The organism is Methylosinus sp. PW1 (assembly GCF_000745215.1).
Lineage (GTDB): Bacteria > Pseudomonadota > Alphaproteobacteria > Rhizobiales > Beijerinckiaceae > Methylosinus.
In genome coordinates, this window is record NZ_JQNK01000010.1 from 59629 (window position 1) to 116607 (window position 56979).

Sequence of the window (56979 nt, forward strand, 5' to 3'; positions counted from 1 at the left end):
GCAGGCGCGGGCGCCGATCAGGCCGCCTCCGCCTCGGCTTTTTCGGCCGGCCGCAGCGTCACTCTCGCGATGAGGCCATGCGGCTCGCGGTCCAGCAGGCGCAGCGAGCCGCCGGCCTCCTCGACCAAGGCGCGCACGATGGAGAGGCCGAGGCCGAAGCCGGCGTGCTCGTTGAGATTGCGTCCCGGCCGGCCGCGCACGAAAGGCTCGACGACCTCGGCCTTTTCCGCGTCGGGAATGCCGGGGCCGTCGTCGGCGACGTCGATCTGGACGCTCTCCTCGCCTCCGCGCGCCACCGATATGACCACACGGCGCCCATGGGCGACGGCGTTCTCGACCAGATTGGCGAAGACGCGCTGCAGATCGACGAGCGAGCCGATCACCATGCGCCGCCCATCGCCCTCATAGGCGACGTCATGGCCGAGATCGGCGAATTGATCGGTCACCGTCTGCAGCACGCTGTCGAGATCGACGATCTCCTGCGTGTGGCGGTAGCGCTCCTCGCGCAGGAAAAGCAGATTCTTGTAGAGCATCGAATCCATGAGCTCGACGTCGTGCAGCATTTTGGCGCGCAAGGCCTCGTCGTCGATGAATTCGGCCCGCAGCCGCATGCGCGTGATGATGGTGCGCAGATCATGGCTGATCGCCGCCAGCACGCGCGAGCGCGCCGCGATCATCGAATAGATGCGCGCCTGCATGCGGTTGAGCGAGCGGGTGAGGTCGCGCACCTCCTGCGGGCCTTTTTCCACCAGCAGCTCGCTCTCGCAGGACTCGCTCGGGAATTTCTCCGCCCTGTGGGCGAGCTCGACGAGCGGCGCGACGACCGCGCTCGACGTCCACAGCGTCAAAATGGCGGCGCAGATGAGGAAGAAGAACGCCGAGGCGAGCCAGATGCCCAACAGATGCGGCAGATCGGGCGTAGGCGCCGGGCAGCTCGGTGGCTGCGGAGGCGCGGGGCCTCCCGGCGCGCCGAAAAAATCATCCGGCGGCGGGCCGCGCGGGCCGTCCTCGCCGAACGCGTCCCGTCGCAATTGGCGCGAGATCGGGGTGAGCGTCAGATAGCCGCCCTTGCGCAGCGCAATGGCGAGACGACGGCCATCGGGCGCTATGCCGAAGACCTCCGCATCGGGCCATAGCCGCCCGCGCAGCGAGATCGGCGAAGGCTCGCTGCGGCCGGCTTGCGCCGCGGGCGGACGCTCGGCGGAGACGCTCGGCCGCATTCCATGGGCGAGATCGTCGAAAGCGACGACGAGCCTGCCGCGATCGTCGAGGGAGGCGAGATCGAAGGCCCAGGCGAGAGCGGCCGAGGTCTCGACCGAGGCGACATGCGGCCGCGGCGCCCGTCCCTCATGCCCGCCACCCGGCCCATAGTGGAAAAATTGCACCGCGATCGTCACGCAGAGGTGGAACAGCACGATGGACGCGAGCACCAGAAGGGCGATCTGCCCGGCGAGATGATCGGGCCGCAGCGCGCGCCAGAACCGTGTCACGCGCGCACCACCTGCGGCGTGAACAAATAGCCTTCCGAGCGGATGGTCTGAATATAGCGCGGGTTCTTCGGGTCGCTCTCCATCTTCTGCCGCAGCCGGCTGATGAGCACGTCTATGCTGCGCTGGAAGGGGCCGGCGGTCGGGCCATGGGTGAGATCGATGAGCTGGTCGCGCGTCAGCACGCGATTGGGCCGTTCGCACAGCGCATAGAGGAGATCGAATTCGGCGCTGGTGAGCGCCACTTTCGTGCCCCCGGGCGTCGTCACCTGATGCGCCATTATGTCGACGCGCCAGCCCTCGAAGAGATAATAGCGCGAGCTCGTCTCGTCGCGGCTGGCGAAGGCGGCGCGCGCGCGGCGCAGCACGGAGCGGATGCGGGCGAGCAATTCGCGCGGATTGAAGGGCTTCACCAGATAATCGTCGGCGCCCATCTCGAGGCCGAGAATGCGATCGACGTCCTCGCCCTGCGCGGTGACGATGACGATCGGCAGATTGCGGTCGGCGCGCAGCCTGCGGCAGATGGAGAGGCCGTTCTCGCCCGGCAGATTGAGATCGAGGATCACGAGATCGAACTCGCGCTTGGCGAGCGCCGTGTCCATCGTCGCGCCATCGGCGACGACGGCGACGTCGATCTGATGGGTCTGCAGATAGCGAGAGATCAATTCGCCGATTTCGGCGTCGTCCTCGACAAGGAGGATCGCGTCTGTCTTCGTCACGTCGAGCGCACCAGCGGGAATCATGCGGCGGCGTTTCCGTCGCGGAGTCGAGACCTATCCCGTCAATGTGTCTCGATCGTTTCCAGGTCGACGAGATTGCGGACGCGAGCAAGGCGTTTTTTCGCCCTTTTCGAGACGCTGCGCGCCTCCGTTCGGACACCCGCCGCGAAAAACCGGAAAAACTGCGGAAAAGCCGGCGCGCGACAGTGTGGACGCGCCGCGCCCCTGCTGCGTCTTCCATGCGGGGTTCCGGCGAGCGTGCAGCTCGAGGAGGGTCGAATGGATCAGGCGTCTCGCATCGCCGCTTATCTGGCGAGGGAAGCTCTCGAGGATTTTCGCGACCGCACGACCTATGAGCTCGATCCGGTGAGCCGCTTCCTCTATGTCAGAGCCAAGGAATTCTATTGGACGCTCACGCGGCTCGCAGGCCTCGCGCATTTGCACGACGGCGCGTATCGGCGCCCTGCGCGGAGAGCGGAGCCGAGAGCGCCTCTCGCGGATTTCGCCGCGCCGATGAAACGGCCGCGCGTGCTCGTCGATATGACGGCGACGCATCGCTACGGGCTCGAGACCGGCATACAGCGCGTGGTGCGGGAGATCGCGCGCTGGGCGGTCGCCAGCGGCGCCGGGCTTCCCGTCGTCATAGAGGAGAGAAGGCTCGTCTCCTATTACAGCCATGCCGCTCTGCCGCCTCAGGTGGAGATCGCGCCGGGCGACAAGTTTCTGATGTTCGACGCGAGCTTTCACGACATCGACGAATATGCGCCGATCATGCGCCGCGTCTCGGCCGAGGGCGGGCAGAACGTGCTCGGCCTCTATGATCTCATTCCGCTGCTTTATCCTGGCGCGATCAGCCCGGGACTCTATCTCGATTTTCGGCGCTGGTTCGACACGATGGTTCCGAGCTGCGACGCGATCGTTTGCATCTCGCAGAGCACGGCGCAATCGCTCGTCGGCTATTTGCGCGCCCATTCCTATCCGGCGGATGCGTTGCGGCGCGTCGGCTGGTGGCGGCTCGGCGCGGATTTCGCCGCGACGGAGGCCGCGCCCGGCCGCAAGGCGGCGTCCATTGCGGCGACCCGTGCGCCGCTCTTTCTGAGCGTCGGCACGCTGGAGCCGCGCAAAGCCTATCCGATCGCGCTCGAAGCCTTCGAGCGGCTGTGGCGCTCTGGAGTCGATGCGCGCTATGTCATCGTCGGCCGCGTCGGCTGGCAGGGCCGGCTGCTCGCGCGCCGCATTCGCGACCATGAGGAATATGGCCGGCGGCTCTTCTGGCTCGATGACGCCGACGACGCCTCGCTACGGCATCTCTATGCGCAGGCGCATGGGCTGGTCTCGGCCTCGATCGCGGAAGGCTTCGGCTTGCCGCTGGCGGAGGCGGCCTTTCACGGGCTCCCGGTCATCGCCAGCGACATTCCAGCGCATCGCGAGATCGCCGAACAAGGCGCGACCTTCTTCCCGCCGCTCGACGCGGCCGCGCTCTCCATGCGCCTTCGCGAGGCGCTGATGCGGCACTGGTCGACGCAGAACCACGAGGCGCGGATCGTCACCTGGCGGGAGTCGACGCAGGAGCTGCTGGGCATGATCCGCGCCGACTCCTACCAATGGCGCTTCGAGCGCGGCGGCTTCCGCGCCGATGCGCGGATTTGCGTCTGAGCCGGCGCCGGCCCATAGTCTCTCGCGACGTGTCGTGAGAGGCGAGGGCGGTTTTGCCGGAGACGAGCGAGGGGCCGACGGAGGTCGAAGACGAGAGCCTCGCCGAGGCCGCGCGTCGGCTGAAGGCGATCATCATCGGCTCGCTCGGCAATCTCGTCGAATGGTATGATTTCTACGTTTATTCCGCTTTCTCGCTCTATTTCGCCAATTCCTTCTTTCCCGGCGACGATCCGGTCGCGCAAATGCTGTCGAGCGCCGGCGTCTTCGCGCTCGGCTTCTTCATGCGGCCGATCGGCGGCGCATTGTTCGGCGAGATCGGCGATCGTTTCGGGCGCCGGCGCGCGCTGACGCTATCCGTTCTCTTGATGTGCCTCGGCTCGCTGATCGTCGCCGCCACGCCCGGCTATGCTGCCATCGGCGAGGCGGCGCCGGCGCTGCTCCTCTTCGCGCGGCTGCTGCAAGGCCTCAGCCTCGGCGGCGAATATGGCTCGTCGGCCACTTATCTCTGCGAGATGGCGGCCTCGCGCCATCGCGGATTCTATTCGAGCTTTCAATATGTCACGCTCATCGGCGGACAGCTGACGGCGCTCTTGGTGCTGCTCGTCCTGCAAAATCTCGTCTTCACGCCAGAGGAATTGCGCGCCTATGGCTGGCGCATTCCTTTCGCGATCGGCGCGGGGCTGGCGCTGTTCGCGCTGCTCATGCGGCGCGATCTCGAGGAGACCGAGGCGTTCACTTCCGGTACGTCGCCGCGGCGCCGCAGCTCCTTGCGCGCGCTCGCCTCTTATCCGCGCGAGGCGGCGACCGTGGTCGGGCTGACCATGGGCGGCACGCTCGCCTTCTACGTCTACACCACCTACATTCAGAAATTCCTGAAGCTTTCAGCAGGTTTGAGCGATGCGCAGACGACGTGGATCAGCGCCGGCTCGCTCATTTTCGCCATGGCGCTGCAGCCGGCCTATGGCGCTTTGTCCGATCGCATCGGCCGACGTCCGCTGCTCATCGCTTTCGGCCTGCTGGGGACGCTCTTCACCGTGCCGCTGATGACAGCGATCCAGACCGCGCGCGGTCCTTGGACGGCCTTCGCTCTGGTGCTGGCGGGCTGGCTCATCGTCGGCGCCTATACGTCGATCAATGCGCTGGTGAAGGCGGAGCTGTTTCCGGCCTCGGTGCGGGTGACGGGCGTCGCCGTGCCTTATGCGATCGCGGTCTCGCTGTTCGGCGGCACGGCGGAATATGTCGCGCTCTGGTTCAAGAGCGAGAGGCGCGAGAGCTGGTTTTATTATTATGTCAGCGCGGCGATCTTCTGCTCGCTGATCGTCTATGCGCTGATGCCGGAAACGCGCTCCGCCTCGCGTATCGATGCGGAGCGCGCCCGCTGAGATCTCCTTCTCCCCGCGAGCGGGGAGAAGGAAGGCGGCGGAGGCTGCGCGAAGCAATAATCCGATCGATCGCCCGTCAGGCGGCGGCGCCGCCGGCGAGCCGCGGCGCGAAGGGCGAGGCGCCCGCCGGTAGGGCGAGGCCCGCCGCCTCGCGAATGGCCTGCACCGGCGTGCGCGAGAAGGATTCGACGCAGAGCGCGATCTTCGATGTCGAGGCGGCGGCGAGCAGCGAGGCGAGGCCGGCGCGGTCGAGCGGCGCCTCGTCCCAATAGGCGACGGCGAGGCTCTGCGGAACGATCTCATGCGCCGCCATCAGCCGCGGCGAATGGCGCACGAACTGCCCATAGAGCAGATATTCGGAGAAGGCGCGCGTGCGGCACAGCGCCAGGAACCAATCGACCCCGGTAGCGTCCTCGATCGCGCGCGTCATCGCGCGCACGGCGTCCTTGTCCCAGACGATGAGATTGCCGATGTGATCGTCGGCCGGAAAGCTGCTCGGCGGCAGGCCGAGAAGCCGGTCGCCATTGGCGATCCATTTGGCGTGCAGCGGCGCATCGGCGGAGATCGCCCCGCGCGCGATATAGAGCGGCGAGCGCGCGCCGCCGGCATAGGCGCCGATATCGAAGCGGCGGATGATCACATTGTCGGAATCGACGATGCAGAAGCGCTGTTCCGGCAATTGCAGAACGGCGGCGATCTTCAGCATTTGCTGAATGTGCCACCCATGCACAGGCCGCGAGCGGAAGGACCACCACACGCGGCGTCCGTTGCGCATCAGAAAGGGCGGCACCAGCCGCAGCCAGCGCGGCAGAAAACGCGAGCAGGGCAGGATGACCCGGCGCGGGCCGGCGAATTCCGCGAACAGCTCCATATCGTCGTCATTGACGATGACATAGTGCCGCTCATAGCCGGTGAGGCGGCGGTCGATGCTCTCGCAGAGCAGAGCGAAGCGCTCGCGGTCGGCGCGATGCGTGGGCGTGATGAGCGCGATCGGTCGTTCCATAGGCGTTCCCCCGATGACATTGGAGCAGGCCGCCGCCGTGCCAGATTGGGACAGTCGTTCGGTTTCTCGCATGAGGTCGCAAAGCCCGGGCCGGTCAGCCGCGAATCTTGAATTCGGCGAGAAAGCGAATGCCGAAGAGGGCGAAGAGCATGCCGATCCAGCCCGGATTGGCGCGCTCGAAGAAGAAGCTCTCGAGCGAGTTGAGATAGAGGCTGAACATCCAAATCTGCACAAAAAGCAATGACACCGCCGGCTCGTCGCCGCGCGCGCAGACACGGCGGACGTCGCGCGCCGGCTGCACGATCAGCGCCGCGAAGGCGAGCGCCAGTCCCGGCAGGCCCATGGCCAGCACTGTGTCGAGATAGCCATTATGGGCATGGGCGGCGTTGCCGGCCCAGATCGTCGTGTCCTCGCCGCCGAAGCGCAGCGCCGCAGTGGCCCAGAATCCGCCGAGCCCATGTCCGAAGATCGGCGTCTCGGCGGCCTTGGGAATGGCGAATGTCCAAATATCGGTTCGGCCGGTGAAGGAGGCGTCCAGCGGCAGCGACGCGGCGATGGCGCCGAACTGCGGGACGAGGATGGAGCCTATGCCGAAGAAATTCAGCAGCGCCAGCGGCGAGAAGACGATGATCGACCACAGCACGACATTGCGCGTGCGCTCGGCGAGCAGAGAGAGGAGGATCGTCGTGATGCAGATGGCCGTCGAGCTCTTGCCGCCCGAGCACAGCACGAAGAGGAGCGAGAGCACGAAGATCGCCCAGCCCTCGACCGTGCGGCCCGCGCGCAGCACGAAAATGCCGATGAAAGTCAGCATGGAGAAGACGGCGCTGGCGACATTCTTATGGCCGAACACGCCGCGCCAATCGCCGGCGAGCTGCGGCTCGCCGATGTCGGTCGCCTGATGGATCGTGTAATGCGGCAGGAAGACCAGGCCGAAATAGGAGAGGCCGACGATGATGAGCGCCACAATGCTCAATAGCTTGGCGAGATCGTCGCGGCCGCGCGGCAATAGGAAGAGCGAGAGGCAGCAGGTTCCGACGCAGCCGAGCATCACCACGCGCTTCAACGAGTTGGAGATTTCGTGCGAGGTGACGAGCGTCACGCCGATCCAGCTGGCGAGCGCGATATTGGTGGGCGTGGCGAGCGCGGCGAGCGCCGGCCGATCGGTCCGCCAGATATAGAAGAAGGCCGCCGCCGCCATCAGGCCGAAGGCGGCGTAGAGCTGAATGTCGCGGCCTTCCGCGAGCTCGAGCGTCTCCGGCGACGCGAGATCGGCGAAAGGCGAGAAGGTGATCCAGCCGACGAGCAGAATGGCGCAGAACAGGATTCCGCGGCCGTCGATCTCGTCCAGTCCCCCCGCCGAGGAGGCGCTCATATCCGTCATGAGGAATAGCGATAGGGCTGCGGCATCGCGCCGACGGAGGCCAGCAGCCGGCCGATCGCTATGCCGATGGGATGGGTGGCGGCGAGCGGATGCTTGGAGTCTCGCAGCATGCGCAGCGCGCGTTGCAGCGAGACCGGGGCGAGCGCGAAATTCTTGGCGATGAGCAGCAGGCGCTGGCGCAGGCTGCGCGCCGCGAGACGGTCGATGCTGTAATTGATCGCGCCCGTGGCGAGGCTGCGTTTCAGCACCCAGCCGAGCGCCAGCCGTCCGGGCGTCACCTGCTCATAGATCTGCGCCTCCTGACGCCAGAAGAAGGTGAAGCCGGCGCGGCGGCAGCGGGTGAAGAACTCCGTGTCGCCGCCGCCGAGAAAATTGAATCTCGTATCGAGCGCAGGCTCTGCGAGTCCGTCGAACACCTCGCGCCGCAGCAGGCAATTGCCGGTGCCATAGATGATCGGCACCGGGCCGGTCTCGCCGAAGGCCGGCCAGAACACCGGATGATCGCGGAAGGCGGACTTGGCCTCCTCCGGGAAGATGGGCGTCACCGGGCCGCCGACGATATCGGCGCCCTCGCGCGCGCTGGCGACCATCTCGTCGAGCCATTGCGGCTCGGCGCGCTCGTCGTCGTCGATCATCAGGAAATATTTCGCCGCGGGAAACCGCTCCCGCGCGAGGCGAAAGGCCGCGTTGATCGCATGGACATTGCCTTGGCGCGGCTCCACCGCGGCGACGCCGGAGAGGCGCCCGTCGCGAAAGAAGGATTGCGCTACATCGAGGCCGACCGGCGCGGCCGCGTCATTGTCCACGACGACGACGGCGAAGGCGACCTGCGTCGCCTGCGCCTCGATCGACTCCAGCGTCGTCCGAAGCATTTCGGGACGGCGGAAGGTCGGAATGCAGACGACCGCCTCGAAGCGAGCGGCGTCGGCGATGGGGTCGAGGGGTAGTCGAGTGCTTTGTGTCATTCCAGATTCGTCATCAGGGTGAAGGCGCCGAGCGTCGCCGTGGTCGGAGCGCTCGCCATTGCTCTGTGATTGTCGCGGCCGGGATCCGCGTCGCGGTCGGCCGCCTGGAGAAAAAAACGCATCTTCTCCAGCAGCGCCTCTCGCGAGAGCGCGGAAGAGAGCGCGTGATCGGCGCCGTCGATGACGTCGATCTCGACATTGGGGAGGTGTCTCAGGAAACGCGCGTCTGGCCCGAAGCAGACGTCCATCGCCTCTCTGCCGACGTCATGGTCGCCATGCAACATGAGGATGCGAACGCCGCGCGCCGCCAGCTTCGAGAAACTGGCCCGCGCCTCGCGCGCTTTGCCATGCGCGAGGCCGAGGCGTTGCGCGAGCGCCCCGGCGAAGGCCGAAGCCTTGCGGCGGAGCAGGGCGGAAGCGATATCGACGAGCTTGCCGAGAGAGACTTCGCCATTGACGACGCGCGCCCAGGCGCGGGCGCTCATCGCCTTGGCGACATAAGTGTGGGTTGCCGCAAAGCCCATTTCGAGCAGCTTCTCGCGCTCTTCGCCCTCGACCTTGCCGAAGACCTGGAGATTGGCGAGCGCGAGGGTCTTCACGCGCGTATCGGCGAGGGCGGCGTAGAGCGCGAGCGCCGCGCCGCTGCATACGCCATAGAGCGTCACATTCTCGAGGCCGCGCATTTCGAGAAAGTCCAGCGCGGCCGAGACATCCTCCGCGCGCGCCGCGTCATAGAGAGCGGAGCGCGGTCCGTTTTCGACGACGGCGGAATCGCCTATGCCGAGCGTGTCCATGCGCAGCGAGGCGAAGCCGAGGCGCGTCAGAGCGCGGGCGAAATCGACAGTGGAGCGGCCGCAGCCGATATGGTGATTGGCGCCGGTGTCGAGCATCAGCACGGTCATCTTGGGCTTGCCGCGTGGCAGGCACAGCACACCGGCGAGCTGCCGACGCTCGCCGAACACGACGCCGCGCTCGATGAAATGCTCTGTGGCGAGCGCGCCTTGCGGCGGCCGCGAGGTCAGCGCCGCGCCCGCGCCCTCGCTGGCGAAGGCGACGACGGCGTCGAGATCGTCGAGCGGCGGCGGCGCCGGCATGGGCGCGGGCGTCAACGCGCGATAGTCGAGAAGCGCGCGCGTCTCGACGGCGGCGCCGAGCGATTGGAGCCGCTGCAGATAGTCCGGCGCCGGCTTCGCCGCTGGATCGTGCAGCACTAGCACGCGCTGGGCCGGCGCGGCTTCGAGCCGCGTCAGATCGATGCGCTTCACCGCCGCCGCCATGGGCTGGTTGATCGTGAATCCTTCGAGGTGAATATCGTCGCCGCTCGTCGCCGCGGCGATGCTCGCCTCCGGCGTCGCGCCGCTCGCCGCCAGAACGCGCGCCATCATCTTGAGCTCGCGCAGATAGGAGGAGCCCTTGACCACCGGCGCGATCTGCACGAGGCGCTCGACGCCGCCGACCTCGGCCGCGAGCGTGGCGCCGAGACGCAGGCCGACCAGCGCCACCTCGCGCACGCCGATCACCTCGCGCATCCAGCGCACGGCCGTGCGAATCTGCTCGCGCCAGGCGTCGACGATCGCCGGATCGGCCGGATCGCCGAGGGAATCGCCCTCGCCCGGATAATCGAAGCGCAGAGTGGGGAGGCCCGCCGCCGCCAGACGATCGGCGAGCACACGCCAGGACTGATGCGCGCAGAGACCTTCATAGCCGATGGAGGCGCACATGACGACGCCACGGTCGCCGTCCGCGTGATGCAGCCAGCCGAAGCTCTCGCCGATCGTCACCGGAGTGGAATTCATATCCTCGACTCGCTCACGCTCACGCATAATCACACCATGCTCGGTTTAAGGCTTTGTTCCGGAAGCCGCGATCTCTTCTTACGTTCAGGCTTTCGATTCGGTTCAAATCGGCGCAAAAAACGCCAGCCCGCGGTAAAGAAGAAGAAACCATGCCAGCGCGCATCCCGTCGCCCGCTGGCATGAATCTTCGAGATTTTCGCGCGTCGGCCGAATGTGCGTCCCAGAATGGCGCAGCGGCTCCCCGCTAAAGGACAAGGACAGCAGCGCCCATGCTCGCCAGGCAGACCGTCGTCTATTTCGCGGCCAATGTGTTCTCCGCAATCTTCGGCCTGCTCAACACCATCGTGTTCACGCGCGTCTTCGCCGTCGCGGCCTATGGCGATTATCTGCTGGGCTTCGCCTTCGCCACGCTTCTCGCCACTCTGCTCTCCAGCGCGCTGAAGCTCGCCATATTGCGCGAGCAGGCGAAGGGCGACGGCGCCGATATTCGCGGCGCGATCCTCGCCGCAATGGCGCTGCTCGCGCCGGCCGCTCCCTTGTTCTTTTTCGTGGCGCGGATGACGGGCCTCGCCGCGCCCGTCTCGGCGGCCGCCGTCATGCTGGCCTTCGCCGTCACTCTCTATGAGACGAGCCAGGAATCTCTGCGCGCGGCGCAGAAGGCGGTCGATTATCTGCGCGGCACGGTCTATCGCGCGCTGCTCGTTTCGGCGCTCGGCGTCGCAGTCGCTTTCGCGAGCGCCAGCGGAGCGGCGCTGCTGGTCTCTTCTTCCATTGCGCTGGTCGCGGCGACGGCGCTGTTCTGGCGCGCCTCCTGGGGCGACGCCCGGCCGCGGCTCGATCGCGCGCGCCTCGTCGAGATCGGCAAGGCCGGCCTGCCTTTCACCTTCTCGATGTCGCTGATGGCGCTGGCGAGCGTCGCCGATCGCTTTCTGCTCGCCGAGCTCTCCAGCGTCGCCGACGCCGGCCGCTATGGCGCGAGCGTCGATCTCGTGCGGCAGGCGCTCATCATTCCGGCGATCAGCGTCTCCACCGCCTTCGTCCCCATGGCGGTGCGGCTGCTGGCCGAGCGCGGCGAGGCGGAGGCGCGCCGCCATCTCGAGAAATCGATGGAGCTGCTGCTCGCCGTGGCGCTGCCGGCCTGCGTCGGTTTCGCGCTGGTCTCGCCGCAGATCGCCGATCTCGTGCTCGGGCCGGAGTTTCGCGAGACCGGGAGCTGGGCCATGCCCATTCTGGCGATGGCGGTGGTGTTCCAGATTCTGACGCAGCAATATCTGCACACGAGCTTTCTGCTCTCCAACCGCAACAGCTTCTATCTGATCAATACAGGCTCGATCCTCGCCTTCAATCTCATCGTCTCGGCGCTGCTGATCTATCGCTTCGGCCTCGCCGGCGCGGTGTGGGGACGTCTCGCGGCCGAAATGTTCGGCTGCGCGCAGGCCTATGCGCTGAGCCGCGCCGCTTTCGCCATGCCGCTGCCATTCGGCCGGCTCGCGCTCGTCGGCGCGGCGACGGCGGCGATGGCGCTCGCGGTCCACATGCTTTCGGAGAAGGTCGTGGCGCTGCCGCCGGCGCTCGCGCTCATCCTATTGGTCGGCGCCGGCGTCGCCGCCTATGCTCCCATCGCTCTCGCCTTCGATCTCGCGGAAGCGCGCGCGCTCATCGGCGGCGTGGCGCGGCGCCTCGGCGCGCGCGCCTGTCAGAGCCCCGTCGCCTAAAAGACGAAATTTGCGAACAGCCGCACATTGGCGCCGGGCATCGGAACCTCGTCCTTCTTATAGGAGACGCTGTTGCGTATGTCGGCGTTCAGCAGATTGTCGCCGACGATTCCGACGCTCACTTCCCGCGCCGGGAACTCCCCCTTGGGCAGCGTGACCCTATAGCTGATCTCGGCTTTCAGCAGATTATAGCCCTTGGTCGGCGTCTCGGCGATTTGCGCGATATTGTTCTGCGCGAAGGCGTGCAGATAGCTGACGCGCGCCAGCCAATTGGAATCGCGCCAGAAAACGCCGCCGCCCGCGCGCACGGGCGGAATGCGCGGCACATTGGCCCCATCCGAGAATGTCGCGCGCACCACGTCGAACTTGTTCTCGACGCCGAGAATTCCGCCCGCGAGCGGCAGCGCGTCCCATTGGCTCTGGAATTCGCCGCCGCGGAAATTCGCGTCGCGTTGCGAATAGAGCGCCTGATGGAGCGGGCCGCCGGCGCCGGCCGGCGAGCAGCTGTCGAAATCATCCGCGCAAGTCTCGCCGGAGAGGCGGCGATAGATGAATCCGTCGAAATGCGTGTAGAAAAACGTCGCCTCGAAGCGGAATGGCCCTTTGGCGCGGCGCAGGCCGACCTCCACCGTGTTCGCCGCTTCTATTCCGAGCAGCGGATTGCCGATGTCGAAAGTTCCCGTCGCGTCATGGACGCCATGCGAGAACAATTCCGGCCCACGCGGCGCGCGCTCGACATGCTGCGCGGTCAGGCTCCCGACCGTGTCGAAAGGCAGATCCTGCAACAGGCCGACGGCGATGCTCTTGGGCGTGAAATGGCGATCGTATTTGAAGGAGGTCGTCGGATCGAGGAAGAGATCGGGCGTCTGGCCCGTCGTCTCGACGCTCTCGATGCGGCCGGCGACCTGCAGGCGCAGCGCTTGGGTGAGCTGGAATTCGTTGAAGAGATAGAAGGCGATGCTGTGCGAGTCGGTAGGATCGAACAGATTGCCGCCGGCGCCGGGCGCGGTGAGCCGCTGATGCGCGCCCTGCACGCCGAATGCGGTGGTGAGCTTCGCGAAGCGCAGATCGAAAGGCGCGAGCTGCGCCTCGATCCGCGCCTCCTGCTCCTGATTGGTGAAGGTCTGCTGTATGCCCTCGGCGCCGCCCTCGAGACCGACCTCATTATGCTTGTAATCGCTCGCGCCGGCCCACAGGCGAATGGCCTCGATGAAGGAGGCGGGCGGGCGATATTCGCCTTTCACCGCCACTTTCGTCTGCCGCAACTGGATGCGCGTGCGGCTCTCCGTCGAATCCATGCCGGGGATGCGATAGACGCTCTCGAATTGCGTGACCGAGGCTCCGAAAAAGCCCCGATCGAAGATGTAGGAGCCGCCCGCCGACCAGCCGCCGGAGCGCATGAAGGAATTGGGCTGGCGTCCGAAGACCAGCGGCGCCGGATCGGTCGGCGCGAGATAAGGATAGGAGGGAATTGCGTAATTGCTCGTGCGGCGGCCGTGGGCGTCGGCGTGCAGCGCGAAATTGCCCTGGCCGACGTCGACCAGCGCCGCCTGCTCCAGCCCGGCGTCGACCGTCGAGACCGCGCTGCGCGTCTCCAGCCGCGTGCATGGGCCGGGGAGAGTCTCGTCGCCGCGGCAGGGCAGGGCCTCGGGAATGCGGTTGTTGGTGGCGTTGACGACGCCGCCGATCGCCTGCGAGCCCCAGCGCAAGGTGGCCGGGCCGCGCACCACCTCGACGCGATCGGCGCCGAGAGGATCGAGCGGCACGCCATGATCCTCGCCGAGCTCGGAGACGCCGCTGGAGCCGAGGCCGTTCTCCTGAATGCGGACGCGATGCGCGTCGAGGCCGCGGACGATCGGCCGGCTGGCGGCGCCGGGCGCGAAGCTGGAGCCGGTGATTCCAGGCTTGTCGAAGAGGAGATCGCCGAGCGTCGCGCCGCCGGAGCGGCGAATCTCGTCCGAATCGACGACCGTCACAGTGGCGAATTGATCCGCGACTATAGGCAGAGCGCCGCGCGTCTCCGGCGCGGCGGGCTGCGCCGTCGCCGGCGCGCGTCGAATCGGGCTCGACGCGGCGATGTCGATCTCGGGAAGCGCCTCCTGCGCGCCCGCCGGGCTGGAGCCGAGCGCCGCCAGGAGAATTCCGCCCGATAGAGTGAGGCGGATAGAAGTATTTTCCATGAATCTCGTCCCCGAGAGCATATGTTATAACATAACGTCGATAATGCGCCGGGGGCTCGGCCATTGTCAATCCGCTGCGCCGCCGCGCGCGACGAATGGGCGTGGAGGGCTTGATCGCGGAGCCGAAATCGGGCATAGGCTGCGCCCACGAGGTGCTGGGCGGTGATCCCGGCTACATGTAATTTTGTCCGGGGATCGACCGATGAAAGTCCGCAATTCGCTGAAGTCTCTACGTGCGCGTCACCGCGACAACCAGCTCGTGCGCCGCAAAGGCCGCGTCTATGTCATCAACAAGGTGCAGAAGCGCTTCAAGGCCCGCCAGGGCTGACGAACCGCCCGCTTCGCGCTGAATTCGATGACGCGCCGCCCTCGAGTGGCGCGTTTTTCGTTTCTCATGCGCCCATCAGCGCCAGAATATGCGCCGCGGCCGAGCGGCCGAGCGCCGTGAGGTCGTAGCCGCCCTCGAGCAGAGAGACGACGCGCCCGTCGGCGCTGCGCAGCGAGGCGTCGATAATGCGCTTGGTCGCCTCGCTATAGTCGCGCTCAGTGAAGCGCAGGCCGCCCAGCGGATCGTCCCTGTGGCCGTCGAATCCGGCCGAGATCAGCACCAGATCGGGCGCGAAATTTTTCAGCCGCGGCAGGATGCGCGTCGTCAGCGCCTCGACGAAATCATCCCCCGTCGCGCCCGCGAAGAGCGGGGCGTTGACGATCTGGTCGAACTCGCCGGTCTCGCTCGTCGCTCCTGTGCCGGGATAATAAGGCGCCTGATGGGTGGAGCAGAACAGAACCTGCCGATCCGCCCAGAACGCCTCCTGCGTCCCATTGCCGTGATGAACGTCGAAATCGACGATGGCGACGCGTCCCGCGGCATGGGCGGCGATCGCATGGCGCGCGGCGATGGCGACATTGTTGAAAATGCAGAAGCCCATGGGTGTGGTCGGCCCGGCGTGATGGCCGGGCGGGCGCACGCAGACGAAGGCGGTGTCCGCCGCCCCTTTCATCACTTCGTCCACGGCCGCGGTCGCGCCGCCGGCCGCATGAAACGCCGCCTCCAGGGAATCGGGACACATCAGCGTGTCGGGATCGAGCGCGACGAGCCCCTCGCGCGGCGCGGCTTTCTCGATCGCGCGCAAATGGCTCTCGGGATGGACGCGTAGCAGGGCTTCGCGCTCTGCGGCGGGCGCCGAGACGCGGATGAGATGCTGGAACCGCTCGGCCTCGAGCTCGCGCTCTATGGCGCGCAGCCGCTCGGGCTGCTCGGGATGGCCCGCGCCCATATTATGCGCGAGGCCGCTCTCATGTGTGAAGAACAGGGTCCTCGTCATGGCCAGCCGCTCTCGACTCTCGCTAAAGAAGTCGCCCTGCCAAAGAAGTCGGCGCCCTTGTAGCACGCCGCAGCGCCGGGAGGGCGCCGGAAAAATTCTCAAAAAGCCGCATCTGACCGGCCGCCGCCGTTGCGTTGCGGCAACAGGTCGGGAATTATTGCGCGACGATGTTTCCGGTCAGTAAGTTTATGGTAAGCAAATTCCTAAATAGATGCTTCGGGCGTTGAGAAAGGGCGCGTTCATGGATTCGAGGCAGGGTTTCGTCGCGGTCGTTCTCGCTGTCTCGCTCGCCGGCTGCAACGCCGGGTTCGGGCCGCGCTTGCCGGATCCGCAGCTCAGCGGACGCGACGCACAATTCATGGCTCTGGTGCCCACGGCGGATGTCGGCGCGGCCTATGAGCGATATCTCGTGGACTTCAAGACGAGCGAGGCGCCAGGGTCCATCGTCGTCGATACGAAGAATAAATTCCTCTATCTCGTGGAGCCGAACGGCAAGGCGATCCGCTATGGCGTCGCCACCGGGCAGGAGGCCTATGGCTGGACCGGCCGCGCCGTGATCGGCGGCATGCAGGAATGGCCGCGCTGGATTCCGCCCAAGGACATGCTGGAGCGCTGGCCGCATCTGCAGCCGACGGCCGACGCCGGCGGCCTGCCCGGCGGCCCGGACAATCCGCTCGGAGCCCGCGCTCTCTATCTCTTCGAGAATGGGAAAGACACGCTCTACCGCATTCACGGCACCAATGAGCCGGAGAAGATCGGCCAGAGCGTCTCCTCCGGCTGCATCCGCATGCGCGACATAGACGCCATCGACCTCTACAGCCGCGTCAAGGTCGGCGCGAATGTCGTGGTGATCTGAGGGCGTTCTCCCTCTCCCCGCGAGCGGGGAGAGGGTTGGGGTGAGGGGCCGGGGCGTTTCGCGGAGCCTTACGATGCGCGGCCTTCGTCTTTACGAAACAGCGCGAAGCCGCGAATTGCGGGCGGCGCGGACGCCGGCGGAAGAGTGTTTGTGGGGCGCGCTGAGGGCGCGCCGCCTCGCCGGCTATAAATTCGTCCGCCAATTGCCGATCGGTCCTTATTTCGCTGATTTCGCTTGTCGGGAGGAAGCGCTCGTCGTCGAGGTCGATGGCGCGACACATTCCACTGACCAGGAAGTCGTTCGCGACGCGCATCGAGATCGGATTTTGGGCGAGGCGGGCTTCAGGGTCCTTCGCGTCGCCAATGACGACGTGTTTCACAATCTCGATGGCGTGAAAGAGACGATTCTCGCTTCATTGGAGCGGCGAGAGACATTGTAGCCTCTGGCCCAGGCCCCTCACCCCCGCCCTCTCCCCGCTCGCGGGGAGAGGGAGTCGCGCTGCTCTAATCCAGCGGCTCCACCGCCACGATCTCTATTCCAAAGCCCGAGAGGCCCACATAGGTGCGCGGCTTGGGCTTGGAGGTGCGCAAGCGGATCGAGGTGACGCCCAGATCCTTCAAAATCTGCGCGCCGAGGCCCACGTCCAGCCATTGCGCGGTGCGCGCCTCCTCCGAGCTGCTGTCCGAGACGACCGGATTGACCGGAACGCCGGCCGCGCCGTCGCGCAGATAGACCAGCACGCCGCGTCCTTCCGCCGCGAAACGCTCCATGGTGCGACGGATCGCATCCGCGCCGCCGAACACGTCGGCGATGATGTCGGCGCGATGCAGCCGCGCCGGCACGCCCTTGCCGTCGCCGATCTGCCCGACGACGAAGGCGAAATGCTGCACCGGATCGAAGGCGCTGACATAGGCGTGGCAGGTGGCCTCGCCGGCGAAGGTCTTGACCGGAAAGCTGGCGACGCGCTCCACCAGCTTCTCTCGCGCTTGCCGATGCGCGATGAGATCGGCGGTGGAGATCATCTTCAGCCCATGGGCCGCCGCGAAATCGACGATCTGCTTGCCGGCCATCACCGTGCCGTCGTCATTGGCGAGCTCGCAAATGACGCCCACTGGCGGCAGGCCGGCGAGCCGGCAGAGATCGACGGCCGCCTCCGTATGGCCGGAGCGCATCAGCACGCCGCCTTCCTTGGCGATGAGCGGGAAGACATGGCCCGGCCGCACGAAATCATGCGGGCCGCGATTGCCATTGGCGAGCGCGCGCACCGTGTTGCAGCGCTGCTCGGCGGAAATGCCGGTGGTGAGCCCCTCCCGCGCGTCCACGCTGACGGTGAAGGCGGTGCCGAGCGGCGCGTCATTGGCGGCGACCATAGGCGCGAGGTGCAGCCGCCGCGCCTCTTCCAGCGTCAGCGGCGCGCAGACGATGCCGCAGCAATGGCGGATGATGAAGGCCATTTTCTCAGGCGTGCAGAGCGAGGCGGCGATGATGAGGTCGCCCTCGTTCTCGCGGTCGTCGTCATCGGTGACGACGACGATCTCGCCGCGCCCGATGGCCTCTATGGCCTCGGTGACGGAATGGGACAAGACGGGCTCCGCTGTTCCCGGCGCATTGGGCCGGCGCGGCTGTTCTACTCCCGCGCCCCAGCGGATTCAAACTTTAGCGCGCTTTCCGATCGAACGGAATCGTTCGATCGATCAGAATTCGCGCCCAACGAGAGAAGCTAGAGCGCGAACAAAAAGCTGCCCGAGTCGCCCCGGGCAGAAAAGTCGGGAGCCCCGCCCGGCGAGCGCGGCCGAGCGAAGGTCGTTCGGCGCGCGGTTCAGCCGCTCGCCAGGAATTTCTCGAGATAGACCTGCTCCTTGGGCACGCCAGCCGTCGCCGCGGCGTCGAAGGCCGCCTCGATCATGCCGGGCGGGCCGCACAGATAAATATCCGGCTTGCCGCGCAGCTTCTCGAGCTCGGCGCGCATGAGATCGATCACCGTTCCTTTGGCGACGCCATTCGCTTCGCTGGCGTTGACGACCGCGACCTGCACATCGAGGCTCGGCATGGCGTTCTGCAGCGCCTTCAGCTCCTCGACATAGAAGAGCTCCTCATAATTGGTGACGCCGAAGAACAAGGTCGACGGTTGCTGGTCGCTCTCCTTCTTCAGCTGCCGGATCATCGACAGCACCGGCGACAGTCCCGTGCCGCCGGCGACGAAGAAGCGCGGCCGCTCGCTCTTGTGCAGCGTGAAGGAGCCCGCCGGTCCGCGCAGCGCGACGCGCAGGCCGACCTTGGCCTGCGTCTGCAGGAATTTCGAGAAGGCGCCGTCCGGCAGCAGGCGAATGAAGAATTCGAGCCGACCATCTTCCGCGACCGAAGCCATGGAATAGGAGCGGCGCGTATGCGTGCCGGGGATTTCGATATCGACGAATTGCCCGGGGGCGAAGCTCAGCGCGATCGGCGCCGCGCCATCGGCGGTCAAAGGCTGCAGCACGAGCCGCACGACATTGGACGACACGCGATCACATTCGACGATCTCGGCCAGCCAATTGGTCTGGATCGCCTCGAAGGAGATGCGATCATAGGTGTAAGGCACGATCAGATGCAGATCGCTGCGCGGGAAGGTGCGGCAGAGAAGAACCTTGCCGTCCTCCTCCTCGTCCGGCGGCAGCGCCTGCACCTTGACGTCGATGAGCTCGTAATCGCCATCCGTGCAATCGGCCTTGCAGGTGGCGCAGCCGCCGGCGCGGCAGGAAGAAAGAAGAATCACGCTTTGACGAAGCCCTGCCGAAATGACGTCCTCGCTCGGTCCGCATTCGAAGGAGCAGGTTTCTCCGTCCTCTGTCTCGATGACGATCTGATACATACGTCTTCCGCCCTTGCTACTCTGGCTGCGCCAGCTCGTTTTTCGTCGTCTCGTTGCGATCGTCGATCGGGATCGGCGTGCCGAGCGTCTGCAGCAGACGCTTGATCTCCGCGCTATTGCCGCCTGGCTGCGCCGCCGCCTCGTCCTGCCGCTGGAAGAAGCGGAGCACATGAGAGACCGCCTCGCGCGCCGAATCCAGCGACAGCGAGCAGCCTTCCTGCACGAACTCGCCGTCGCGCAAAATCTCCCAGCGCCACATGTAATCGAGGTCCATCGTATAGGCGGCGTAGCGTGAATCTGCGTGAATCAGAATCCGCTGCTCTTCCGCTTCTCGTTCCGCGCCATGCGCCATGGCCTTCCCTCCCTTGTCGCGATGACGTTCGGGCGGAAGGACCGCCCGAACGCTCGTTCTTTTTCTTTCGAAGGAAGCCGTCAGGCCTGCAGATGCAGGACCTTGACGCCGCGCTCCTTGCGCAGACCCTCGAGCGGGGTCGCGTAATAATCGGTGTTGCGCAGCTCCATGAGAATCGTGCCCAGCGCCGCATCGGTGCGCAGGAACACATTCACCGGCAGAACCGGCGGCTTGTAGAGCTGACGGAACTCGACATGGATGCGCTCCGCCGCATATTTGCTCTCGGCGGCCTTGATCTTGGCGATCCAGGTCGCCTCCACCGCGGCGGCGTCCTCGCCGGTCGTCGCCTTGGTGATGAGGTCCGCGACGGAGAGCTTCTCGGTCTTGAGAACCGAGAGACGCTCCTCGATCTTGCGCTCGATATATTGATAATCGACGTCGAGATCGTAGCTCTTGCGGAACGGCGAGGAATAGGCGACGCGGAAGTCCTGAATGAACTTCGTCGCCTGCTCCACACTATTCAGCTTCGCGATCTTGCCTTCCCACTCGGTGCGAGTGGCGTTCTCGTGGATGGGTTCTCTCTTCGCCATTGTGGCAATCCTTATCGTCGGCCGATCAAATGTCGGTCAGGGCGCGATCGAGGCCCATGAGCTCCGAGGTGATGGTGAATTTCGTGCCGAGCGTGTAGGCGCGGCCGACGGTCGACGACACATTCACGAGAAGGTCGTAGACCGAGAACGGCTTGCCCAGCAGATCGGAGGCTTCGGCGGCGTCGATCTCGATCGCGCCATCGGCCTTGATCCACCAGAAGCCCGCCTTGTCCTCGACGACGATGGACGGATTCTTCGCCTTGCCGGCCGTGAGCACGATATCCTCGATGATCGCGTCGATCTCGTCGCTCTTCATGAGAACCAGAACCACGGCGTTGGACTCGTGGACGACCTGATTCTCCTCGGCGAAGAACTCGTCCGCGAAGGCCTTGCCGGTCTTCTGCATGATTCCGGCGTTGTAAGCGTTATGCGCGCTGGACATAGGAGCGTTTCCTTCTCAATTCTTGTAGCCGGCGAGAACGGCGTCGACCTTCTGGTCCACGTCGATTTTGAAGCCGATCTTGTCGGCGTAATCGATCTTCCAGTCGCCGAAGACGCGCTGCAGCGCCTCCGAGACGCCGGCGCGATCGGTCGCGCCCGCGACCTTCTCGACCTTGGCGTAGATGCCGACGAAATCCTTCAGCGCCGTGACCGAACGCGCGAGATAATGCTCGGTCCAGGCGTTGAGGAAGGTGCGATTATGCGCGCCGAATTCGGGATCATTGGCGAGGCTGTAGACGAACAGATCGTCGATCGCGCCGCGCGTGATCTGGAAATAGGTCTGCGACTGCGCGGTGAAGAAGGGCGTCAGCGTGTCGCCATAGACGGTGGCCAGACGCTGGAAGAACTCGCGACGGGCGAACTGGCCGAAGGTCGCGTCATAGACGGCGTGACCCGCCCAGAGGATCTCGTTCCAATCCTGAATGCCCTGCCAGATCTCTTCCACCGCGCCGCGCGCGCCGGCGTAGATCGGATCGGTCGTCCAGATCTTCTTCGGCACGTCGGTCGACGCATCGAAGCCGGGAACGAGCTTGGCGATGAACAGGCGCTCCGTCTGGATCGACTGCGCATTGTCCACCTTGTCGAGAGCCGCGAAAATGGCGGACTGGCGGATCGTGTCCGAGAGCGAGTCGCGGCCGACCGACGAATGCGAGTTGAACAGCCCATATTCGTTGTAGAGCAGGGCGCCGTAATATTTGTTGAGGATCTCGTCCCGCCAATAGGCGTCGATGGTGCGGATCGAGCCTTCGGACGAATAAGCGGCGAGGAAGCGCTGCGTGTAGCGCGCCTCTTCCGACTTGTCCTTCACATAAGGCGCGTGCCAGCGACGGGCCGGATCACGATGGCGATACCAGTCGGTCGTGCGCAGCTCGGTGCTCTCATTGCCCCAGGATGGACGGCCGCCGTGGAACTTCTGAGTCCAATCGCCCCAATCGAGGCCGCCGGCGATCCAGTCCGGATTGGGCTGCGCATAGACGGACAGTTGCTCGTATTCCGACAGGCGCTTCCAGCGCGGCTGAATGAAGTAATGATACTTGCGCTGCGTGTCGAGCGCGTGGTCCGGGATCGCGGCGGCGATGATCGCTGCGCGCTCCGGGTCGGTGAGACCTCGCTTCGTGACTTGAGAGCTCTGAGGCTGTGACATTTCAGACGTCCTCCACTTGAGGGTTTTTCGTGCTTCGTGCTTGTCGACGGACGCGCGTCGCCCGCCGAGACCCGGCGCGCGCGAGGCGCGCCGGGAACCCGTTGCAATTCGACGCGGGGCGCCGAGCGCAGCTCAGAATTTGGCGAGCGGATCGGGGAAGACGCAGCCCGCGCGCTTGATGTCCTCGAGCGTCCAGAGATTGTCGCCGCGCACATGGGGCTGGGCGATCAGCGTCTTGCCGTCGGAGCGAACGCCATGGCCCTCGGCGATCACGTCGGACAATTCGCGTCCCTCATATTGCTCGAAGATGTTGTGGCACTCGTAGCGCTCCGGCTCCGACAGCCACATGCGCTCGCCCCAATCATCCGTGAGCGAATGCTTCTTGCCGTTGAGCTCGTGCACGCGCAGCGAGCCGGAGCCCTTGGCGAGCGACGGAATGAACGGCACCTGCGAGACGCGGTCGATGTAGACGTCGTGACCGTTGGCAAGCAGCCAGGCGTAGGGGATGAACCCGCTCTTGGGATCCTCATAGCCGAGCTTCTTCCACTCGTTGTAGATCTTGCCGTAGTGATCGGCCCAACCCGGGTAGTTCGCCTCGAACCACTCCTGATCCTCCTCGTCCGGCAGAGCCAGGCGCGCGAAGCCGAGCGGCCACAGCGCGTAAGCGGCGAGAGCGAGATCGTGATGCGCCCAATAGGCGTCCGTCTTGGCGTCGCGCAGCGAGCGGGGGCTCTCCACGCCATACTTGCCGAGGCGACCGATCCAGATTCCACCCCAATCCTCGTAGACCCAACGGTTCCAGGTCTTCACCCACGGCTCGACCTTGAACTTGGAGCCATACTCGAACAGATAGCCGAGAGCAGGCGTGAAATACTTCTGCTGCGTCCAGAAGGCGTTGTTCAGATCGGTGTTGAGGAACTTCGCCGCCGCCGGATCATTGGCGATGGACACCACCGTCTGATAGCCGTTCGCCATATGGCGTAGCTCGTCCGTCTCCACCGACAGGAAGACCGTCGGCGTGATCTCGTCGCCATTGGCCGAGGCCCATTCGGTGACGGCGACGATCAGCGGATTGGTGAAGCAGGCTTCGCCGACCAGCTGCAGATTGATCGAGCATTCCACGGCGTCGCCGGAGATGAAGCCGTCGGCGAAGACGCGCTTCATGCCCTTCCACAGAGGGCCGATCGCGCGGGTGCGACGGGCGTCATTGTGGCCGGCCGGATCGTGATAATGCTTGGAGTAATAGTGGTTGATGAAAGCGCATTGATGCGTGTGACGAATTTCGTCGAGCACCTGAGCGAGATAGCCGTTCTTCTGCTCGGCGGCGGTGGCGCTGTCCCACAGCATGGCCGAAGCGGCGATGGCGTTATACTCGCCGACCTCGAGGAAGTTCGAGATCACCTTCATGGTCTCGCCCCAGCGGGGATGCACCTTGTTGCCGGCGCCGAGACGGGTCAGACCATCGAGCAGAGTGCCGAACTGGCGCTCGTCCTTGGCCGCCTCCATGCGGGCGTATTCCTTGGCGATGACCTTGAACTGCTCCTTGGTCTGGTTCGCCATGTGATATTTGGTGGCGTATTTGGTGCGGTTTTCCTTGAAGTCCCAGTTGAAGCTCTGCAGCCACTTGTGAACCTCCTGCGGCTCGACGCCGACCGGAGCGCGGTTGACCTTCAGAGCATCGGTCGCCGCTTTTGTCGCGAGACTGATCGCCATGCTTTTCCTCCTCACAGACTTTTTGCTTCTCGGATCGACGACTTCGTCTGTAGTCGCAGATCCGAACGTGAGCGCCGCTTTCCAAACTTTCGAAATGGAAACTTCGATGTCGTCTGCAATTCATCTATTGCGGAAGCGACGACGCTTATTGTTATGGCAAGCCTCGTGCCACTGATGGTGATTTTGCGGAATCATAGAGTTTGCAAGGGATTCGAAAGGATCGTGAAACTCGTGCGACGTGAGCGCGGCGATATTCGAAGGCGGCGCTCGATACATCTGTCAAATATGCATACGCACGAATTTCATCGACTGTTTCGATCGCCGCGATCGTCGAGGAGATCGCGGCGATCATGCGCGCATTCAGGCGCGCGGATCTTCGCGCGTTTCGGCCGCGCGTTGCGCATCGAATCCGAATGTCGGATCGCTCACCGGAATATGAGTCACAGCGCATTCCACCGTCATCAGCGAGGACGCTGTCGCGACGGCGTTGCGCAATGCGAGACGCGTGACGCGCACGGGATCGATGACGCCTGCGGCGAAGAGATCGCCGCAGGCGCCGCTGCGCATATCCATTCCCCAGAAATCATCATTGGATCGCCGCAGCTCGAACAAGAATTCATCGGCGTCGACGCCGGCGTTGGCCGCTATGCGCCGGATCGGCTCGTCGAGCGCCGCGCGCACGATGGCGACGCCATGGCTCTGATCGAGATTTTCACCTCGCAGCTCTGCGAGAGCGGCGCGCGCGCGATAGAGGCCGACGCCGCCGCCGGCGACGACGCCATCGCTCTGCGCGGCGCGCGCGGAATTGAGCGCATTCTCGATTCTCTGCATGCGCTCCTTGATGAGAACGTCGGACACGCCGCCGGCGCGTATCGTCGCCATCCTGCCCGACAAGGCTTTAATGCGCGTCTGCAGATTTTCCAGCTCGTGACGTTTGCCGCTCGGCGAGCCTTTGGAGGCGTCGCCTTCGACGATCCAATCGGCCTGACGTTTCGCCGAGGCGAGACGATCGGCGATGACGTTCGGATCGCCTTCGCCGCCGATGACGAGCGTGTCGTCCTCGCGCACGACGACGCGTCGCGCGCGGCCGAGATGCTCCATCGTGACATTGGAAATATCTTCGCCGAAAGCTTCCATGATCGCGCGGCCGCCGGTGATCGCGGCGAGATCGAGAAGATATTCATAGCGGCTGTCGCCATAGCCCGGCCCCTTCACGGCGATGGAGCAGAGATTCTTGCGAATGTGATTGAGCAAGAGTCCGGGAAGCGCTTCCTCCATTATGTTTTCGGCGACGACGAGCAGGCTGCCGCCGCGGCGCCGCACCAGCTCCAGCGCCGGCACCAGCTCGGAAAATTCGTTGATGACGCGATCATAGACGAGAATGTAAGGATTCTCGAGCTCGGCGATCTTGCGCGCGCTGTCGGTCATGAAATAGGGCGAGCGATAGCCCTGTTCCCAACGCATGCCTTCGACGGATTCGATATCGTCGGCGAGGCCATGGCCGAGCTCGACATCGACGACGCCGCCTTCGCCGGCGATCTCCAGCGCTTCCGCGACGATCGCCCCTATGCCTTCGTCGCCGCCTGCGGCGAGCGTCGCGACATGGGCGAGCGAGCGCGCGTCGTTGCAACGGCGCGCGCGGCGCAGAAGATCGGCCTCGACAGCGCGCGCCGCGCGCTCCATGCCAATGGCGATGTCGCGCGGATTCATGCCGGCGGCGAGCGCCTTGCGCGTTTCGGTGGCGACGCGGCGCGTCAGCACGACGGATGTCGTCGTTCCATCGCCGGCCTCTTTGGCGACAGCCGTCGCCATTTGACGCACGAGATTTATGCCGACGCTCTCCGTGCGTCCGGCGGCTTCCACAGCTTGCGCCACAGTGGCGCCGTCCTTGGTCGCGACCGGCGGCAGGCCGGAAGCGCGATGCTCGATGACGACATTGCGGCCGCAGGGGCCGAGCGTCACGCCGACAGCGTCGGCGAGAACGTCGACTCCATCGAGCAGGCGCTTGCGAACGGGGTCGCCGAAGCGAATATTTCTGGCCACGACTCTGATCCTCCACTGGTGCGGCGCTCCGCCGCGGCGCCGCGCGCGTTTCCTCTTATTTTTTCTTCGGCTTGTCGAAAGCCGTTATGTCTATGTCCTCGCGCCCGGCGTTGAGGGCCATGGCGCTGCGTCCCGCCGCCACGCGGCGCGCGCGATTGCGCTCGAGGCGTATCCACACGGAGATCAGGCGGCGATCGTCGAAATCGAGCGTGCGCCGTATTTCCTCTATGTCGACAGGCTCGAATTCGCGGCGCAGAAACGCGTGTAGCTCCTGCGCGCGCTCCTCGCCGACGATTTCCGTCAGGCGCTCGGCCTCCTGCTCGAGCTCGCGCATGGACGCGTCGAGCGCGCGCGCGGTCTCTTCTAAAAATGCGCGATCTTCCGGCCCCATCGCGTCACCTCTTGCAGACGATTCGCCTGTCGCTGCGCAGGCCGTAACGCGCCATCTTGTGGTAGAGCGTCGCTCTGGTGATGCCGAGGCTGCGCGCGGCCTTGGCGATATTGCCCTTTGCGGAGGCGAGCGCGTGCCGTACGGCGCGCGCCTCCCAATCGGAGAGGCCGAATCCCGTCTCGCTCTCGACGGCTTCGTCCATGATCTCTGCGGTCGGCGTCGCGCCGGCGCCGACGCGATTGTCGAAGTCGAGCTCTTGAATGAAGTCGATCGGAAGATCGTCGATCTCTATGAGCGGCCCCTTGGCGACGGCGATGCTGGAGCGCAGCACATTGCGCGCCTCGCGTATGTTTCCGGGCCATGGATGCTTGAAGAATATGCGCCAAACCTCATCGGAGAAGCGCAGCTCCTCGTCCGCCGCCAGCGCCTCGCGCTCGAGACGAAACAGCTGCGCCAATAGTCCGAGCCGATCGGGCCGCTCGCGCAGCGGCGGCAGCCACAGCTGCACGCCATTGAGCCGATAATAGAGGTCGCGACGAAACGTCCCCTTCTGCACCATCTCCTGCAGGCTGCGATTGGTGGCGGCGACGACGCGCACATCGACGCGGATCGGCTTGCTGGAGCCGATCGGCACCACCTCGCTCGAGTCGAGAACGCGCAGCAGCGTCGCCTGCAGATCGGCGGCCATGTCGCCGATCTCATCGAGGAACAATATGCCCTTGTCCGCCTCGACGAATTTGCCGGCCTTGCCCTTGGCGCGCGCGCCGGTGAAGCTGCCGCCCTCATAGCCGAACAATTCGCTCTCGATCAGCTCGCGGGGAATGGCGGCGCAATTTATGGCGATGAGCGGACGCTCCTTGCGCGGACCGCTGGCGTGCAGGCGGCGCACGAGATGATCCTTGCCGACGCCGGACTCGCCGGTGATGAGGATCGGAATATTGCGCTCCTGCAAGCCGGAGGCTTTGCGCAGCGCCGCCTCCAGCACATTGTCGCTCCAATCGGCTCGAGCCTCTGGCGCGGGCGGCGCGGCGTCGGCGCGGTCGGGCGCGCGGCGCTGCGATGGCGAACAGCTCTCACGCTTGGGACAGCGATGCGCTTCGGCGAAGATGGCGTATCGATCGCGCGGATCGGTGAGCGGGATGAGGCGCGCGCTCTCATGCGCCGCGACCAGCGCGGGAAGATCGACGCCGAGCGCCGTCGCCGCCTGTTGGCCGATGAGCGCGGAATGGTCGGAACGAAGCGTCTCGACGCCGGCGCGATCGACGCCGCGAACGAGTCCGTCGGCGCCGATGAAGATGCGGCCCTCGTCGGCGAAGCGTGGCTCCGCATCGCGCGTCGCGCGCAGGCGCAGCAGATAGCCGTCGGAGGCGATGCGGTCGAAGAGGCTCGCCTCCAGCAGAAGGCGGGCGATCTCGAGAAAGCCGAGGGCGAGCTTGGCGGCGTCGCGACGGTCGGAGACCATGCCGAGGATCGCGCAGAGACTTCCGTCGGGCGCCGTGATGGGGCATCCGGCGGTGGCGAAGCGATGCAGCGCGCCGTTGAAATGCTCCTTGCCGTCGAAGGCGATCGGCGCGCGCAAGAGGCTCGCCGTGCCGACGCCATTATTGCCGAGGCTGGCTTCGCTCCAATCGGCGCCGATGCGCCCCATTTGCGCGGCGCCGGCCGTTATGCGCGAACCGGAGTCGAGCAGCTGCACGAGCGCGCCGGCTGGATCGGCGAGCAGCAGCGCGACATTGGTCTCGTCGAGCAGCGCGCGCAGCTCGTAGACGAGCGCCGAAAGCCGGCCGGCGACGCCGCCGACCGAATTGCGCCAGGCGTCGAGCTCCGTCGCGCCGCGATCGTCGCGGCGCTGGCGCGGGGCGAATTCTGCGCCAGGGGGCAGAGCGTGGTCGTCCACGCAGCGCGCCCAGGCCTCGGCGACCTGTGGGCGCACCCAATCGGCGCCGGCGGGGGCTTGCCCCGTCTGCTTCATCCAATCCCAGGCGACGCCGGGACGGTCGACTCCATAGAAGCCGGTCTCCTCGGCGCTGCGCATCTCTATGACAGAGGCGGCGGCATGGCCGAGCAAGGGGGATCTCATCGCCGTATCGCTCAAAAGCGATCCTCCCGAATTTTTTTGCGTGTCAGGGCATGGCGTGTCGGTCGACGGGTCCGCTCATGCGAGGGCGCTCGCTCGCGCTGAGCGCGGGCGAGCATTCGACGTCGCGCTTCTGGCGGCGTGGTCAGCCGCGCGCGGCGGAGGGCGCTTTCTGGCCGGGCAAGGGCAGCTTCGACAGCGCTTCGGCGAGCTGCTCCGCCGCATAGCCGAGGATCGCGCCGACGATCAGCGACAGGGCCGCCAGCAGAGCCGGATTGGTCGGAGCGAGCGTGGCGAGCTCGTCGGCGCGCGTCGTCGCCAGCAGCGTCGCATAGGCGGCGAGGGAGACGGGCCATTCGGCGAGCGCCGGCAGATTGGCGGAGAGCACGAGAGCTATGAGCGTGACCGCCACGGCGATCGCCGTCCATGCCGGGGCGCCGATCGCCTCGCCATAGGGGAGATGGTTGGCCGCGAGAAGCGCCACAGCGGCGAGAGCGACGCCGAGCAGATTATACGGGACCGATTTTTTCAGCCCTTCGAGCTTGCCGCCCAAATGCTTGTAGCCGGCCCAGCCGATGAGCGCGGCGAAGAGCTGCGCGCCATAGGGAGCGGCGGGACCGAGAGCCAGAAAAGCGGCGAGACCGCCGAGAGCGCCGACGCTCACGGCCTTGAAATATGCAATGCTCATGACAAAAGCCTCCAGCTGCGCGCGCGATTCTATGATCGGCGCAGTTCGCGTGAATCCCTCGACGGCGGTTCGCTCCGTCGATCTTCGAAAAGGAGAGTGGGGGAGTTCAGGCGAGAGAAGCTGGAGGCGCGCGTGGAAACAGAGGCCGCAGCTCGGGCGCGGCGGCGACAGCGTCGATGACATAGATCGGCGCTGGGGTGTCGGAGGAGATTTCGAGCGGGAGAATTACGACGAGGACGATCTCGCGCTCGACATCTATCGCGGAGCTGCAATGAAGAATGCAGCAAGGGCCGATATGATGATTCTCGCTCGGAGCGGTATCGCTTTTGGCCGCGTCGGCCTTGAAGGACGCGCAGACCACGCCGGAGAATTGCGCGCTATTGGCGGTCGCTCCCGAGGCGATGCCGACGCCGACCGTCTGCAGCAGGAACAGCAGCGCCGCGACCATGCCGAGGGCCGCTCGCTCGACGCTCGAATATGTCCGACCCGGGATTTTCAAGGCAAAGTGCTCTGCAGCGTTCGGGACGCGAAGGTACGAGTGGCGCAGGAAAGCGTCAAGCGACGCTCCTTGTCGCGCGTGCGGCATGTTGTCGCGAGCCTCGCGCAAGCTTTCGTTCACGCTGAATGATGCGGCGCGAGCGGCCGCGCCGCTGCGGAGCGCTCTGACGGCGAATGAAATCTTTCAGCGTTTTCGCGGCTTCGTCGCCACGCTCGGTGAAGGAGGCGACGCTGGACATGAGGCCGTCGCGATCGACGAGATAGACGAGCGTCGTGTGATCGATCGTGTAATCGCCGCCCTCCAGCGGCGTCTTGCGGCGATAGACGCGAAACGCCTGCGCCGCGCGGTCTGTCTCCTCCGCTTCGCCGCGCAAGGCGGTGATGCGTCGCGGGAAGGAGGAGACGAAATCGGCGAGAGTCTCACGCGTGTCGCGCTCTGGATCGAGCGTCGCGAAGAGAATGTCGAAGCCGGCGCCGGAAGGGTCCGCCTCATTGGCCGCGCGCGCGACCTCGAGCATTGTGGTCGGGCAGACTTCCGGACATCGCGTGAAGCCGAAGAAAATGGCGTAGGGCCGTCCGCGCATCGTCCTTTCATCGACGATGTCGCCATTCGTCGCAGTGAGGCGGAAGGAGGGCGCATAGGCGCGCGCGGCGGTTTCGTTGCGATGCGGGGCGATGCGCGGCGCCGCGGCGCTCGCAATAACGATGACGGCGGCCGTCGCGATCCACCATCGACGCGAGCGCAGAGCGGCGGGAAGGCGCCTTTCGCCGCCCGGCGTGGCGCGGACGCTCGCCGGGCGGCTGGGACGAGCGGAGCTCTCGGGCGGGATGGAGACCGAGACGCCGCTCGAGCGGCGCGAGCCGCGTCGGCGAATGAAACGACGAAAGCGCGCCGCGAGCCGCACGCCGGCGCCTGGCGCAAGACGCAGCGCCTCGGCGAATGTGGTGCGGATGCGCGGCTCCACCGCCATGCCGCGCAGGCCGGTGGCGAGGCTCTCGACGGCGCTCTCTTTTTCCGCCGGCGTCGAATGACGCCCGATCTCGAGCCGGCGTCCCGCCGCGGTGATCTCGACATGCGTGCAGCGGCGCGCGCGATCGAGGCGTCGCTCTATGACCAGCTCCTCCGCTTTGACGCGCCGCTGATCGACGAGCCGGCCGCGACTGTAATGCGCGACGCGGACGACGCCATTCTCGATCGTCACGCGCTCGACGATCTCGCCGCGCTCGGCCGGCGCGCTTCCGAGGACGAGGCGGCAAAAAGCCGCGAGGCCGCTCGCCGCGTCGATCGCGAGCCGAGCGAGCCTGCGCGGCGCGAGGGCGGACGTCGCGGCTGCGACGTCGCAAGAGGGCGAGCGCGGCGTCATCGGCGTATTCTTCGTCACGCAAGGCTTCGTCACGCAGGGCGCTCCATCTCGCGGCGTCATGTCGCGGCTGCGGGCGCCGCGTCGTCTTATCGAAAACAGCAATTGCGCATATAGGTCAACGCGAAGGCGAATGTTGCGCATGCGACCGGACGTCGCGTGCAGAAAGTGAACGGACATGCGTTCGATCGCGATCGTCGCGATGCGCGCGAAATCGATACGACTGTGCAGCGGTCGTTTCACGGATTCGCGCACAGACTCGCCGCGCGCGCGTATTTCGCGCTATGTGTGTCGGCTCTGGCGTCTCTCGCAGCGCTGGCGCAAATGTTGCGGACCGGCGCCGAGGGGCAAGTTCAACGATCGGCTCGAGACATGATCATCGGCTCGCTGCGGCGGCGCGACCTTTCGACCTCCAAGCGATTCCTGGCGTTGCGTAGGCATTGCGTTCTAGGGGCGCTCGCGCTTCCGCTGGCTCTTTTCGCGACGGCCACGCTCGCGGCGCCGGCCGCCGCCGCGATAGAGGTGGAGCGCGCCTGGTGCGCGACGCCGCCCAAAGGGGTGAAGATCGGCGCCTGCTATCTGGCCTTGCGCAATGAGGGGAAGACGGAGGACCGGCTGCTGGGCGTTGAGGCGGACGCCGCCGCTCGCGTCGAGATGCATGTGACGAAGATCGCCGATGGCGTCGGGCGCATGCGCCCGCTCGCGGACGGCGTCGCGCTGCCGGCCGAGTCGGTCGTCGATTTCCGCGAGAAGGGCTATCACCTTATGCTGGTCGATCTGCGCGGCCCGCTCGCGGAAGGCGAGACCGTGCGCGGCACGCTGCGATTCGAGCGCGCCGGCGCGCAGCCCGTGCTTTTTCATGTCGAGCGGCCGGGCGCGCCTTGATTTTGCCGGAGCGGCGTAGGATTCCGGCCGGCGGCGGTCGGGATGGTCGAATCACATGGCGCCCCTATTTCCACTCACGATGAGAATCGCGGGGCGAAGACCCGGCGGAGGCGGCCGGCCAAAGCGGCCGGCTTTGCCGCGCCCAGTCCCCGCGCTGATCGAGGCCGCCGGTTTGCTCGAGAGCCGTCTGCATGAAAATTTATGAAAATCGAAGTTCTCGCCGTCGTGGCGCGCGGAGGAGGGGCTCAGCCCATTTCTCGCCGAGACGTAAATGGCTGTTCGCCGAGGCGATCTCTTATTGTAACCAGTCCGTCATGAATATGACGCAGAAAGGCCCGTCGTTCTCTAGGCCGGTCTTTTCGGCAACAAATTCTCTCCCATAGTGGGTTCATCCCGCATTCAGCCTGGATGCGGGATAGGATCGTCCTTCGCTCTCATGCTAGATGAGCGCGGATTTCCCGCGGATATGTCACGCGATGAATGAGTTGAACCCCAGTTTCGCCAATAGCGCGCCCCTCGACGGCGCGCCGATCGCCGAGGAAGCGGCCCGGACCGGGGCCGTGCTGCGCGGTCCGGCCATGCCGCATCTGCTGCGCGACGAGCTGCTCTGCGAGATTTTCGCCGCCCGCGTCGTCGCCAGCCCCAATGCGCTGGCCATGGCGACCATGGAGCGGCGCTTCACCTATCGCGAGGTCGATGCGGAAGCTGCGGCCATCGCCTGTGGCCTCGCAGCGCGCGAGATCGGGCCGGGCGACGTCGTCGGCCTCTGGGGCGCGCGCGGGCCGGAGCTGCTGATCGCGCAGATCGCCATCGCCAAGACGGGCGCCGCCTGGCTGCCCTTCGACGCCGACGCTCCGGTCGACCGTATCGCCGTCTGCCTCGCCGACGCCGGCGCCAAGGCGCTGCTGACCTCCGCCGCTTTCGCCGGCAAGGCCGCCCCCGTGGTTTCGGTGGAGACGCTGATCGACGCCGAGATCGCGGTCCAGGGCGGCGTCTGCCCCGATCCGCGCGCCCTCGGCGCCACGGGCGATCATCCGGCCTATCTGATCTACACCTCCGGCTCGACGGGAACGCCCAAGGGCATTGTCGTCACCGCGCGCAACATCTGCCATTATCTGCGCTCGGCCAATGAGATATACCGGATTTCGGCCTCCGATGTGGTGTTCCAGGGCGCGTCCGTCGCCTTCGACCTCTCCATGGAGGAGATATGGATTCCCTATCTCGCCGGCGCGTCGCTCTTCGTCGCCACGCCGCAGATCATCGGCGAGACCGAGGCGCTGCCCGATATTCTGGAGGAAGCCGGCGTCACCGTGCTCGACACTGTGCCGACGCTGCTCGCCGCCATGCCGCGCGACGTCGCGACGCTGAAGACCATCGTGCTCGGCGGTGAGGCCTGCCCGCCCTCGGTGGCGGAGCGCTGGACGCGCATCGGCCGCACCATTTTCAACAGCTACGGCCCCACGGAGGCGACCGTCGTCGCCACCGTCTCGGAGGTCTGGCCCAATGAGACGGTGACGATCGGCAAGCCGATCCCCAATTACAGCTGCTATGTCGTCGACGAAAATCTGACGCTGCTGCCGACGGGCGCGGAGGGCGAGCTGCTCATCGGCGGCCCTGGCGTGGCGAGAGGCTATCTGCGCCGCGACGAGCTGACCGCCGAGAAGTTCATCGCCAATCCTTTCCCCTCGGACGGCTCCGATCCGATCCTCTATCGCTCCGGCGATGCGGTGATTCTGGACGAGAATGGCGATCTGCATTTTCGCGGCCGCATCGACGATCAGGTGAAGATCAGAGGCTTCCGCGTCGAGCTGGGCGAGATCGAATCCGCGCTCTCGCGCCTCGACCATATCCGCCAGGCGGCGGTGGTTCTGCGCAATGAGAATGGGCTGGACGAGCTCGTCGCCTTTCTCGTCGGCGCGACGGCCGTGTCGCCGGACCCGCGCGATCTGCGCGCCAAGCTGCGCGAGTTTCTGCCCTCCTATATGGTTCCGGGCCGGTTCGAGGTCGTGACCTCGCTGCCGCGGCTCTCCTCCGGCAAGGTGGACCGCAAGACGCTGAAGCGGGCGCCGCTCACCGCCCCGCTGATCGACACGGAGGCGCAGGAGGAGCCGCGCACCAAGACGGAGGCCGCGCTGCTCGACGCCGCCAAGCGCGTGCTTCCTCCCGGCGCCATCCCCTTCGACGCTGATTTCTTCACCGATCTCGGCGGCCATTCGCTGCTCGCCGCGCGGTTCGTCTCCGTGGTGCGCGAGACGGCGCATCTCGCCTCGATCACGCTGCAGGACCTCTATTCGGAGCGCAATCTGCGCGCCCTCGCCGCCCATCTCGACGGCAAGGCGTCGCTCGCCGGGCCGCCGCGCGATCTCTCCTTCGCGCCGCCGCCGCTGCTGCGGCGCTTCCTCTGCGGCCTCGCCCAGGCGGCGGCGCTGCCCTTCATCCTCGCCTTTGTAACCTCGCAGTGGCTCGGCGTCTTCGTCTCCTATCAGCTGCTCACCTCGCCGGATGCGAATATCCTCGAGGAAGTGGCGGCGCTGCTCGGCGTCTATATGTGCGTCAACATCGCCACTGTGGCGGTGTCCATCCTCGGCAAATGGCTGGTCATCGGCCGCACCAAGCCAGGCCGTTATCCGCTATGGGGCGTCTATTACTACCGCTGGTGGCTGGCGCAGCGCCTCATGGGCCTCACCCACGCCAAATGGTTCCAGTGCTCGCCCTTGATGCGCCTCTATCTCTCCGCCCTCGGCGCGAAGATCGGCGAGGACGCCATCATAGGCGAATTGGACGTCGGCGCGATCGATCTCGTCAGCATCGGCGATGGCGCGAGCCTCGGCTCCAAGCTGAAGCTCGCGAACGCCCGCGTCGTCGGCGACGAGCTGATCATCGGGACGATCGACATTGGCGCGGACGCTTATGTCGGGACCTCCTGCGTGATCGAGGAGAATGTCGTCCTCGGCGAGGGCGCGGCGCTCGAGGATCTGACCTCGGTTCCCGCCGGCTCGCAGATCGGCGCCTATGAGATTTGGGACGGCTCGCCGGCGCGCTACAAGGGGGATGTCGATCCCCGCGCGCTCGATCCGCAATCGACGGCCTCCGCGCCGCAGCGGCTCGCCATGGGCTTTATGTTCACGGTGCTGGTGCTGGCGCTGCCGCCGCTCGGCCTGCTGCCGATCTTCCCGGCCTTTTGGGTGTTCGACCGTTTCGACAATTGGCTCGGCATAACGGATGTCGATCACACCCTCTATCTCGCCGCCATCCCGCTCTTCGCCTGGCCGACCGCCTTCGTGCTGGTGCTCGTCACCGTGGCCTTCATCGTGGCCTTCCGCTGGATCGTGCTGCCGCGCGTCTCGGAGGGGACCTATTCGGTGTGGTCGGGTTTCTATCTGCGCAAATGGGCGGTGGCGCTCGCCACCGAGGTGACGCTGGAGACGCTCTCCTCGCTGTTCGCCACGCTCTACATGCGCACCTGGTACCGGCTGATGGGCGCGAAGATCGGCAAGGATTCGGAGATTTCGACCAATCTCTCCGGCCGCTACGATCTCGTCGAGATCGGCGAGAAATGCTTCATCGCCGATGAGGTGGTGCTCGGCGACGAGGATATGCGTCGCGGCTGGATGTATCTGAAGAAAGTGAAGACCGGCGCGCGCGTCTTCGTCGGCAACGACGCCGTGGTGCCGCCGGGTTCCGAAATCCCCAGTGGCGCGCTGATCGGCATCAAATCCAAGCCGCCGCAAAACAGCGAGCTCTCCGAGGGCGACACCTGGTTCGGCTCGCCGCCGATGAAGCTGCCGGTGCGCCAGACCTTCGACGGCGGCGGCGCCGCCTGGACCTATCAGCCGCCCTTCTGGAAGAAAGCCGCGCGCGCCGTCTATGAGGCGATCAACGTCTCGCTGCCGACCATGCTGTTCATCACTTTCGGCACATGGGCGGTGGAGAGCTTCGGCCAAAAGCTCATCGACGGCGATTATTGGTCGGTGTTCTGGCTCTTCGTGCTGTCGTCGACGCTGATCTCCGTCGGCATGACGCTGGTCGTGGTGGCGGTGAAATGGCTGACCATGGGGCGCTATGAGCCGCAGGTGAAGCCCATGTGGTCCTTCTGGGCGATGCGCACCGAGGCCTGCGCCGTGCTCTATTGGGGCCTCGCCGGCAAAATCTTGCTCGAGCATTTGCGCGGCACGCCCTTCCTGCCCTGGATGCTGCGCCTGTTCGGCTCCAAATTCGGCAAGGGCGTGTTCATGGACTTGACCGACATCACCGAATTCGACTGCGTGAGCGTCGGCGATTATGCGGCGCTCAATCAGGTCGCGGCGCTGCAGACTCATCTCTATGAGGACCGGGTGATGAAGGTCGGCCGCGTCGAGATCGGCCGCGGCGTGACCGTCGGCGCTGGCTCCACCGTGCTCTACGACACCCATGTCGGCGATTTCGCGCGGCTCGGTCCGCTCACCGTGGTGATGAAGGGCGAGAAGATTCCGGCGCATTCCGAATGGATCGGCGCGCCGGCTGAGCCGGCCACGCCGCCCGCGACGACGCCCGCTGTGGCGGAGGCGCGACGCGAGACCAGCAAGGCGGCGTGACGCTGGTCATGGAGCGAGCCTGAAGGCTCGCGGTCCGAGGCGCTCTCTGGACCGCGAGCCTTCAGGCTCGCATCCGAGCGCCTCACATGAAGATCAGATCCGTATCCTGCGGCCGCGCGCCGGCCGCGGTCAGCATCGCATGGGCTTGCCCGCGATGATGGGTCTGATGGTTGAAGAGATGGACGATGACGAGCTTGCGCGGCTTGACGATATCCATCTGCTTGGTGCCCGAATACCAGGAGAAATCGCCCTCGAGCGCCGCCTCGTCGAAGGCGTCCGCAAAGGCGATCAGCCGCGCGTCCATCGCCGCGCGCTCTGATTTCATGATCGCCCAATCGGCGCGGAAAGAGGCGGAGTCGGCGATCGCTACATTCGGGTTCGGATCGCCGGCGAGGCGGCTCATCCACATGGCGTCCGCCCAGAGCAGATGATTGAGCGTGCCGTGGATCGATTTGAAAAAGGCCCCGCGATCGGCGCGCCGCGCTTCGTCGGAGAGCGTATCGGCCGCAGCAAAGAGGCTCTCATTCTGCCAGGCGTTGTAGCGCGCCATTTTCTGCGCGAAGGCGGGAGTGATCATTCTGTCGGGTCCTTGTCGTCGCTCGGCTCTGGCCCGGGCTCGAATTCCCCAGGCCAGAGACGCGCGCCGTGGAATATCGCGAGAATTTCCACCACCTCGGCGCGCACCCTATAGGGCGCCAGAAACGGCGTCCCGGCGATCACCAGCTCTCTGGTTTGCGGAACGCGGCCCGGCCGTCCGAGGCTGGGTTGCTGTGCGAGCGCATCGACGCGCTCGCAAATCCGAGCAATGAGCTTCGCGGCGGCGGCGGGATTGTCGCGCGAAACATAGTCGCCGATCTGCTCGAGATCGCGAAGCGCCGGCCTCGTCCAGAGCACCTTCATGACGGCGAGAGGAACTTCCTTCGCACTCGCGCCACTTCCTCGTCCGAGGCGAAATCGCCTTTGTCGGCGGCGGCGAGGCCTTCTATGATCTTTTCCAGCAGCCGAGCGTCGGACGCCACGAAATCTTCGACCGCGCGGGCGACGATCTCGTCACGAGAGCGCGAGGTCTTGCGCGCCATCTCGTCCAGAGCCGCGAGCGTCGGCTCGTCGAGCCGGACGGTGACTGAAGCGGTCATGAGAGCCAAGTCCTGACTGCGCTGGGTTTTCGGCGCAGAGCCTAGACGAAAGAGTCGCTCGCTTCAACGCTCCGTCGCTCGACACGCTCATCCATTTGACCCAGCGGCGGGGGGCGCCTACAACCGGCGCTCGGTATAAATTTGATCGGCGCTCCATGTCCCACAACAGCTTCGGCCATCTCTTCCGCATTACCACTTTCGGCGAGAGCCATGGGCCGGCGCTCGGCGTCGTCGTCGACGGCTGCCCGCCGGGGCTGGAACTGACAGAGGCCGAGATTCAGCTCTTTCTCGACAAGCGTCGTCCCGGCCAGTCGCGCTTCACCACGCAGCGGCAGGAGCCCGATGCGGTGAAGATTCTCTCCGGCGTCTTCGCCGATTCCGCCGGCCGGCAAGTGACGACCGGGACGCCGATCGCGCTGCTGATCGAGAACACCGACCAGCGCTCCAAGGATTATGGCGATATCGCCGAGAAATACCGGCCGGGCCACGCCGATTACGCCTATGACGCGAAATATGGAATTCGCGACTATCGCGGCGGCGGGCGCTCCTCGGCGCGCGAGACCGCGGCGCGCGTCGCCGCCGGCGCTGTGGCGCGCAAAGTGCTCGCCGGCGTCGCCATACGCGGCGCTCTGGTGCAGATCGGCCCGCATAAAATCGACCGCGCCCGCTTCGACTGGGCGGAGGTGGAGAAGAACCAGCTGTTCTGCCCGGACGCCCAGACGGCGAAGCTCTGGGCCGATTATCTCGACGGCGTGCGCAAATCGGGCTCCTCCATCGGCGCGGTGATCGAAGTGGTGGCGGAGGGCGTTCCCGCCGGCTGGGGCGCGCCCATCTATGGCAAGGTCGACTCCGATCTCGCCAGCGCCTTCATGTCCATCAACGCCGTCAAGGGGGTGGAGATCGGCGCCGGCTTCGCCGCGGCCGAGCTCTCCGGCGAGGCCAACGCCGATGAGATGCGCGTTGGGCCGGACGGCAAGCCCGAGTTTCTCTCCAATCAGGCCGGCGGCGTGCTCGGCGGCATATCGACCGGCCAGCCGATCGTCGCGCGTTTCGCGGTCAAGCCGACCTCATCCATTCTGACGCCGCGCCGCACCATCGACCGCAACGGCCAGGAGACGGAGATCGTCACCAAGGGCCGCCACGACCCTTGCGTCGGCATTCGCGCCGTACCGGTGGGCGAGGCGATGATGGCGATTGTGCTGGCCGACCATTTCCTGCGGCACAGGGGGCAAGTGGGCGGCTGAGCCGATGGTCGGACGAGCGCCGGCGTCATCCACCTTCACCCGTCGGCAGGCGCTTGCGTTAACGGCGGGATTGGCGCTGTCGCCCGATTTCGTTGCGGCGAGCGGCCTCCAGCCCACGACCCTCCTCGTCACCCACGCTTCCGGCCTCGCGCATGAGGTCGGCGCAGGCCGTCCCGATCAGCCGCAGCGCCTTCGCGCCATCGCCGCCGCTCTCGAGGGCGACGCTTTCGCCGCGCTGCGCCGCGCCGAGGCGCCGGCCGCCTCGCGTGAGGCGATCCTCGCCGTTCACGCGCTCTCTCTGCTCGAGCGTCTCGAGAAAGCCGCGCCGCAAAGCGGGCTCGCGATGCTCGGCCCCGATATCGTCATGAGCGCGGGCTCGCTCGAGGCCGCGCTGCATGCCGCCGGCGGCGCGACCTTCGCCGTCGACGCGGTGTTGCGTAAGGCCGCCCGCAATGCTTTCGTCGCCATGCGGCCGCCCGGCCATCATGCGACGCGCGAGAGCGCCATGGGCTTCTGCTTCTTCAACAACGCCGCCATCGCGGCGCGCCACGCCATCGCCGCCCATGGCGTGGAGCGCATCGCCATCGTCGATTTCGACGTGCATCACGGCAATGGATTGCAGGAGATTTTCTGGGCGCAGAAAAACGTCCTCTATTGCTCCTCGCACCAGTCGCCGCATTATCCCTTCACCGGCGCCGCGAGCGAGCGCGGCGCCTATGACAACATCGTCAATGTCCCGCTCGCCAAAGGCTCCGGCGGCGAGCAATTCGCGCAAGCTTGGACGCAGGCGATTCTCCCGCGCCTCGACGATTTTGCGCCGGACATCCTCCTCATTTGCGCCGGTTTCGACGGGCATTTGCACGATCCTCTCGGCGGCTTGCGCCTGCAAAGACAGGACTTCGCCGAGCTTACGCTGCGCCTCGCAGAGATCGCCGCGCGCCGCTGTGACGGGCGCATCGTCTCATTGCTCGAGGGCGGCTATCGGCCGGACGACCTCGCCGCCTGCGTCGCCGCTCATGTCGGCGCGCTGATGGGGGCGTGAGAATTCCGTCCCCGCCCGGCGCGTGCGTGGGCGCACATCCGAAAGAAGCGAGATCATGGCATCTCTGCGCATAGAGACGCCGTGCAACAATTGCGATGGGAGAGGACAATGGACTTCGGCAGGAGCGAATGGAGCGAGGCTCGCGCGCATATGATCGGCAAGCGCGCGCTCATCGGTCTCACCCGCGTGACGCCGCACGGCAAGGTGCTGCGCCAAATGTTCGGCACGATCGCCGCGATCGACGGAACCGGCGTCCACATAGAGCTCGAGGGCAAGGACGCCGGCCGCAAGGTTCGCCTGCCGCCGGACCTCGGCCGCTTCCGCGTCGCCGGCCCCGGCGATTATCTTCTGTGGGAGACGGGCGAGATTCTCGCGGACCCGGATTTCGTCGGCGCCTTCACGGTCAACGAAGCGGCGTAGATCATCGCGTCCGCTCGACGACGCCGACGATCGGCCCCATGGGGCGGAAGCGATCGTGGCGCGCGAGCGTCGGCGCATAGAGCGCCGAGATCGAGCCGTCGAGGAAGAGCGCGTCTGGACATTTCAAACGCTCGCGAAAAAGCTGAGCGAAAGCATGAAATGTCACCGGCTGATTGGCGATGGCGAAGGCGACGACATGGCCGTCGCGCACGCCGACGCCATTGCGAATCTTCATCGACGTGCCGGTGTCGTGAATGCGCGGATTGATGCGTCCGCCGATGACGAGCATCGGCCCGGATTGCGTCGCATAGGCGGGATGCAGCCGCTCTTTCAGAAAGCGCTGCGTCTCGGCGACGCCGGCGCGCGCGCCCTCCACCCAGAAGATTCCATTGGGCTTCATATGGAAATTGCCGGCGCCGGAATTGGTGTTGGCGTTTTTCTCCACATGGCCGCCTTCGACATAGAGTCCGACAGGGCGGCGGCGCTCGTCATACATTCCCGCGTTCATCGCGAAGAGAAGCTTCTCGTTTCTTTGCGCGAGCGCGGCGTCGAGCGTCGAGAAGGAGCCATAGACCTCGTCTTTCGCATCGGCGAGGAAGAGGCGAATGGAATCGCTGCGCGTGTCGAAGACGCAGACAGTGTAGCTCGCGCCATCATCCTCAATGTCCTGGCAAGGATTGCGCGCCGCCGCGGCGGCGGGCGAGGCGAAGAGGAGGAGAGCGAGGCAGAGGAGGCGACGAAGCGGAATCATGCACCGATCATAGCATGACCGAGGCGCCGTCCGCAGCGTCAGCCGCGCGCATCGGGCGGCGTCGCCGCGCCGGGGCCGAGCGAGCGCTGCAAGATCACCGAATCCGTCCAGCGGCCGAATTTGAAGCCGACGCCGGAAAGATATCCGGCCTGCCGAAAGCCGATCGTCTCATGCAGTTTCAGCGACGCCTCATTGGAGGCGTCGACATAGCCGATCATCTGCCGAAAGCCCGCCGCCGCGCAGGAATCGACGAGCGCTTGCAGCAGCAGCCGGCCGACGCCGCGATGCAGATGGCGCGGATCGACATAGATCGAATGCTTGACGACGTAGCGATAGGCCGGCCGCTTGCGAAACGGCACGACATAGGCGTAGCCGAGGACGGCGCGCTCATGCTCGGCGACGAGATGCGGCAGCCGATGATTGCCCATATTCTTGCGTCGGCGCTTCAAATCCTCCTTCTGCGGCGGCTCGTAGAGCGGCGCCTCGGATGGATCGAGCCCTTTGCGCACATGCTGGAGATAGATCGCCAGCATGGCGTCGACATCCTCGTCACGCGAGGGGCACGACGATGGCCGCGCGTTCGGCGCTCGCTTCGATCATGCTCATTCCTGCACCACATAAGTGTAGAGCCGCATCTTCGCTTCGCCGTTCCACTGCTTGTAGAGGCCCTGTATCTCATAATCGAAGCCGGGGAAGAGATTGGCGCTGCGCTCGAACATGCGCAAATAGTCGAGCATGGGCCGCGCCTGCGCGCCCAGCCGCTCGCCCGGTACGATTGTCGCAATGCCCGGCGGATAGATGACGAAGAGCGTCGTCGCTATGCGGCCTTCGATCTCGTCGATCGGCAAGAAATCCACATCATTGCGCACGAGGCGGAGGTAGGCCTCGCGCGGCGTCATCGCCATTTCGGGGAGGTGCTCTTGCTGGAACTGCGCCTGCTGCAGAGCGCTGGCGTTCGCCTCCTTGAAGAAGCGATGCATGTCGGCGCAGAGATCGCGCAGCCGCACGCCCCTGTAGCGCGCGGCCCGGCGCGCGACAAATTCGGGAATGACATCCTGCAGCAGCGCATTGTCGTCATGCAGGCGCTTGAAGGCGACGAGCGAGGAAACGAGCGTTCCGGCCTTGCTGGATTCGACGCCCGGCGTCAGCAGGAAGAGCAGAGAGTTGAGGTCGTTCTTCTCCGGCACGATGCGGTTCTCGCGCAAATATTGCGCGACGATCGGCGCCGGTATTCCATGATCGGCATAGGCGCCGCTCTCGCGATCGAAGCCCGGCGTCAGCAGAGTGAGCTTGGCCGGATCGGTGATCGCGAAGCCCGGCGCCATATTGGAGAATCCATGCCAGCGCGCATCCGGCGCCAGCGCCCAGAAGTCGGGATTGCGCGCGAGCTGATCGGTGGAGACGCTCTCCCAGGGAACGCGATGCGCGCCGGATTCGCGCGCCGCGTCAGGTATCGACACCCAATCGGGCGCGAAAGGATCGAAGAACCAGCGCCGCGCCGGATCCTGCTCCTTGGCCTCGAACTCGCGCCGCACAGCGCGCAGCTTCTTGCGCAGCTCTATGCCGAGCCGAATCGTGTCGTCCCACAAGAGCTCGCCGGAGCGGCCTTTCATCATCTGCGCGCCGACATCCAGCGAGGCGAACAGCGGATAGAAGGGCGAGGTGGAGGCGTGCTGCATGAAGCCTTCGTTGAAGCGGCGATGTTCCACGCGCCGCCGCTGGCCCTTTATATGGCGATCGCGCACATGGATTTGCGAGGCCTGCGAGAAGCTGGCGAGCTGCTTGTGAGTCGATTGCGTCGCGACGATGCCGGGCGAGGCCTCGGTGAGATTCTTCAGCCCCATCGCATAGCGGCGCTCATAGAGCGGATGAAACTTCATGAAGCCGGCCCAGGCTTCGTCGAAGAGAATGTAATCGCACAAATGGCCGATCTTTTGGGCGATCCATTCGGCGTTGTGAATCGTGCCGTCATAAGTGCATTGCTCGACGACGGCGGCGCGGAATGGCCGCTCCTTGCGCCAGGCGTCCTTGTCCTTCACCAGCGGATTGGCGCGAATGCGCTCGCGCAATTTCTCCTCGTCGAAGGCCTCGTGATCGATCGGCCCGATGAGGCCATGCGCATTGCGCGTCGTCGGCAGAAAGATCGGCACGCCGCCGCCGAGCAGCAAGGCGCCATGATGCGCGGCCTTGTGATTATTGCGATCGAACAGCACGAGATCGCCCTCGGCGACCAGATTGGTGAGCACGACCTTATTGGAGGAGGATGTGCCGTTGAGCACGAAGTAAGTCTTCTCCGCGCCGAAGATTTCCGCCGCCGCCTTTTGCGCGGCGAGCGCCGGCCCTTCATGCGTCAACAGATCGCCGAGCTCGACGACGGAATTGTCGAGATCGTCGCGGAACACGGCCTCGCCCAAATGCTCCATGAAGATGCGGCCGATCGGGCTGCGGCTGTAGAAAATGCCGCCGTTATGGCCGGGGCAGGTCCATAGCTGATTGCCTTCCTCTGCGTAATCGACGAGCGCGCCGAAGAAGGGCGTCTTCAGCGTCTCCGCATATTGCTTCAGGCGCGAGACGAGATTTTTGGCGATGAACTCCGGCGTCTCCTCGGCGAGGAAGACATAGCCGTCGATGAAATCCAGCACCTCGACCGGAATATCCTCGAAACGCTTGCGGCGAATGAGCAGCACGATCGGCATTTCGAGGCCGCGCTTGCGCATGAGATCGATGAGCGAGGCGGTCTTGCCTTCGAGGCCCTTCTTGCCCCAATCGACGACGAGGCAGCCGATGGCGGCGTCGGTCTGCACGACGATCTCGGCGTCCTCCACGCGGCGCGCGCGCACGACTTGAAAGCCCATGCTCTCGATCGCCGCGATGATCTGATTGACGCGCAGCCCCTCGAGGTCATCGGCCTCGAAATTGGGCGCGGAGAAGAGGAATGTGAAGCGACGGGAGAAGTCCATTCAAATCGGCCTGTGGCGCTGGCGAGGAAGAAGAGGAGCCCCGCACTCACAGCCTTGTTCCATGACATAATCGTGACAGCGCGCGCCTGCCTGAAATTCCCGCATCCGCCGCACGCCGCCGAGACTTGCTGCCGAGACGACCGCGGCCTGAGCTATATAGCAGGTCTATATAGCGTGATGGGAAGGCGCTTCGGCCATGCGGATCGGCGTGTTCTGCACCTATGAGAACCCTGTTCGCGACTATAAGGCCTGCTTGGACGCGCAGACGTCTCGTGCGCCGCGCGGAGGAGGTCGGCTTCGAGGACGCGCTCGGCTCAGGGCGCGGCGTTCTCGGCGAGCAATCTCTGAATCGTCTCCAGCAGCCGCTCGACGTCGGCTGGCTTGCCGAGCTGCGCGCTGTTCTGCAGCGGGACGCGGATGGCGTCCTCATCCGCGGTGGCGCCGCTCAGCACGAGCGCGGGAAGGTCGCGATTGAGCAGCTCGCGCAGCCGCCGCACGACCAGCGGCCCCACCACGCCATTGGGCAGATGATAATCGATGATCACCATGTCCGGCCGGGCGCGGTCGCCGATGACGATCTTGGTCGCGGCGTCGCCGTCTGCGGCGGCCAGCACCTCATGGCCTTCTGCCGTCAGCAGCAGCTCGAGCGAGTCGAGCACATCGGCGTCGTCGTCGACGACCAGAATGACGCCCTTGCGCGACGGCCGCGCGCCGACGCCAAAGAGCGCGTCGCCGCAGCGTAGCGGTTCCGATCGCCCGTCGACGCCGCGCGAATCGTGGAGCGGCGTCTCGACCGCGCAGTGACGCGGCAGCCGAATGCGAAAGCATGTGCCGCGCAAATCATCCGATTCGAATTCGATCGCGCCGCCATGCGCCAGCACAATCTGCCGGCAGATGAACAGACCGAGGCCGAGACCACGCATGCGGTCGCTGCTGGCGAAGGGCTCGAACAGCGCGTCGCGCAGCGCGCTCGGCACGCCGCGTCCGCCATTGCAGACATGGATCACGACAAAGTCCGCCGCGCCGCCGTCGATCCGCAGCGAGACCGGCGCGCCGGGCGGGCTGTGCTCGACGGCGTTGCCGACGAGATTCGAAAGAAGCTGCAGAATGCGGTCGACGTCCCAGGCGCCGTCCATGTCGCCGTCGAAAGCGAGCCGCAACGTGCGCCCGCGTCCGCTGAACTCATCGGCGATCTGCTCGACGATGCGGCGGAAATTCGCCGCCGCGGGACGAATGGCGAGGCCGCCGCCCATTCTGATGCGCGTCAGATCGAGAATCTGCTCGATCATCCGCGTCATGCGGTCGCCGCTCTGGCGAATGAGCTGCAGCGCCTTGCGCAGATCATCGTCCTGCGCATTGCTCAGCGAGCGCTCCGCCGAGGTGAGTATGCTCTGCAGAGGATTGCGCAGATCATGCCCGAGAATGCCGACGAACATCTCGCGCGTGCGCTCCGCCTGCAGCAGCTGCTGGCGCTGGCGCTCCAGCGTCACGAAGACATCGACCTTGCTGCGTAGCACCTGCTCGTCGATCGGCTTGAACAGATAGTCGACGGCGCCGACCTCATATCCTTTGAACATGCGCGAGACGTCGGGCGAATGCGCGGTGACGAAGACGATCGGCACATAGCGCGTCTTCTCCACGCCGCGCATCAGCGTCGCCAGCTCGAATCCATCCATCTCTGGCATGTTCACATCGACGATGGCGAGCGCGATGCTGCGATCGAGGAGAATGTCGAGCGCGGCGCGGCCCGATTGCGCCGTGACGATGTCGAACTCGTCGCAACGCAGCAGCGCCTCCATCGCGATCAGATTCTCCGCGAAATCATCGACGATGAGAACGACCGGGAGCTTGGACGTGCGGCCCGAGTCGAAATCGGCCGTCGACGACCGCCGACGCCCGGACGGGTTCGAGGAGTTTTCGATGGCTCTCATCATTTCACCCGATAGATATGCTCGTCAGCAGAAAGAATCTCTAGAGAAGACGCATGACGCGAGAAGGCGAGCGATTCATTCGGCCCGAGGCCGATGAAGCCGCGCGCGCAGAGCGACTCGCGAAACAGGCCGATCGCGCGATCCTGCAGCGCTCGGTCGAAGTATATGAGCACGTTCCTGCAAGAGATGAGGTGCATTTCGGCGAAGGCGGCGTCGGTCGCGAGGCTGTGGTCGCAGAATAGGATGCGCTGCTTCAGAAAGGGCGCGATGGTCGCATAGGCGCCGCGCGCGACGAAATAGTCGGAGAGCGCCGCGCGCCCGCCGGAGTCGCGGTAATTCTCGGCGAAGCCGCCCATGCGGAAGAGCTCATAGGCGCCGGCTTGCGCGATCGCCATGCTCTCCTTGTCTATGTCGGTCGCATAGACGAGCGAGCGCTCGAGCAGCGCTTCCTCGTGTAGGAGAATGGCGATGGAATAGGCCTCCTCGCCGGTTCCGCAGCCCGCCACCCAGAAGCGCAGCGAAGGATAGGTGGCGAGATGCGGCGCGACCGTCTCACGCAGCCCGCGAAAATAGGCGGGATCGCGGAAGAGATCGCTCACCTGTATGGTGAGATGGCGCAGCGCTTCCGCGAATGCGTCCTCGTCGTGGACGATGCGATCCAGAAGGTCGGTGATCGTCGCGCATCGCAGCGCGATCTGCGCGCGCGCGACGCTGCGGCGCAGAGAGGAACGCGCATAGCCGCGAAAATCATGCTGATAGAGCCGGTATATTGCCTCCAGCAGGAGGTCCAGCTCGATCTCGGCTTTCTCATCGGAGTCGAGAAGGATCATTTCGGCATCCATACGCGGATCAATGACAAGAGCTTCTCGACGTCGATCGGCTTGGAGATATAATCATTGGCGCCGGCCGAAAGACATTGCGCGCGATCATCGGGCATGGCCTTGGCCGTGAGCGCGATGATCGGCAGAGCGGCCTTGTCCTCGCGGTCGCGGATCGCGCGCATGGCGGCGAGCCCATCCATCTCCGGCATCATCAGATCCATCAGCACGAGATCGATCGTCGGATCGCGATCGATGCGCTCCAGCGCCTCCCGGCCATTGCGGGCGATCTGCACCGTCACGCCCTCACGCTCGAGCACGGCCGTCAGCGAGAATATATTGCGCACATCGTCCTCGACCAGCAGAACACGGCGTCCGTCGAGAACGCTGTCGCGGCTGCGCGCGATCTCGAGCATATGCTGCTGCTCGGGCGACAGCTTCGATTCCGCCTGATGCAGGAAAAGAGTGGTCTCCTCTATGAGCCGCTCCGGCGAGCGCGCGCCTTTGATGATGATGGATTTCGACAGGCGCCGAAGCTTCTGCTCCTCGTCCATGCTGAGCGAGCGCGCGGTGTAGACGATCACCGGCGGCGCGACGCGCGTCTCGTCGCGGCTCATGCGATCCAAAAGCTCGAAGCCGCTGACGCCGGGCAGCATGAGGTCGAGCACCACGCAATCGAAGCGGCGCGCGTCGATCTCGCGCGAGGCGTCCTCCGCCGTCGCGACCGCGACGATCTCGACGCCGGCGGAGGATAAGAGCTCCATGAGCGCCATGCGCTGCACGCCCTCGTCCTCGACGATCAGGATCGACTTCTTGTCGCGATCGAGCTGCTCCTCCAGCAGGCGAAAGGCGGAGACGAGCTGCTCGCGCTTGGCCGGCTTCAATATGTATCCGGCGGCGCCCATCTCGCGCGCCACTTTCTGATAATCATGCACCGAGACCACATGAATCGGCGCATGGCGGATCGCAGGGTCGCGCTTCAGCAGCTCGAGCACGGTGAGGCCCGACTGGTCCGGCAGGCCGATGTCGAGCAGCAGCGCCTCTGGACGGAAGCGCCGCGCCAGCGTCAGCGCGTCGCCGGCGGAGCCCGCGACAATGCATTTGAAGCCGAGCTCGCGCGCGAGATCGCGCAATATCTCCGCAAAGGCGGGATCATCCTCGACGATCAGCGCCACGCGACGCGAATCCGCGATCACGTCACGATCATCCGATATCGGCGCCGGCGCGGGCGTCACAGGCGCCGGCGGGGGCTCCTCGCGTCGCATGGCGGGCGCGGCCGCGCCATCGGCGCGCAGCGGCAGCAGCAGCGAAAATGCGCTGCCCTGTCCCGGCGTGCTGCGCACGCTGAGCGCGCCGCCCAGCAGCTCGGCGAACTCGCGCGAGATGGAGAGGCCGAGGCCGGTGCCGCCGAACTTGCGGTTGATGCCGCCATTGGCTTGGCGAAACACCTGGAAAATCGTCTCCTGCTGATCCGTCGCTATGCCGATCCCCGTATCTTCGACGATGAAGGCGATGCGCTGCGCGCTCTCGCGCCGCACGATGAGGCGCACGCCGCCGCGCTCGGTGAACTTCACCGCATTGGCGAGGAGATTTGAGAGAATCTGCTGCAGGCGCTGGCGATCGGTCTCGATCATATCCGGCGCGCCGGGCTCGATGGCGACGGAGAATTGCAGCCGCCGCTCCGCCGCGAGCGGCTCGAAGCGGCGCTCGAGATCGGCGAGCAGCGGCGAGATCGCGATCGGCGCCATGTCGAGCTCGATCTTGCCGGCCTCTATCTTGGAGAGATCGAGAATATCATTGATGAGCGCGAGCAGATCATTGCCGGCCGAATAGATGCTCTGCGCATATTTGATCTGCTCGGGCGCGAGATTGCCGTCACGATTGTCGACGAGCAGCTTGGCGAGGATGAGCGAGCTGTTGAGCGGCGTGCGCAGCTCATGCGACATATTGGCGAGAAATTCCGATTTGTAGCGGCTGGTGCGCTCCAGCTCCGTGGCCTTTTGCCGCAGCGCCGTTTCGGTCGCCAGCAGATTTTCCTTCTGCAGCTCCAGCGCCCGCGTATGCTCCTCGAGAGTGTCGTTGACTTGGCGCAGCTCCTCCTGCTGCGCGGTGAGCTCCTCGCCTTGCGCGCGCGACTCCTCGAGCAATTGCTCTATGCGGCCGCGCGCCTCGGCGGAGCTGATTGCCTGTCCGACGCCGCTCGAGACGAAGTCGAGGATCGCGAGACGCCTCTCGCAAAAGGGCTGCAGCGCGCCGAGCTCGATGACGCCGCGCGTCTCGCCTTCGTGCAGCAGCGGAAAGATCAGCAGATGGCGGGGCGGCGTCTGCCCGAGCCCCCAATGAATGGCGAGCCCATCCTCGGGAATGTCGGTCACGATGATGCGGCGCTTGTCGAGCGCGACCTGTCCCACCAGCCCCTCGCCGAGCCGCCAATGATCGCGCATGCCGGAGGCGGCGGCATAGGCGCCGGCGAGCCGCAGCGTCGCGCCGCCATCTTCGGCGACATATTGCGCGCCGACCTGCGCGCTCAAGGCGCGGCACAGCAGAGCGAGCACGCGCTGCGCCAGCTCGCGCATCGTCGGATTGCCGCTCATCGCCTGGGCCAGCGCGGTCTCCTGCTCGGCGAGCCACATTTGCCGGTCATTGCGCTCGGCGGCCTCGCGCAGCGCGCGCGTCATCGCCTGCAGCGATTTGCCGAGCTGATCCTTGTCGCTGCGCGGCGAAGGCTGCGCGGAATAATCGCCGCCGGCGATCGTCTCCATCTCGCGGGCGACTCCGCGCAGGCTGTCGACGAGATCATTGAGCGACAGGCCGAGAATGTCGCCCGGCCCGGCGAGATCGATATGGCGCTCGAGATCGCCCTCCGTCACCGCGCGCATGACGCTGGCGACATGATGCAGGCGCTCGCGATGATCCTCGAGATTTTGCGCGGTGAGCGCGCCATAGGTGTCGACCACGACGGCCGAGTCGAAGGCGATCAGCTTGCGCACGGAGAGAGCGGCGGTCGCGCGCGCGCGCAGCCGCTCGTCGTTCTCGATCGCGCGGCGCAGCCAGGCGGAGACGAATTCCATGGCCAGAAGATAGATGAGCAGGCCGAGCTCGATGCGCGCATGCGTGCGTCCGATGACGCGGCGGCGCTCGACATAGGCGTCGTCGACATTGGCGGCGAGAAAATCGGTCCAATATTCGTTCTGCTGCGCCTTCACGCGCTGCAGCATGCGCGGATCGGCGAAAAAGCGCGCGAAATCGGAGAAGCCGCGGAGCCAAGCGTAAAAATCCTCGATCAGCTCCGGCACGCGCGCCGAGAGCGTCTCGCCGACGAAGCGGACATCCGCGAAGGTGGACTCGTCGAGCCCATGCGAGGCGCGCAGCGAGTCGTGATCCACGAGAAAGGCGGCGCTGGTCTCGCCCGGCGACATCAGCGTTCCCCTCGTGCGGAGGCGCCGGCAGAGGCGCGCCAGAGTCTTTCGAGATCGTCGCGCATCGGCAGGGTCCGCAGGGGTTGATACAGGGTCAATGTCTCAAAAGAATGGGCCGAGCGAACGCCGAGGCGGCCGCGCGGGAACGATTGGTATAAATGTGACGTGGCGCCGTCAATAGGCCGGCGCGGCGCGTCTTTCCCCGGCGGAGAACGGGTCGACCGCTGCATCATAGAATGAATTCTATGACATTTCGGGAAAAATGCCCGAATTTTTTAGACGATTGTCCCTCGACAGCGCGGGCCGCAAAGGCGAAAGTTCAGGGCCGCCGCGCAATCGCCGGTATTGGACCAATCGCATGAATCCGATGGAACCGCTTCGCTTTCTCTCCCCCGACCGCGCCTTCGATGCGGGCGCGCGGCTCGGCGAGATCAGGACATTCTTGCAAGAGCGTCTCATCGGCGCCGATGCGCTGGTCGAGCGCCTGCTGATCGGCCTCGTCGCTGACGGCCATGTGCTGCTCGAGGGCGCGCCCGGCCTCGCCAAGACGCGGGCGGTCAAGCTGCTCGCCGGCGCGTCCAATCTCACCTTCGCGCGCATTCAATGCACGCCCGATCTCATGCCCGCGGACATCACCGGCACATCGATCTGGCGTCAGGACAAGAGCGTCTTCGAATTTTCCGCGGGGCCGATCTTTCATTCGCTGCTGCTCGTCGACGAGATCAATCGCGCGCCGCCCAAGGTGCAATCGGCGCTGCTCGAGGCCATGGCCGAGCGTCAGGCGACCATCGCCGGCGCGACCCATGCGCTGCCCGATCCTTTCATGACCGTGGCGACGCAGAACCCGATAGAGCATGAAGGCACGTTTCCGCTGCCGGAGGCGCAGCTCGATCGCTTCATGCTGCATGTGGAGCTGGCGCTGCCGGACGCCGTGACGGAGCGGCGCATTCTCGATCTCGTCGAGCGCGAGGATCAGGGCGTCGCGGCCGCGCCGCCCGCGGCGCTGCAGCCGGAGGAGATCGCCGCCGCGCGCCATGCGGCGCGATCGGTCTTTCTCTCCGCCGCGATCAAGGATTATATCGTGAGACTCGTCACCGCGCCGCGCGATGCGAGCGTCGCGCCGGAGCTGGCGGCGAAGATCGCGCATCCGTCCTCGCCGCGCGGCACGCTGGCGCTCGCCGCCGCCGCCAAGGCGCGCGCCTTTCTCGAGGGGCGCGATTATGTCGCGCCGCAGGATGTGAGCGCGCTCGCGGTGGACGTTCTCTCCCATCGCACCATTCTCGGCTGGCGCGCGCTCGCCGAGGGGGAGACTCCGCGCGACGTCATTCGCGCCTATCTCGATGCGGTTCCCCCTGCATGAGCGCGTCGGAAGCGCTCGTCCCCGGCGTCGATCTCGATGTCGAATCCTTGATGCGTCTGCGGCTGCTGTCGGCGCGAAGCGGCGCGCGCCGAGCCGCGGCCGCTGCGCCGCTCGGTGGCGTGGCGCGGCGCCGACGTGGACGCGGCGCCGAGACCTATGACGTTCGCCCATGGTCGGACGGCGACGATATGCGCAGCCTCGATCGCAATGTCACCGCCCGCACCGGCGCGCCGCATGTGCGCACCTTTCATGACGAGCGCGAGCGCTCCGTGCTCTTTGTCGTCGATTTTCGTGCGCCCATGCTGTTCGGCACGCGGCGGGCTTTTCGCTCGGTCGCCGCGGCGGAGGCCGCTGTCGCCTCCGCCTGGCGCGTCATCGACTCACAGGGCCGCGTCGGTCTCGCGGCGATCGGCTCGACGGGCGCGCGCTGCTTCGGCTGGGCGGTGGGCGCGCGCAGCTTTCCGCCTCTGCTCGTCGCGCTCGCCGAGGCGCATCGCATAGCGCTCGCGGAAGGAGCGGAAGCCGCCGAGCCGCCGCTCGCCGCGGCGCTGGAAGAAATGGAGAGCGTCGGCGGAACATCGGCGCTCACGCTCGCCAGCGCGCTGGATTCTCCGGGCGAAGCTTTCGACGCGATTGCGACGCGCATCGCGCGTCGGCGCGATCTCAGCGTGCTGCTCGTCGCCGATCGATTCGAGCTGGCGCCTTCGCCGGGCCTCTATCCGTTTCGCACGCGCATGGAAGAAGGCCTGCTGCGCATCGCGCATGGCGCGCGGACGGCGCCCGACGAGCGGCTGGCGCGCCTGCGCCGGCTCGGCGCGCGCGCGCTCGGGATCGACGCCGGGCTCGACGCGGAGACGATCGCGCCTCTTCTCGAGCGTTTCGACATGGAGTGGTTCGATGGCCGATCCTTCTGATCTGCTCCAGCAATTGCGGCCGCTGCGCGCGCCGCCGCCGGACGGAGCGGCCGATATTCTGCTCATGGCGCTCATCGGCTGCGGCGCCGGCGCTCTGCTGACGCTCGCTATTCTGTTCTGGCGCGCGCGCCGTCGTCCTCTGCGACGCGCCGCGCTTTCCGCGCTGGCGTCGGCGCGCGCATTGCCGGCGGCGGAACGGCTCGCCGCGCAGGCGAGAATGCTGCGCGATCTCGTCGGCGCGCTCGAGGGCGGCGTCGCGCATACGCATGGCGACTCCTGGCTGACTCGGCTCGACGCGATCTTCGCGACGACTCTGTTCAGCGAAGGCGAGGGGCGCGCTTTCGGCGATGCGCTCTATCGTCCGCGCGTCGATGATCCGAGCGAGAGGCTCGATCGCGCTTTGCAAAAATTGCTGTCGAGGCTCGACCGATGAACGGCCTCGAATTGGCGACGCCTCTCGCGCTCGCGCTCTTGCCGGCGCCTCTGCTGCTGCGTGCGCTGCGCGGGCGCGCAGCGGCCGGCGGATTGCCCTTACCGGAGACCATTCGTCATCGGCTCGGCGCCGACGCCGCAACCGGCGGCCTGCGTTTTTCCTGGCGCGTCATCGTCTCGACGCTCGCCTGGATCGGACTGGTGATCGCGCTCGCCGGGCCGCGCGTCGCCGGCGCCGTCGCGGCGCTGCCGGCGACCGGGCGCGACATCATGCTGGCGCTCGATCTCTCCGGCAGCATGACGAAGACGGATTTCGAGCTGGGCGGCGTCGCCGCCAGCCGACTCGCCGTGCTGAAACATTTCGGCGTGGAGCTGATCCGCCGTCGCGCCGGCGATCGCATCGGCCTCGTCGTCTTCGCCGAGACGGCTTTCGCCGCGGCTCCGCTGAGCTTCGATCTGCGCGTGGTGAGCGCGACGCTCGAGGAAATGGAGATCGGCCTCGTCGGCCGCTCCACTGCGATCGGCGAAGGGCTCGGCCTCGCGCTGAAGCGTCTGTCCGATTCCGCCGCGCCGTCGCGTCTCGTGATTCTGCTCTCCGACGGCGCCAATAACGCCGGCGTCAGCGAGCCCGGCGCTGTCGCCGAGCTGGCGCGCGACATGGGCGTGAAAATCTTCACCATCGGCCTCGGCGTGAGTGACACGCTCGCCAATCCCGACGATACCGATGCGGTGGATTTCGTCGCTCTGCAACGCATTGCGGAGATCGGCGGCGGCGCGGCGTTTCGCGCGCGCACCGGCGCCGAGCTCGACGCCGCGACGCGCGCCATAGAGGAGCTCATCGCCGGCCCGACGCCGGCGCCGCCGACGATCATCTTTCATGAGCTGTGGATTTATCCGGGCGCGCTCGCTTTCTTGGCGGCGGCGGCGCTCGCGCTCGCGACGAGAGAGAGTCGATGATCGAGATCGGCGATTTCGCTCTGCTGCGTCCGCTGTGGCTGCTGGCTCCGCCGGCGCTGGCCTTGCTCGTCGCCATGACGCGGCGGCGCGATTCGCTCGGCGATTGGCGCCGCATCGTCGATCCGGCGCTGCTCGCCATCATGCTGCGCCGAAGCGCGAGCGCCGGCGCTTCTCGCAGCGACGCGCCGCTGTTTTTCAGCGTCGCGCTCATCGCGCTCGCGCTCTGCGGGCCGGCGATGAAAATGCGCGGCGCCGAGCAGTTCCGCAATCTCGACGCCACTTTGATCCTGCTCGACGTGTCGCGCGCCGAGCGTTTGGGGCAGGCGGTCGCGGCGGCGCAATTTCTGCTCGAGCGCTCGGGCGCGCGGCAGATCGGCCTCGCTCTCTACGCCGGCGACGCCTATCTCGCGAGCCCGCTGACCGATGACGCGAAATCGCTCGAATCTCTGCTCTTCGCCATAGACGAGCGAACCGTGCCCGATGGCGGAACCAAGCCGGATCGCGCGCTCGCATTCGCCCGGCGCCTGCTGCGCGAAGCGGAGATCGCAGCGGCGGATATCGCCATTATCTCGGATGGAGAGGGGCTCGATCCACGCGCGGAGCGTCTCGCCGCCGCGCTCGCGCGCGAAGGACGCCATGTGCATAGTCTCTTCGTCTCGGCGCGCGGCGGCGTCGATGCGCTCGAGCCCGCGCGTCGCGCCGCAATGGCGTCGCTCGCAGCCGCCGGAAGTGGGCGCGCAGGCGACGCGGCCGATCCCGCCGAGATCGCGCGCGCGATCGAAGCGCGCGGCGTCGCACATATCGCGGAAGGCGAGCTGCGCGCGCTGGAATGGCGCGACTATGGACGCTTTATCCTATTGCTCGCGGCGGCGCCGCTGCTGCTCGCGTTGCCGGGGAGGGGCGCATGATCTCGCGTCATCGCATGAGAGGCGAGCCTGAAGGCTCGCGCTCCATTGCGGGCCTCGGACCGCGAGCCTTCAGGCTCGCCCTTATTCTCCTCATCCTGTCGCTCGTGAGCGCATTATGGACTCTCGGACCGCAGCTCGGCGGACGCGCATTGCTGGCGCTCGGATTTCCATCCTTTGCCGCGCGAGTCTTCGCCGATCCCGTCTGGAAGGGCGCCGCCTTCTATGCGGCCGGCCGCTGGGAGGAGGCCGCCGCCGCTTTCGCGCGCGATAGCGACAGTCTCTATGATCTCGGCAATGCGCTGGCGCTCGCCGGTCGTTACCGGGAGGCGGTCGCCTCCTATGATCGCACGCTGCGCGCCGATCCGGACGATGAGGACGCGGCCTATAATAAAACTCTGCTGCTCGGTCTGCTCGAGCGTGAGAGCGCCGGCGGCGACGCCAAGGCCAATTCGGCCGCGACCGGCCAGCAGCGCGCGCTCGGCAGTCTCGACGACGACAAAGGCGGCGGCGGGGAGGGCGCGGCGGGCGAGCGCGAGACCAGCTCGCGGCCCGGCGATCGCGGCGGCGCCAAAGCCTCCAAGCAGGGCAAGGGCCAGGAGGAGACGAAGGAGAGCGGCGCCGGCGCGACCGGCGCGGTCGGAGCCTCGGAGGGCGCGGGCCGCACTGGCGGGCAGAGGATCGACGTCGCCGCTCTGCTGCATGAGCGCGACCGCCGCGTGCGCCGGCGGCTCGAGGCGCGCGCCATTCACGCCAGCGCCGATTGGCTGCAGAGCCTCGACGACGATCCCGGCCGTTTCCTGAAGCTGCGCATCGCCGCCGAGAAGGCGCGCCGCTTGCGCGCCGGCGGCGGCGCGCTGGAGGAGGATGATTGATGTCGCGCCGGCTCGCGCTTCTTCTGCTCTTCTTGCTGCAACCTCTCGCGCAGGCGCTGGCGCAGGAGGAGCCGCCCTTCGGCCGCGTCGAGCTCCGCGTCGAAGCGCCATCCGAGACGCCTTATGTCGGCGAGCCGCTGCGGCTGGTGATCCGTTCCGCCATACGCGGCCGCGTGCTGCTGGATCATATCATCCAGCCTTCGCTGCTCGATTTCGACTGGCAGCAGTTCGGCGTCGACTCCTCCAGCGAGGAGATGATCGACGGCTTTTGGACGCCGGTGGTCGAGCGCGTGCTGATGATCTATCCGCTGCGCGCCGGACGGCTCACCATTCCGCCCTTCAAGCGCCGCATCGCCTATCGCATCGACGAGAGCGGCAGGGTGGAGGCCGAATTCGTCTCCGCGCCTCTCCAGATAGAAGCGCGCGCCCGCGACGGGCTGGTTCCGCCGGGCGAGAGCTTTCTGCCGGCGCGGAGCCTGCGCATCACCGACGTCTGGGACATTGAGCCGGACAAGATTCCCTTCGGCGAGACGGCGCGGCGCACCGTCACTGTGGAGGCCGAGGGCGTCACCGCCGATCGCCTGCCGCCGCTGCCCAATTTCCGCGCGCCGGGAATCATCACTTTCGCCGCGCCGGTGGAGCGGCAAACGATCGTGACCGATCAGGGGCCGGTCGCTCATGCGGTCTATCGCTGGAACGTGCGGCCCGTGTCCGCGGTCTCGGCCTATGCGCCGGCGATCCGCATCGCCTGGTTCGATGTCGCGACGCGGCGGATGCGCGAGGCCGTCGCGCCCGAGCGGCGCATCGCTTTCGGCGACGCGCCGCGCGAGCATGCGGCCGCTAGGCTGCGCGAGAGTCCGGGCCTCGCGGCGCCGCAGCCGATCATCGCCGCGCTGGCGAGCTTCGTCGCTAGCGCGGCTCTCGTCTGTCTCATCGCCGCCATGCGGGGGCGGATCGGCGCGCGGCGGCCAGCGGCGTTCGCCGCTCTGAAGCGAGCCGCTCGCGCCGCTGACGCCATCGCCTTTCGCCATGCCGCGGGCCGATTGGCGGAGGCCGACCGCAAAGCCTGGGCGAGGATCGCCGCGCGCGAGGACATAGGCGCGCAGCTGGCCGCGCTGGACGCTTCGCTCTATGGGCGCGAGCCGCAGGCCGCTCCGGCGCTCGCGCCGCTGGCGCGCGCCATCGTCGCCGCCTGGGCGCCGAGCGGCGGCGAATAGTCGGCAAAAACCGCCGTCTCACGGAACGACGGTGATCGTCCCGCTCATGTGAGAATGCAGCCCGCAGCGAAAGGCCACCTCGCCCGGACGGGTCAGCGTGACGTCGAAGCTCTCGTCCTCGTCGACATGCTCGGGCGAATGGAAGATTTCGTCCTTGCCCATCGCGCCGATGATGGAATGCGGCGCCTGATCGTGATTGACGAAAACGACGGTCTCGCCTGTGCGCACGGTGAGATGGACCGGCGCGAAGGCGAAATTCTCTATGCGCACCTCGGCCGCGAGGCCGGGACCGAGCGAGAGCGACATTGCGAGAAGCGAGGCCGCGAAAGCGCGTTGTCTCATACGAAGCCCGCGGCGATATTGACGGTGAGGGCCAGTATCGCGGTGTTGAAGAAGAAGGCCAGCACGCCTTGCGCGAGCGCGACCGCGCGCATCGTCGTGGAGGCGGTGGAGACGTCCGCC

At 66.1% G+C, this 56979-nt stretch carries 50 protein-coding genes (1 of these 50 only partly in view); 18 read left to right on the forward strand and 32 right to left on the reverse strand.

The window, feature by feature from the left end; all coding sequences use genetic code 11:
• Window positions 1-17 precede the first annotated feature (17 nt).
• On the reverse strand, window positions 18-1490 hold the full coding sequence (locus K369_RS23655) for an ATP-binding protein (RefSeq protein ID WP_036296686.1): 1473 nt from the start codon (window positions 1488-1490) through the stop codon (window positions 18-20).
• The gene (locus K369_RS23660; protein ID WP_051949579.1) at window positions 1487-2230 is read right to left on the reverse strand and encodes a response regulator; all 744 of its coding nucleotides are present in this window, start codon (window positions 2228-2230) and stop codon (window positions 1487-1489) included. Before K369_RS23660 ends, K369_RS23655 begins: the two co-directional genes overlap by 4 nt.
• A 255-nt stretch (window positions 2231-2485) precedes the next feature.
• Between K369_RS23660 and K369_RS23665 the strand changes: the two genes are divergently transcribed.
• Both K369_RS23665 and K369_RS23670 read left to right on the forward strand, forming a co-directional pair.
• Window positions 2486-3862: a glycosyltransferase family 1 protein gene (locus K369_RS23665; protein ID WP_051949580.1), complete on the forward strand. Its 1377-nt coding sequence runs from the start codon at window positions 2486-2488 to the stop codon at window positions 3860-3862.
• Between the two features lie 53 nt (window positions 3863-3915).
• Complete coding sequence (locus K369_RS23670) at window positions 3916-5244, forward strand: MFS transporter (RefSeq protein WP_051949581.1); 1329 nt, start codon at window positions 3916-3918, stop codon at window positions 5242-5244.
• Window positions 5245-5320: 76 nt separating this feature from the next.
• Here K369_RS23670 and K369_RS23675 read toward each other — a convergent pair whose 3' ends face one another.
• The 4 genes from K369_RS23675 to K369_RS23690 all read right to left on the reverse strand — a co-directional run bounded on the left by K369_RS23675 (window position 5321) and on the right by K369_RS23690 (window position 10419).
• Window positions 5321-6247, reverse strand: coding sequence for a DUF6492 family protein (locus K369_RS23675; protein WP_036296690.1), 927 nt, complete (start codon window positions 6245-6247; stop codon window positions 5321-5323).
• Window positions 6248-6341: 94 nt separating this feature from the next.
• Window positions 6342-7631 carry an O-antigen ligase gene (locus K369_RS23680; RefSeq protein WP_036296693.1) on the reverse strand — a complete coding sequence of 430 codons (1290 nt, stop codon included), beginning with the start codon at window positions 7629-7631 and terminating at the stop codon, window positions 6342-6344.
• Window positions 7628-8596, reverse strand: a complete 969-nt coding sequence (locus K369_RS23685) for a glycosyltransferase family 2 protein (protein ID WP_051949582.1) — start codon at window positions 8594-8596, stop codon at window positions 7628-7630. Before K369_RS23685 ends, K369_RS23680 begins: the two co-directional genes overlap by 4 nt.
• A complete protein-coding gene (locus K369_RS23690) occupies window positions 8593-10419 on the reverse strand; it encodes a hypothetical protein (protein WP_245278308.1) in 1827 nt (608 codons plus the stop codon). Before K369_RS23690 ends, K369_RS23685 begins: the two co-directional genes overlap by 4 nt.
• 242 nt (window positions 10420-10661) lie before the next feature.
• Between K369_RS23690 and K369_RS23695 the strand changes: the two genes are divergently transcribed.
• On the forward strand, window positions 10662-12107 hold the full coding sequence (locus K369_RS23695; RefSeq protein WP_036296698.1) for a lipopolysaccharide biosynthesis protein: 1446 nt from the start codon (window positions 10662-10664) through the stop codon (window positions 12105-12107).
• Here K369_RS23695 and K369_RS23700 read toward each other — a convergent pair.
• Window positions 12104-14287 (reverse strand): TonB-dependent receptor, encoded by a 2184-nt coding sequence (locus K369_RS23700; protein ID WP_036296887.1) that lies wholly within the window; start codon window positions 14285-14287, stop codon window positions 12104-12106. The genes K369_RS23695 and K369_RS23700 overlap by 4 nt on opposite strands.
• 202 nt (window positions 14288-14489) lie before the next feature.
• Here K369_RS23700 and ykgO point away from each other — a divergent pair, with 202 nt between their 5' ends.
• Window positions 14490-14615, forward strand: coding sequence for a type B 50S ribosomal protein L36 (gene ykgO / locus K369_RS23705; RefSeq protein ID WP_024878816.1), 126 nt, complete (start codon window positions 14490-14492; stop codon window positions 14613-14615).
• 64 nt (window positions 14616-14679) lie between these two features.
• Here the strand turns inward: ykgO and K369_RS23710 are convergent, their stop codons facing one another.
• Window positions 14680-15612: a histone deacetylase family protein gene (locus tag K369_RS23710; protein ID WP_036296700.1), complete on the reverse strand. Its 933-nt coding sequence runs from the start codon at window positions 15610-15612 to the stop codon at window positions 14680-14682.
• A gap of 241 nt (window positions 15613-15853) precedes the next feature.
• Between K369_RS23710 and K369_RS23715 the strand changes: the two genes are divergently transcribed.
• Complete coding sequence (locus tag K369_RS23715) at window positions 15854-16468, forward strand: L,D-transpeptidase (RefSeq protein WP_036296702.1); 615 nt, start codon at window positions 15854-15856, stop codon at window positions 16466-16468.
• 73 nt (window positions 16469-16541) lie between these two features.
• Window positions 16542-16907 carry an endonuclease domain-containing protein gene (locus K369_RS23720; RefSeq protein ID WP_036296706.1) on the forward strand — a complete coding sequence of 122 codons (366 nt, stop codon included), beginning with the start codon at window positions 16542-16544 and terminating at the stop codon, window positions 16905-16907.
• 64 nt (window positions 16908-16971) lie between these two features.
• Here K369_RS23720 and ribB read toward each other — a convergent pair whose 3' ends face one another.
• From ribB to K369_RS25015, 13 genes are all read right to left on the reverse strand, one after another.
• On the reverse strand, window positions 16972-18051 hold the full coding sequence (gene ribB / locus K369_RS23725; RefSeq protein ID WP_036296709.1) for a 3,4-dihydroxy-2-butanone-4-phosphate synthase: 1080 nt from the start codon (window positions 18049-18051) through the stop codon (window positions 16972-16974).
• Between the two features lie 236 nt (window positions 18052-18287).
• Window positions 18288-19319 carry an aromatic/alkene monooxygenase hydroxylase FAD-binding subunit MmoC gene (gene mmoC, locus K369_RS23730; protein WP_036296712.1) on the reverse strand — a complete coding sequence of 344 codons (1032 nt, stop codon included), beginning with the start codon at window positions 19317-19319 and terminating at the stop codon, window positions 18288-18290.
• 16 nt (window positions 19320-19335) lie between these two features.
• The gene (mmoD, locus tag K369_RS23735) at window positions 19336-19671 is read right to left on the reverse strand and encodes a soluble methane monooxygenase-binding protein MmoD (RefSeq protein WP_036296715.1); all 336 of its coding nucleotides are present in this window, start codon (window positions 19669-19671) and stop codon (window positions 19336-19338) included.
• An 80-nt stretch (window positions 19672-19751) separates the two neighbouring features.
• Window positions 19752-20261, reverse strand: coding sequence for an aromatic/alkene monooxygenase hydroxylase subunit gamma (mmoZ, locus tag K369_RS23740; RefSeq protein ID WP_018264222.1), 510 nt, complete (start codon window positions 20259-20261; stop codon window positions 19752-19754).
• A 25-nt stretch (window positions 20262-20286) separates the two neighbouring features.
• Entirely contained in the window at window positions 20287-20703 is a 417-nt protein-coding gene (gene mmoB / locus K369_RS23745) for a methane monooxygenase regulator MmoB (RefSeq protein ID WP_036296718.1), read from the reverse strand.
• A gap of 15 nt (window positions 20704-20718) precedes the next feature.
• Window positions 20719-21906 (reverse strand): aromatic/alkene monooxygenase hydroxylase subunit beta, encoded by a 1188-nt coding sequence (gene mmoY, locus K369_RS23750; protein WP_018264224.1) that lies wholly within the window; start codon window positions 21904-21906, stop codon window positions 20719-20721.
• Window positions 21907-22038: 132 nt separating this feature from the next.
• Window positions 22039-23619 (reverse strand): aromatic/alkene monooxygenase hydroxylase subunit alpha, encoded by a 1581-nt coding sequence (mmoX, locus tag K369_RS23755; protein ID WP_036296721.1) that lies wholly within the window; start codon window positions 23617-23619, stop codon window positions 22039-22041.
• A gap of 360 nt (window positions 23620-23979) precedes the next feature.
• Complete coding sequence (locus tag K369_RS23760) at window positions 23980-25662, reverse strand: molecular chaperone GroEL (protein ID WP_036296724.1); 1683 nt, start codon at window positions 25660-25662, stop codon at window positions 23980-23982.
• 55 nt (window positions 25663-25717) lie between these two features.
• Window positions 25718-26053: a hypothetical protein gene (locus K369_RS23765; RefSeq protein ID WP_036296727.1), complete on the reverse strand. Its 336-nt coding sequence runs from the start codon at window positions 26051-26053 to the stop codon at window positions 25718-25720.
• Between the two features lie 4 nt (window positions 26054-26057).
• Complete coding sequence (locus K369_RS23770; RefSeq protein ID WP_245278309.1) at window positions 26058-28133, reverse strand: sigma-54-dependent Fis family transcriptional regulator; 2076 nt, start codon at window positions 28131-28133, stop codon at window positions 26058-26060.
• A 142-nt stretch (window positions 28134-28275) separates the two neighbouring features.
• Window positions 28276-28818: a DUF1097 domain-containing protein gene (locus tag K369_RS23775; RefSeq protein WP_051949583.1), complete on the reverse strand. Its 543-nt coding sequence runs from the start codon at window positions 28816-28818 to the stop codon at window positions 28276-28278.
• Window positions 28819-28924: 106 nt separating this feature from the next.
• Window positions 28925-29266: a DUF2946 family protein gene (locus tag K369_RS23780; RefSeq protein WP_036296733.1), complete on the reverse strand. Its 342-nt coding sequence runs from the start codon at window positions 29264-29266 to the stop codon at window positions 28925-28927.
• A gap of 106 nt (window positions 29267-29372) precedes the next feature.
• Window positions 29373-30713 carry an SCO family protein gene (locus K369_RS25015; RefSeq protein ID WP_198033210.1) on the reverse strand — a complete coding sequence of 447 codons (1341 nt, stop codon included), beginning with the start codon at window positions 30711-30713 and terminating at the stop codon, window positions 29373-29375.
• A gap of 336 nt (window positions 30714-31049) precedes the next feature.
• Here K369_RS25015 and K369_RS23795 point away from each other — a divergent pair, with 336 nt between their 5' ends.
• Complete coding sequence (locus tag K369_RS23795) at window positions 31050-31562, forward strand: copper chaperone PCu(A)C (protein ID WP_051949585.1); 513 nt, start codon at window positions 31050-31052, stop codon at window positions 31560-31562.
• A gap of 476 nt (window positions 31563-32038) precedes the next feature.
• Window positions 32039-36136: a Pls/PosA family non-ribosomal peptide synthetase gene (locus tag K369_RS23800; protein WP_036296898.1), complete on the forward strand. Its 4098-nt coding sequence runs from the start codon at window positions 32039-32041 to the stop codon at window positions 36134-36136.
• Between the two features lie 82 nt (window positions 36137-36218).
• Here the strand turns inward: K369_RS23800 and K369_RS23805 are convergent, their stop codons facing one another.
• The 3 genes from K369_RS23805 to K369_RS23815 are packed head-to-tail and all read right to left on the reverse strand — an operon-like array spanning window position 36219 to window position 37272.
• Entirely contained in the window at window positions 36219-36713 is a 495-nt protein-coding gene (locus tag K369_RS23805; protein ID WP_036296739.1) for a DinB family protein, read from the reverse strand.
• Window positions 36710-37036 (reverse strand): type II toxin-antitoxin system RelE/ParE family toxin, encoded by a 327-nt coding sequence (locus K369_RS23810; protein WP_036296742.1) that lies wholly within the window; start codon window positions 37034-37036, stop codon window positions 36710-36712. Before K369_RS23810 ends, K369_RS23805 begins: the two co-directional genes overlap by 4 nt.
• Window positions 37033-37272 carry a CopG family ribbon-helix-helix protein gene (locus tag K369_RS23815; RefSeq protein ID WP_036296745.1) on the reverse strand — a complete coding sequence of 80 codons (240 nt, stop codon included), beginning with the start codon at window positions 37270-37272 and terminating at the stop codon, window positions 37033-37035. The genes K369_RS23810 and K369_RS23815 overlap by 4 nt, the downstream gene beginning before the upstream one ends.
• Window positions 37273-37427: 155 nt before the next feature.
• Here K369_RS23815 and aroC point away from each other — a divergent pair, with 155 nt between their 5' ends.
• The 3 genes from aroC to K369_RS23830 all read left to right on the forward strand — a co-directional run bounded on the left by aroC (window position 37428) and on the right by K369_RS23830 (window position 39978).
• Window positions 37428-38516: a chorismate synthase gene (gene aroC, locus K369_RS23820; protein WP_036296748.1), complete on the forward strand. Its 1089-nt coding sequence runs from the start codon at window positions 37428-37430 to the stop codon at window positions 38514-38516.
• Window positions 38517-38520: 4 nt separating this feature from the next.
• Window positions 38521-39558: a histone deacetylase family protein gene (locus tag K369_RS23825; RefSeq protein ID WP_036296751.1), complete on the forward strand. Its 1038-nt coding sequence runs from the start codon at window positions 38521-38523 to the stop codon at window positions 39556-39558.
• A gap of 108 nt (window positions 39559-39666) precedes the next feature.
• The gene (locus K369_RS23830) at window positions 39667-39978 is read left to right on the forward strand and encodes a hypothetical protein (protein ID WP_018264242.1); all 312 of its coding nucleotides are present in this window, start codon (window positions 39667-39669) and stop codon (window positions 39976-39978) included.
• A 1-nt stretch (window position 39979) separates the two neighbouring features.
• Here K369_RS23830 and K369_RS23835 read toward each other — a convergent pair whose 3' ends face one another.
• From K369_RS23835 to K369_RS23860, 6 genes are all read right to left on the reverse strand, one after another.
• Window positions 39980-40729 carry a phosphodiester glycosidase family protein gene (locus K369_RS23835; protein ID WP_036296754.1) on the reverse strand — a complete coding sequence of 250 codons (750 nt, stop codon included), beginning with the start codon at window positions 40727-40729 and terminating at the stop codon, window positions 39980-39982.
• Window positions 40730-40767: 38 nt separating this feature from the next.
• On the reverse strand, window positions 40768-41262 hold the full coding sequence (locus tag K369_RS23840; RefSeq protein ID WP_051949587.1) for a GNAT family N-acetyltransferase: 495 nt from the start codon (window positions 41260-41262) through the stop codon (window positions 40768-40770).
• 69 nt (window positions 41263-41331) lie between these two features.
• Entirely contained in the window at window positions 41332-43689 is a 2358-nt protein-coding gene (locus tag K369_RS23845; RefSeq protein ID WP_036296757.1) for an Orn/Lys/Arg decarboxylase N-terminal domain-containing protein, read from the reverse strand.
• A 314-nt stretch (window positions 43690-44003) separates the two neighbouring features.
• Window positions 44004-45620 (reverse strand): response regulator, encoded by a 1617-nt coding sequence (locus K369_RS25020; protein ID WP_245278310.1) that lies wholly within the window; start codon window positions 45618-45620, stop codon window positions 44004-44006.
• Entirely contained in the window at window positions 45620-46450 is an 831-nt protein-coding gene (locus K369_RS23855) for a protein-glutamate O-methyltransferase CheR (RefSeq protein WP_036296911.1), read from the reverse strand. The genes K369_RS25020 and K369_RS23855 overlap by 1 nt, the downstream gene beginning before the upstream one ends.
• Window positions 46447-49857: a response regulator gene (locus tag K369_RS23860; protein ID WP_036296760.1), complete on the reverse strand. Its 3411-nt coding sequence runs from the start codon at window positions 49855-49857 to the stop codon at window positions 46447-46449. The genes K369_RS23855 and K369_RS23860 overlap by 4 nt, the downstream gene beginning before the upstream one ends.
• Before the next feature lie 367 nt (window positions 49858-50224).
• Here K369_RS23860 and K369_RS23865 point away from each other — a divergent pair, with 367 nt between their 5' ends.
• The 7 genes from K369_RS23865 to K369_RS23895 are packed head-to-tail and all read left to right on the forward strand — an operon-like array spanning window position 50225 to window position 56517.
• Complete coding sequence (locus tag K369_RS23865; RefSeq protein WP_036296914.1) at window positions 50225-51217, forward strand: MoxR family ATPase; 993 nt, start codon at window positions 50225-50227, stop codon at window positions 51215-51217.
• A complete protein-coding gene (locus tag K369_RS23870) occupies window positions 51214-52131 on the forward strand; it encodes a DUF58 domain-containing protein (RefSeq protein ID WP_036296763.1) in 918 nt (305 codons plus the stop codon). The genes K369_RS23865 and K369_RS23870 overlap by 4 nt, the downstream gene beginning before the upstream one ends.
• Window positions 52115-52564 (forward strand): DUF4381 family protein, encoded by a 450-nt coding sequence (locus K369_RS23875; RefSeq protein WP_036296766.1) that lies wholly within the window; start codon window positions 52115-52117, stop codon window positions 52562-52564. The genes K369_RS23870 and K369_RS23875 overlap by 17 nt, the downstream gene beginning before the upstream one ends.
• Window positions 52561-53520: a VWA domain-containing protein gene (locus K369_RS23880; RefSeq protein ID WP_036296768.1), complete on the forward strand. Its 960-nt coding sequence runs from the start codon at window positions 52561-52563 to the stop codon at window positions 53518-53520. The genes K369_RS23875 and K369_RS23880 overlap by 4 nt, the downstream gene beginning before the upstream one ends.
• Window positions 53517-54428 (forward strand): VWA domain-containing protein, encoded by a 912-nt coding sequence (locus tag K369_RS23885; protein WP_036296771.1) that lies wholly within the window; start codon window positions 53517-53519, stop codon window positions 54426-54428. The genes K369_RS23880 and K369_RS23885 overlap by 4 nt, the downstream gene beginning before the upstream one ends.
• Window positions 54425-55300: a tetratricopeptide repeat protein gene (locus tag K369_RS23890; RefSeq protein ID WP_051949590.1), complete on the forward strand. Its 876-nt coding sequence runs from the start codon at window positions 54425-54427 to the stop codon at window positions 55298-55300. The genes K369_RS23885 and K369_RS23890 overlap by 4 nt, the downstream gene beginning before the upstream one ends.
• A complete protein-coding gene (locus K369_RS23895; RefSeq protein ID WP_051949591.1) occupies window positions 55300-56517 on the forward strand; it encodes a BatD family protein in 1218 nt (405 codons plus the stop codon). Before K369_RS23890 ends, K369_RS23895 begins: the two co-directional genes overlap by 1 nt.
• 18 nt (window positions 56518-56535) lie before the next feature.
• On the opposite strand, the gene K369_RS23900 is transcribed toward K369_RS23895, so the two are convergent.
• Window positions 56536-56859 (reverse strand): plastocyanin/azurin family copper-binding protein, encoded by a 324-nt coding sequence (locus tag K369_RS23900; RefSeq protein ID WP_036296774.1) that lies wholly within the window; start codon window positions 56857-56859, stop codon window positions 56536-56538.
• A protein-coding gene (locus K369_RS23905) for a DUF1345 domain-containing protein (protein ID WP_036296777.1) crosses the window boundary here: on the reverse strand, window positions 56856-56979 show its 3' portion. The gene runs 584 nt beyond the window's last position; only the last 124 of its 708 coding nucleotides appear in the window; its start codon lies beyond the right edge, outside the window; it ends in the stop codon at window positions 56856-56858. The genes K369_RS23900 and K369_RS23905 overlap by 4 nt, the downstream gene beginning before the upstream one ends.

Excerpts from the sequence above, each read along its gene's own strand:
- K369_RS23810 (WP_036296742.1), bottom strand. The coding sequence starts at position 37,036 with ATGAAGGTGCTCTGGACGAGGCCGGCGCTTCGCGATCTCGAGCAGATC.
- K369_RS23695 (WP_036296698.1), top strand. The coding sequence starts at position 10,662 with ATGCTCGCCAGGCAGACCGTCGTCTATTTCGCGGCCAATGTGTTCTCC.
- K369_RS23675 (WP_036296690.1), bottom strand. The coding sequence starts at position 6,247 with ATGGAACGACCGATCGCGCTCATCACGCCCACGCATCGCGCCGACCGC.
- K369_RS23680 (WP_036296693.1), bottom strand. The coding sequence starts at position 7,631 with ATGACGGATATGAGCGCCTCCTCGGCGGGGGGACTGGACGAGATCGAC.
- K369_RS23825 (WP_036296751.1), top strand. The coding sequence starts at position 38,521 with ATGGTCGGACGAGCGCCGGCGTCATCCACCTTCACCCGTCGGCAGGCG.
- K369_RS23855 (WP_036296911.1), bottom strand. The coding sequence starts at position 46,450 with ATGATCCTTCTCGACTCCGATGAGAAAGCCGAGATCGAGCTGGACCTC.
- K369_RS23830 (WP_018264242.1), top strand. The coding sequence starts at position 39,667 with ATGGACTTCGGCAGGAGCGAATGGAGCGAGGCTCGCGCGCATATGATC.
- K369_RS23890 (WP_051949590.1), top strand. The coding sequence starts at position 54,425 with ATGATCTCGCGTCATCGCATGAGAGGCGAGCCTGAAGGCTCGCGCTCC.
- K369_RS23700 (WP_036296887.1), bottom strand. The coding sequence starts at position 14,287 with ATGGAAAATACTTCTATCCGCCTCACTCTATCGGGCGGAATTCTCCTG.
- K369_RS23880 (WP_036296768.1), top strand. The coding sequence starts at position 52,561 with ATGAACGGCCTCGAATTGGCGACGCCTCTCGCGCTCGCGCTCTTGCCG.
- K369_RS23800 (WP_036296898.1), top strand. The coding sequence starts at position 32,039 with ATGAATGAGTTGAACCCCAGTTTCGCCAATAGCGCGCCCCTCGACGGC.
- K369_RS23685 (WP_051949582.1), bottom strand. The coding sequence starts at position 8,596 with ATGACACAAAGCACTCGACTACCCCTCGACCCCATCGCCGACGCCGCT.
- K369_RS23885 (WP_036296771.1), top strand. The coding sequence starts at position 53,517 with ATGATCGAGATCGGCGATTTCGCTCTGCTGCGTCCGCTGTGGCTGCTG.
- K369_RS23665 (WP_051949580.1), top strand. The coding sequence starts at position 2,486 with ATGGATCAGGCGTCTCGCATCGCCGCTTATCTGGCGAGGGAAGCTCTC.
- K369_RS23865 (WP_036296914.1), top strand. The coding sequence starts at position 50,225 with ATGGAACCGCTTCGCTTTCTCTCCCCCGACCGCGCCTTCGATGCGGGC.
- mmoB (WP_036296718.1), bottom strand. The coding sequence starts at position 20,703 with ATGTCCAGCGCGCATAACGCTTACAACGCCGGAATCATGCAGAAGACC.
- mmoY (WP_018264224.1), bottom strand. The coding sequence starts at position 21,906 with ATGTCACAGCCTCAGAGCTCTCAAGTCACGAAGCGAGGTCTCACCGAC.
- K369_RS23660 (WP_051949579.1), bottom strand. The coding sequence starts at position 2,230 with ATGATTCCCGCTGGTGCGCTCGACGTGACGAAGACAGACGCGATCCTC.
- K369_RS23875 (WP_036296766.1), top strand. The coding sequence starts at position 52,115 with ATGGCCGATCCTTCTGATCTGCTCCAGCAATTGCGGCCGCTGCGCGCG.
- K369_RS23895 (WP_051949591.1), top strand. The coding sequence starts at position 55,300 with ATGTCGCGCCGGCTCGCGCTTCTTCTGCTCTTCTTGCTGCAACCTCTC.
- K369_RS23775 (WP_051949583.1), bottom strand. The coding sequence starts at position 28,818 with ATGAGCATTGCATATTTCAAGGCCGTGAGCGTCGGCGCTCTCGGCGGT.
- K369_RS23900 (WP_036296774.1), bottom strand. The coding sequence starts at position 56,859 with ATGAGACAACGCGCTTTCGCGGCCTCGCTTCTCGCAATGTCGCTCTCG.
- K369_RS23840 (WP_051949587.1), bottom strand. The coding sequence starts at position 41,262 with ATGCTGGCGATCTATCTCCAGCATGTGCGCAAAGGGCTCGATCCATCC.
- K369_RS23690 (WP_245278308.1), bottom strand. The coding sequence starts at position 10,419 with ATGCGTGAGCGTGAGCGAGTCGAGGATATGAATTCCACTCCGGTGACG.
- K369_RS23870 (WP_036296763.1), top strand. The coding sequence starts at position 51,214 with ATGAGCGCGTCGGAAGCGCTCGTCCCCGGCGTCGATCTCGATGTCGAA.
- K369_RS23860 (WP_036296760.1), bottom strand. The coding sequence starts at position 49,857 with ATGTCGCCGGGCGAGACCAGCGCCGCCTTTCTCGTGGATCACGACTCG.
- mmoD (WP_036296715.1), bottom strand. The coding sequence starts at position 19,671 with ATGGCGCATGGCGCGGAACGAGAAGCGGAAGAGCAGCGGATTCTGATT.
- K369_RS23715 (WP_036296702.1), top strand. The coding sequence starts at position 15,854 with ATGGATTCGAGGCAGGGTTTCGTCGCGGTCGTTCTCGCTGTCTCGCTC.
- K369_RS23835 (WP_036296754.1), bottom strand. The coding sequence starts at position 40,729 with ATGATTCCGCTTCGTCGCCTCCTCTGCCTCGCTCTCCTCCTCTTCGCC.
- K369_RS23815 (WP_036296745.1), bottom strand. The coding sequence starts at position 37,272 with ATGACCGCTTCAGTCACCGTCCGGCTCGACGAGCCGACGCTCGCGGCT.
- mmoX (WP_036296721.1), bottom strand. The coding sequence starts at position 23,619 with ATGGCGATCAGTCTCGCGACAAAAGCGGCGACCGATGCTCTGAAGGTC.
- mmoC (WP_036296712.1), bottom strand. The coding sequence starts at position 19,319 with ATGTATCAGATCGTCATCGAGACAGAGGACGGAGAAACCTGCTCCTTC.
- K369_RS23795 (WP_051949585.1), top strand. The coding sequence starts at position 31,050 with ATGATCATCGGCTCGCTGCGGCGGCGCGACCTTTCGACCTCCAAGCGA.
- mmoZ (WP_018264222.1), bottom strand. The coding sequence starts at position 20,261 with ATGGCGAAGAGAGAACCCATCCACGAGAACGCCACTCGCACCGAGTGG.
- K369_RS23780 (WP_036296733.1), bottom strand. The coding sequence starts at position 29,266 with ATGGTCGCGGCGCTGCTGTTCCTGCTGCAGACGGTCGGCGTCGGCATC.
- K369_RS23710 (WP_036296700.1), bottom strand. The coding sequence starts at position 15,612 with ATGACGAGGACCCTGTTCTTCACACATGAGAGCGGCCTCGCGCATAAT.
- K369_RS23765 (WP_036296727.1), bottom strand. The coding sequence starts at position 26,053 with ATGGGGCCGGAAGATCGCGCATTTTTAGAAGAGACCGCGCGCGCGCTC.
- ykgO (WP_024878816.1), top strand. The coding sequence starts at position 14,490 with ATGAAAGTCCGCAATTCGCTGAAGTCTCTACGTGCGCGTCACCGCGAC.
- aroC (WP_036296748.1), top strand. The coding sequence starts at position 37,428 with ATGTCCCACAACAGCTTCGGCCATCTCTTCCGCATTACCACTTTCGGC.
- K369_RS23845 (WP_036296757.1), bottom strand. The coding sequence starts at position 43,689 with ATGGACTTCTCCCGTCGCTTCACATTCCTCTTCTCCGCGCCCAATTTC.
- K369_RS23805 (WP_036296739.1), bottom strand. The coding sequence starts at position 36,713 with ATGATCACTCCCGCCTTCGCGCAGAAAATGGCGCGCTACAACGCCTGG.
- K369_RS25020 (WP_245278310.1), bottom strand. The coding sequence starts at position 45,620 with ATGAGAGCCATCGAAAACTCCTCGAACCCGTCCGGGCGTCGGCGGTCG.
- K369_RS23770 (WP_245278309.1), bottom strand. The coding sequence starts at position 28,133 with ATGAGATCCCCCTTGCTCGGCCATGCCGCCGCCTCTGTCATAGAGATG.
- K369_RS23720 (WP_036296706.1), top strand. The coding sequence starts at position 16,542 with ATGCGCGGCCTTCGTCTTTACGAAACAGCGCGAAGCCGCGAATTGCGG.